This window comes from Anabaena sp. WFMT (genome assembly GCF_051781005.1).
Lineage (GTDB): Bacteria > Cyanobacteriota > Cyanobacteriia > Cyanobacteriales > Nostocaceae > Anabaena.
Map to the genome: position 1 here is coordinate 137,501 of NZ_JBPWOA010000019.1, position 56,775 is coordinate 194,275.

Sequence of the window (56,775 nt, forward strand, 5' to 3'; positions counted from 1 at the left end):
GTGCGGGAATAAAGTGCTTGTCAGGTGCTAATTTTTGCATCTGGTGGATAATTCCTGGCTCTGTAGCGACGATAAATTCCTGTGTAGGGCTTTTTTGACAATAATTAAGTAAGGCGGCTGTAGAGCCAATAAAGCTGGCATGGCGTAAAACGCTGGTTTCACATTCTGGGTGAGCGATCGCTTCTGCTTCTGGATGTGTGGTTTTTAACTTGACTATTTTCTTTTCAGAAAAGGTTTCATGGACAATACAGCTACCTTGCCATAACAGCATATCTCGTCCTGTTTGTTCCATTACATACCGTCCCAAGTTCCGATCTGGAGCGAAAATAATCGGCTGCTCTTTGGGTATTTGCTGGACGATTTTTACAGCGTTGGAACTGGTGCAGATAATATCGCTCATGGCCTTAATTTCGGCAGAGCAGTTAATATAGGAAATTACCAAATGGTCTGGGTGTGCGGCTTTGAAAGCAGCAAACTCGTTTGGAGGACAGCTATCTGCTAAAGAACAACCAGCATTTAAGTCTGGTAGTAATACTAATTTATCAGGATTAAGAATTTTGGCTGTTTCTGCCATGAAATGAACGCCAGCAAACACAATCACATCTGCATTTGTCTGTGCTGCTGCTTTGGCTAATTGTAAAGAATCGCCAATAAAGTCGGCAATATCTTGAATATCGGGGTCTTGATAGTAATGCGCTAATATTACCGCGTTGAGTTCTGTTTTTAGCTCCTCAATAGCGGCAAATAAATCTAATGGTAGTGTACCCTGTGGTCGAGCAAGTGTAGTTGTAAACACAATTAGGAACTGCTTTTTTGTACAAATTATTATCTTGTGGATTCAATTATAGTAGTTTTTACCAAAAATAGTGGACGGTTGATGTTGGCAATTTATGTGCAAATCCGGTGGAGTTTCATATCCTGGAGATATACGGCTTTTTAAAGTGGCATGACCAGTCAGAAAACTCAATCAAAACCTGTGAAAATTGCTGTAATTGGCGATGTTCACGATCAATGGGAAGTAGAAGACGGTATAGCACTCAAGCATCTGGGTGTGGACTTAGTGCTGTTTGTCGGAGATTTTGGGAATGAGTCGGTGGAAGTGGTAAGAGCGATCGCTTCCCTAGATATTCCCAAAGCAGCCGTAATGGGCAACCACGATGCCTGGTACTCGGCTACTGAATGGGGACGTAAAAAATGTCCTTATGACCGCACCAAGGAAGACTGGGTACAGGAACAACTAGATTTATTGGGAGTGTCCCAAGTCGGTTATGGTAAATTGGATTTTCCTGATTGGAATTTAACTGTGGTGGGGGGTCGTCCTTTTACCTGGGGTGGGCCAGAATGGAGATTTGCGGAAATCTGTCAGGAACGTTACGGTGTCTCTAGTCTGGAGGAGTCCGCAGATAAAATCGTCAAGGTGGTGAAAAGTGCTGCTTATGACAATATTATTTTTTTAGGACACAATGGGCCGAGTGGATTAGGCGATCGTCCTGAAGACCCTTGTGGAAAAGATTGGCATCCTATTGGTGGTGATTTTGGTGATCCTGATTTAGCGGAAGCAATTTCTCAAAGTCTCAACATGAAGAAAACTGTTTCCCTAGTCGCCTTTGGTCATATGCACCGCACTCTCCGCCATACTAAGAAGGTGCAAAGGAAGGCTGTGTTTAGAAGTCCAGAGGGAACAATTTACTTAAATGCCGCTACTGTACCCCGGATTGTGGAAGAGGACGGTGTAAAATTACGGAATTTTTCTCTGGTCTCTTTGGAGGGGGGTGTGGTAACAAAAGCTTCTCTGGTTTGGTTGGGTAGGAACTTCCAGGTGGCTGCTGAAGAAATTTTTTATAATTCTTCCCCTTCAGTTGTGCCAATTGTGTAATTATAGGTTATGATATTATTTGTCAGTTTTTGTGTTTCACACTTCTGACAAATAATCTGGAGAGGTGGCAGAGTGGTCGAATGCGCCTGACTTGAAATCAGGTGAAGTGAAAGCTTCCGGGAGTTCGAATCTCCCCCTCTCCGTTTTTTTAGTTTTTATATCACGCAGAGGCGCAAAGTCACAGAGAAGAGCGCAAGAGTTTGACTTGAAAATATAAAGTCTGCTGTAAGGTAAGAGTCAGCTTTGCTATGATTCCAGATATAAGCTTTCACATAGGTAATTCAGTAATAGGTATGATTTGCTGAATTTACAAATAATGGTAGGGTGTAGTCAATTGTATATTCTTAACCCTAATTAAAATTAAATTTGCCATGAAAATAGAAATTTCTAACTTAGGTGTTATTGAAAAGGCAGAAATTGATTTAAAGCCTTTAACTGTGTTTATTGGTGGTAATGGAACAGGGAAAACTTGGACAGCTTATACTTTAGCATCTATATTCGGTCAATATGGATGTGAGAGATATTGGCAAGCTTACATTGATAAAAAGACTGAACATAGATATCCAATTATAGATAATGCAATTGAAGAATTTTTGCAAGAAGGAAATGTTCAGATTGATTTAATAAATTTTGCTGAAGAGTTTATTGAAATATACATCAATGATGTTTCTGCTTTAGCTTATAGCTGGATGAATAAATTTCTAGCCACGGATCGTGTTGATTTTAAAAAAATGAACGTGAGTTTCGATTTATCCTCTGCGAAATCAGAAATATTTGATAATCTTAAAAAAGATTTTATAAACCAACAGTTATCTTTTGGAACTAAAAGTAAAGATACTTTGCATATTCTCAAAGAATTAGGTGACAGTAAGATTTATTTATATATACTTTCAGTTTCTGAAGAAAGTATTTTGAAAAAGTTACCTAAAAGAGCATTTGAGCAAATTTTGCTTAAATTAATTTTTAGAACAATTCACAGGTTTTTTCATTTAGAAACTTATATATTCCCTACAGAAAGAACAGGAGTTTTACCATTCTTTTCTTCAGCCACAAAAATTGAAAATTACGTAGATATTGAAAATTTTGATGATCTTGATGAGAATGTAAAAAATCTTTCATCTATGAAATTAAGCATACCAGTACAAGATTTAAAATTGACACTAGAAAGCATATACATAAAAACATCATCAGAAAGAGAAAAAGAAATACAACTTTACCCAGAAGTTTTAGCTTATCTTAAATTAGCAGAAATTCTAGAAAATGATATTTTAGGGGGTAAAGTCAATGTTGAAAATTCTAGCTTTGATCAAGAAATTCTTTATCAAGCATCAGAAAATATTAAATTAGAAATGACTGTTTCTTCTTCAATGGTAAAAGAATTAGCTCCTTTAGTTTTATGTTTGCGTTATTTCGCTGTACCAAATGAATTACTGATTATTGATGAACCAGAAGTGAATTTACATCCAGCAGCGCAAGTACAAATTATCGAATTTTTAGCAATGTTAGTTCAAGCAGGTTTAAAAGTATTAATTACAACTCATAGCCCTTATATTGTTGATCATTTAGCAAATTTAATGAAAGCCGCTAAATATGAAGATAAAGAAAGTCTCAAAGAACGATTTTATTTAGAGCAAACAGACGCTTTTATTCCTCAAGAAAAAGTTTCTGTTTATCTATTTGAAGATGGTACAGCTAAGAATATCTTACATGAAGATGGGCGTATAGATTGGGGAACATTTGGGAATGTGTCAGATGACATTTCTCATATCTTTCCATAATCACTCTATAAATTCAGGAGTGATTTAAAAATGCCTTTCAATACTTTATTGTTATCATGTTGTTTACTACCAGGAAAAACAAGTCATAAAGAAGATGGAGTGGAGGTAAGTTTACAACCAGCAAGTGGTGAAACAGTTTTATTTTTTCATATAGACGAGAAATCAAACCCTAATTGTAAGTTTCGTCAACTATTAGGATTAGATCAAGAAGGGATGAAAATCTGTGATCTCATCGTATTTTATGCAAAAGAGAGTCAAAGGATTATCTGTTTTGTAGAATTGAAGGGTGGTGATATAAAAAAAGCAAAAGAACAGGTTATAAATACATCTACATACTTTAACAAAGCCCTGAAAAAATCTGATCCATCATTAAATTTTACTGCAAAAACCTATATTGTATCTAATAGTTCTGTACCACAAGAACTTGATAAATATAAACAAGAATTAAAGAATAAGTTTGGTGAAGGTAACTATGACATTAGCAGAAATTCAGATTTAGGTAATTTTTTGCGAGGTACAAAGTATCAACTTAAAGGAAAACAAAAAAATAAGTAGATATTTTCTAATAAAATAGGTCTATTTTAAAGCCAAAATACTTAATACTATGCTTGTGTTTTTATTATCAATAAATACCTGTGGTACTTCAACCAATGACTACCCTTAATTCCATCACTTTACCAGATAAATTATACAAGGAACTACAAAAGTTAGCTGAAGCTGAAAATGATTCCATAGAATCTCAAATTGTGGCGCTATTACAGAACGCTTTACAGGAAAAACAAAAGAAAACAGAAGCACAACGTCGCAATAATGTACTCAAAGTCCTAGAGGAAAGCCGTCTGCGTCGTCGTTTAAATCCAGCAGATTTTGGATTACCAGATAGTACAGAAATGATCCGAGAAGACCGCAAGAGATGACTAATACTCTAAAATGTGTACTAGATACAAATGTGTGCATCAAATATTTTATTGTTGACCCCCTCACACCTCAATTTATCCAACTTTTTCCTCACCTTGCTTATCCGCAAACAGAAATGTTTGTACCAGACCTATTTTATATCGAATGTACAAATGTTTTCTTGAAGTATGTACGTATAAATATGTATACTGCTGCTGAGGTACAATCCGATTTAACTACTCTCAAGAATTTAGAATTACAGGTTGTCTCTACCGCTGATTTAATGGATGATGCGGTTAATATCGCCTTAAATTACAATATTTCTGCTTATGATGCTTCTTATGTCGCACTTTCGCAGCAGACAGGAACTACTTTGCTGACTCTGGACAAAAGCTAGTCAAGGCTTTAGCGACTTCATCTTATAATATTTGCTTATTTAACGAGTTCCAAATTCCAGGTTTCGGAGAGTAGGTGCAAAGGTTATTTTGCGTCCTTGCATCTTGGCGCGAAATTACTCTTCTATAACTTCCACCAAGTCTTCAATCATGACATCAAAAATACGGGCTAATTTCTGGAGGGCTGTAAGATATCAAGCACGCACCGTCATGGTGGGGAGAATTTTTTACTCGACAATTTGGTGAAGCTTCTTCGGAGTTTGTGCTTTACAGTTGGGGAAAATTAATTGCATTAATTAAATTTGCCTTTAGTGAAGAAACATTACAAGAACTCCGAAGTAGCTATCACCAGAAAAAAGTGCTTTTATCTGTGTAATAGGGAACAGGGAACAGATAATTTTCCCTCCATCTCACCAATCACCAATCACCTATTCAGCAGTTTTATTTGCAGCCCGATTAGCACGCGCTTCCGCTGAACTCATCACTTCTGCAAAATTCTCTAGCACTTCACCAGGGTGGTTTTCTAAAACTCTTGTGGAAAGGGCTACTCTACCTTTACCTTCATCTAAGTCAATAATAACAGCTTTAATTTGCTGACCGATTTGAAAGACTTTTTCCAAAGATTCAATGAATTTTTGGCTTACCTGTTTGATGTGAAGTAAAGCACTGACACCATTTAACTCGACAAACACGCCAAAAGGTTTGATGCCAGTAATTTTACCTTCTACTAACTGACCTAGTTCTAATAAGCTGAAGTTGCTAGAACGAGTTGCTAAACGCTGGGAAAGAATGAGTTTGTTGGTGTTGCGATTAATTTCCAAAAAGCCAGCGGTGAGACTTTGACCTTTGAGTGCTTCTAAGTTATCACGTTCGGCGAGGTGCGATCGCGGAATAAATCCCCGCAAGGAAAGAAGATCAACAGTGACACCACCTTTATTAACACCTGTTACTCGCACTTGCACTGTCTGGGAATTTTCCTGCATTTGTAACAATTTCACCCAGATTTGCTGAATTTCTAACTGCTTGCGAGAGAGGGTAACTTGACCTTCAGCATCTTGATCTCGGATAATCAAAAACTCTATATCTTCTTGCATCGGCAGAACTTCCGCTAAATCAGTTACTGCTCTCAACGAAGCCTCATCGCGGGGAAGAAAAGCGGACGACTTACCACCAATATCAACATAGGCTCCATCATGGTCAAGTTGAAACACCTTGCCATGTACAACCTGTCCCTTTTGAAATTGGTAGTCGTGTTTTTCCAGTGCTTGGGCAAAATCGTCCATAGAAAAAGACGAATTGGCTGTTTGAGAAAGTTGTGATTCGGAATTCATGACGTTTGAAGATAAATTGTATGAGAAGAAGAAATTCAGGAGTTCAGTAGTGCCACAACGCGAGAGATAGGCTAACAGGGACAATCAGCTAGAAAATCCCTTAAACAACTTCTATTTCCTAAAAACCTCTTGTTAAGCTGCTAAAACACTGGTAAAAAGTTTTTGAACTTGCTCCCAAGCATCGGCCGCAGCTTTAGGATTATAGCTGGCGCGACGGTCACAAAAAAACCCGTGGTTAGATCCATCGTAACGAAACACATGATGGGAAATGTTATATTTTTTTAACTCGGCTTCAATTTCGTCTACCTGTTCTTTGGGAATGCTAGTATCTTCTGTGCCAAAAAAGGCGTAGATAGTGCCTGTAATATCTCTGGTACGGGTAATTGTGGGGTTTCCACCTCCGGGGGTGCGAGTAGTAATTCCAGCACCATAGAAGGAAGCTGTGGCTTGAATATCTGGGAGGGTGGCAGCTAGGTATGCTACGTGACCACCAAAACAAAAACCAATACAACCAAATCCATCTTTTTTGACTTGGGGCAAAGTTTTGAGGTAATTGATAGCTGCTTGAATATCGCTCAAGAGTTCTGAGGCTTTGGTTTGTGAGGCATATTCTCTGCCTATTTCTATATCTTGGGGGGTGTAACCGGTTTCAAATCCAGGTGCTTGACGTTGAAAAAGTGCGGGTGCGATCGCTACATATCCTAGTTTAGCAATCCGTTCTGTCACATCCCGAATATGAACGTTAACCCCAAATATCTCTTGTAAAACTATCACTCCTGGGTAAGAACCGGGTACTGTTGGTGTTGCTAGATAAGCTTCTACTTGGCAATCATCTTGGGAAAGATTAACTTTTGTAGTGTTTATTAATCGCTCAGTCATAATAATTTTTACTCAAGCTCTCTAATTGTCTGATATAACTATGCCAGTATCTTCAAGCTGCTTTCAACCAAATGATCAATTAATAAACTTGAATGTATTAGCAACATCCCTTAAAACATCTTACGTATCAAGAATATTATATTTAACAGGTAGCATCCACATCTGGTTAATTGCAGCTACCAGTAATCAGGAGAATTGTTGATGATTCAATTCCGTATTCAGCCAGACAGCGAAATTCCGGCATCTACCCAACTGTTTAATCAAATCCGATTTGCGATCGCATCTGGGCAGTATTCACCTGCATTCAAGTTGCCTAGCACAAGGGCGCTGGCTATGCAAACGGGATTACACCGGAATACTATTAGCAAAGTTTACCGCCAGTTGGAGGAAGAAGGATTTGTCGAAAGTCTTGCGGGTTCAGGAATCTATGTCCGCGCTCAAGGACATGAAGGTGGGAGTAGGTTACAGTCTCCAATTCTCAAGCAGTATCCTGAAGCATACAAGGTAGTTCAACAAACTTTGGATGAGTTACTTGGTCAAGGTTGTTCCCTGAATCAAGCACGGGAGCTATTTCTAGCAGAAGTTGATTGGCGCTTGCGGTGTAGTGCTAGAGTGCTGGTAATAGCACCATCTCAAGATATTGGGGCCGGAGAATTAATGGTAGATGAATTGGAAGAAGCCTTAGAAATTCCAGTTCAGTTAGTCGCAATGGAAGAGTTACTAGCAGTTTTAGACCAAACTACTTCGGCTACATTAGTCACCAGTCGTTATTTTATCGGCGAAGTGGAAGCGATCGCAGCACCAAAGGCTGTGCGCGTGATTCCCCTAGATATTCACGATTATGCCAAAGAACTTAATGTAGTTAAAAACTTACCCAAAGCTAGTTGTATAGGCATAGTTAGCCTCAGTCCTGGCATTCTCAGAGCCACAGAAGTCATCCTCCACGGTTTACGAGGTGATGAATTACTCGTAATGACTTCCCAACCCAAGGATGGTTATAAACTGCAAGCGATCGTTAAACGGTCTGAAATCATTTTTTGTACAGATCAAGCAAGCTATTCAGCAGTTCAAGCCGGAGTACAAATAGTTCTAGATGATCTGATTCGTCCACCAAAGCTGATTCGCTGCGAAAACTACATTGGTTCTCAGTCGATAAATTTACTCAAACGTGAACTCGGTTTAATCTGACAATAGTAGCTACAAGTTGATATTCTCCCCACCTCACTTTGTTGCAGGTGGGGATACTAAAGCTCACTCATAGATAATTTCACATCTTCATCTTAATTGTTTAACTAGTTCCGTGGGTTTAAGTCCCCCGGTTCTATAATCGGCAAGTTTTGTGTTGGGGTTAAATCCCCATTACAAAACTTAATTACGAATTACGAATTACGAATTACGAATTACGAATTATTTTAAAAACTCTCGTATCCTTGCTAAGTAAGTTTCTGGATCTTCTAGCATCGGAAAATGGGCTGTATTCGGAATCAAAGCAAAATCAACTTTGTCGTTCAATGCTGCCGCTTTTTCTCCCATTTTTGCCGGAATAATGATGTCATATTCTCCTGCTACAAGTAGGGTTGGTACTGTTAATTTGGCAAATTCTTCGGGCATAAATTCCGCTTGTTTCTTACTAACAGACGTGAAAATTGTCCCTAAAGCTGCATCATAATCAGCATCTATAAAATCTTGTAAAAAAGCTTTTCTCTCGGATTTGGGGATAGGACTATGCAAAAATCTCGCCATAAACATCTTGTCAGCCAAGGGTATTTTCCCTAACCACTTGGGACGAAATTTAACTACCAGCCCACCAAATTTATAAAAAGCAGCAAAGGCTTTTTCATCATATTCAAAAATTCCGCTACAAGTTAAAATCCCCTTTTCTACTCTTTCGGGATAGCGGTTAAAAAATAAAGTAGCAATTGAAGCACCCATTGAATGAGCATTAATGTAGACACGCTGAAGATGCAACCCATCTAACAAAGCTGCCAAATCCTCAGCATAATCCTCTAATTCATAGGTTAACTCTTGAATTGCCGCAGTTTTTTCGTGGTTTGACTGCGATTCAACTACAGACTCAGCAGTTTGGACAACAGTTGGTTTACCATAAGAACGCCCAAAACCTCGCATATCATAGAGTAAACAGTCAAATTCGTCTAATAAAGCCTCAGCAGTACTTCGCCAATACCTAGACGAACCAGCCCAGCCGTGAATAAAAACCATTACTGGCTTGACAACAGAAGCAGATGATGATTTTATCCACTCGTAGTAATGCTCAACCCCACGAACATTGATATAAGACATTTTAAAATAATTCGTAATTCGTAACTCGTAATGGATATTTCAAATGAGGAGTGTTTAATAACGCACTCCCCACCTTCGCTTTTAACTTTACTCGGTACTCGGTACTCAATACTTAAACAATGAGGAGTGTTTAATAACGCACTCCCCACCTTTACTTATAACTTTACCAAGCACTCAATACTCAGCACTCAGTACTTATGCTATGCTGATTCTGGTTTTGGCAACGAAGATGGATGTACTAATAGTTCAGCGGTAGAACGTTTCTCAACCATTTCCCGTGTCACTGTGCAGCGAGTCACATCTTTCCGAGATGGTAACTCGTACATCACATCCAGCATCAATTCTTCCACAATGCCCCGCAGCGCCCGCGCCCCGGTTTTGCGCCGATAGGCTTCTTGAGCGATCGCTTTTAAGGCTTCTGCTTTAAAATCTAACTGGACGTTATCCATATTCAACAGTTTTTGGTACTGCTTCACCAAGGCGCTGCGTGGTTGGGTAAGAATCGCCATTAGCGCCTCTTCATCCAGGGGATCTACCACTGCTATCATTGGCATCCGTCCGATAAATTCAGGAATCATCCCAAATTTCACCAAGTCATCCGGTTGGAGATGACGGAGTGTATCTGCTGCCCGTTTCTCTTTAGATAGCCCTTCTCCTGGTTGGACAAAACCAATTGACTTTTTACCCACTCTCTGATCTACGACTTTTTCCAAACCTACAAAAGCACCACCACAGATAAATAGGATGTTACTAGTATCAATTTGAATACAATCTTGATAAGGGTGCTTGCGTCCGCCTTGGGGGGGAACATTGGCGGTTGTACCTTCCAACATTTTCAGCAAAGCTTGTTGTACACCTTCTCCAGAAACATCCCTCGTAATCGAGGTATTTTCACTTTTGCGAGCGATTTTGTCGATTTCGTCGATGTAAATAATGCCTCGCTGTGCTTCTTCTACATCCAAATCTGCTACTTGTAAAAGTCGCAGCAAGATATTTTCTACATCTTCCCCCACATACCCTGCTTCTGTCAGAGTTGTGGCATCAGCAACAGCAAAGGGTACATCCAGGATTTTTGCCAGAGTTTGTGCTAACAGAGTTTTGCCGCAACCAGTTGGGCCCATTAATAAAATATTGGACTTTTGTAGTTCTACTGCATCATCTGCCCCACCTTTGCCATTACCTTTAGACTGAACAATGGCCAACCGCTTGTAGTGATTGTAAACAGCCACTGACAATACTTTTTTGGCTTCATCTTGACCAATAACGTGTTCGTCTAAATAGTTTTTAATCTCTCTCGGTTTGGGGATTTGGTTAAATGAGAGATTGGAAGAACGGGTACGGCGTTTTTGAGGTGGTTCTGAACGTGGTGCTGGTTGGGATGCCGCAGCAGCATTCGTATCAAGTAACTCCTCATCTAGGATTTCATTACACAAGTCAACGCATTCATCGCAGATGTAGACTCCCGGACCCGCGATTAATTTACGCACCTGCTCCTGAGACTTGCCACAAAACGAACATTTTAAATGGGAGTCGTACTTAGACATACCAAGCCTCTTATTTCAGAATGGTGACGTTTTCCCCTGCTGTGGGAAGATTTTGTCTAGAAATAACCTGATCGATTAAACCGTAGTTTTTGGCTTCTTCTGCTGACATGAAAAAGTCGCGTTCCGTGTCTGCTTCGATCTTTTCCAAAGGTTGACCAGTATGTTTGGCCATTAATTGATTCAAGTTTCCCTTAATGTAAAGAATTTCTCTGGCTTGAATTTCAATATCAATAGCTTGTCCTTGAGCGCCACCAAGGGGTTGGTGAATCATAATCCTGGAGTCAGGTAGAGACATACGTTTGCCCGCAGCCCCAGATGTTAACAAAAATGCCCCCATGCTGGCAGCTAGACCAAAACATATGGTAACTACGTCAGGACGTATTTGTTGTATTGTATCATAGATAGCCATGCCTGCGTAGACGGAACCACCAGGGGAATTGATGTAAAGTTGAATATCTTTTTCTGAGTCTTCGGCATCTAGAAACAGCAATTGGGCAACTATGGAGTTAGCAACGACATCATCTATTGGTGTTCCCAAAAAAATGATCCGCTCTCGCAGTAGGCGGGAGTAGATGTCAAAAGCCCTTTCTCCCATACCGGATTGTTCTACCACCATCGGGACGATGTTGTTAGGGCTGCTGTAATTACAGCTAATGCCGATGGGACTCAAGCTACTGATTGGGTAATTTCCCGACTGCGATACAAGCATACAAGAATATTTAACAATAAATGGGACAGAGTTTGCAGCCGTTATGGCTGATTTTTCAGGAATTGAATTTTTATTTGAGCTATGTCTTAACCATTATGCCCTATATAGATTCTTATCGCTGGGGGCAGAAAAAGGAGTTCAGGAGTGAAGAGAATATCTCTCTCATCTCCCTCACCTCCCCTATCTCCCTCTATTCGAGACTGGCTGTTGCTTCTTCTGTACTTTGAGCTTCTGCTTCTGGTTCTTTTGCAGGACTCAAAGAACCTTGAGGTACTAGTTCCACAGACGAGTTTGCTAAAAGCCAATCAATGATTTTTTCAGTTAGCAGTTCGTTTTCTACGACTGATTGCAGTCTGTTTTGGTCTATGTCTTCGTCAGCGTACTCTTCTAACAGTTCTTTGACTCTGGCTGCAACTTCTTCGGCTGTAACTTTGATAGATTCGCGTTTGCCGATTTCTTGTATGGACAAGGAACGCTTGAGGCGCTCAATTGCCTCTGGCTGCGATCGCTCCCGTAATTGGGGAATGATATCTTGGGTAAACAGCTTTTTCACATCTAGCCCTTGCTGTGACAGTTTCATTGCTGTCTGTGTCAACATGGCATCAATTTCTTGCTCAATCAAGGTTGTCGGCAAGTCAACTTCTACGTGCTTTAGCAATTCCGCTAACAAAGCTTCTTGCTGATTTGCTTTGGTTTGATTTTGGGCTTCTTTTTGATACCGTTCTTCTAAAGATGCCCGCAATTGTTCCAAAGTCTCGAATTCACTCACTTCTTGAGCAAAGTCGTCATTTAATTCCGGTAGTTCTTTTTCCTTAATTTCTTTGAGCGTTACCGTGAAAATTGCAGGTTTACCAGCTAAATCTTCATTAGCATAAGGGTCTGGAAACTGAGCCGGAATCTCTCTAGTTTCTCCGGGGTTCATCCCTACCATACCGGAAACAAAGCCGGGGATAAACTTATCTTCTTGCAATTCGACTTGAAAATCAGTTGCTTCCCCTCCAGGAATTGGTGTTGTTTCAGCTGTTTCGTCTTCACCTTCAGCTTTGACAATCACACCTTTAAAATCAACTACGGCGATATCACCAATTTGGGCGGCTCGTCCTTCTACTGGAACCAAGGTTGCCATTTCTTGGCGTTCTTTGTCCAGAACATCATCTACCCGTGTGGGATCGTACTTTATTTCTTCGGCTTTGGCTTCTAACCCAGTGTATTGAGCCAGATTGATTTCTGGTTCTACATCAACAGCAGCGGAAATAGTCAGAGGCTGCCCAGGTTCATAATTCTTAATCAAATCGTCAAAAGTTGAGAGCAATCGCGGCTGACCAATTGCTGAGATGGCTTCTTGTTTGACTGCTTCCTCGATCCCATCTGGAATTAGTTCTTCCAGGGCTGCTGCTTTGATGCGAGTTACGCCTAGACGCTGTAGTAATATTTGCCGGGGTACTTTTCCTTTGCGAAACCCAGGAATGTTTACAGTACCACTTAAGTTTCTAATGACTTGTTCGTATTTTTGTTTGGTAATTTCTGGCGTAATCTCTATTTCCAGTCCAATTTGGCTTTTATCAAGTTTTTCCTGGGTAACTTTCATGCTTTGTCTCTGTTTTTTTGTATTTTCATCTCCGAGTACACACAAGAAGCGTATCGCTCGCGTTATTAACTTGATATCTCACTGTGGGGATTTAGTTATGTCTTGTAGGCATAATCAAATCCTGGGTGGGAAATTTTGCCCTTCAGCAGATATCCAGTTTACTGCCAATAGCAAAGGACTTAACACTTTACTGCAATTTCTTTACTGATAGCATCTCCAGATTCCGATTTATAAGCACTGAGCATTTATACGGCACTTAGTGGTCGAAATCCTGCTTAATTCTCGACTGTTGGCGTTTTTTGCTCAAAATTTAGACATTAGATGGAGAATGATACTCAGATTGCTCACACTGTGATATCCTTTCAACATAGTAGCTTTAGTAAAAATGTTTGTCGCATTGATTTTGTCAAACCTTGTGTGACAGAGCGCTAACATATCATGATCTATATAGCTCAATTTGCAGTACTGGATTAGAACCATCTGAATTATAGTATATTTTTACCAACCTAATTTTACGGTAGGGCATGAGCAAATTTTAATTTACGTACCAATCTCAATCTATTCATTTTTTATAAGACTCATAGTTTGTGATAAAATGGTGTATGATTGTATGATTAAAATCAATGAACTTTCAATATAGTAATTTATTGTCGAGCTAAAGTTTAAGATATATAAAAAACCGAATAGGAAGAAAAAGAAAAATTTTACATAATGTAACATAAAGCAGAAAAATATCTTAATTGAATTATTCAAGCTTTTTTAATTTCTAAATATAGTCACTACGAAGTATTGACTGTAAATTTGCACAAGAAAATTGCTAGTAACCTCTTAAAGGAGGAATCGAGTTTGTCTAAATCCTATCGTGTAGCTATTTTGGGTGCGACTGGTGCTGTAGGCACAGAGTTGCTGGAATTACTAGAGAGTCGAGATTTTCCCATTGCTGATTTAAAATTATTAGCATCAGAAAGGAGTGTGGGGAAGACGCTCAAATTTAAAGAAGAAAATATTCTGATTGAGCCAGTGAGCGATCGCTCTTTTGAAAACGTAGATATAGTACTAGCTAGTGCCGGAGGGGGAACATCCAAAACCTGGGCTGGGGTAGCAGTGGCTAAAGGCGCAGTCGTCATAGATAACTCTAGCGCTTTCCGAATGAATCCCGAAGTTCCCTTGATAGTACCAGAGGTAAATCCCCAAGCCGTCGCTAACCATAGAGGCATCATCGCCAATCCCAACTGCACCACAATTTTAATGGCATTGGCAGTATGGCCACTGCACGAAATTAAACCAGTCAAACGGATTGTGGCAGCTACCTACCAATCTGCCAGCGGTGCAGGAGCTAAAGCAATGGAAGAAGTTAAAACCCAAGCCAGTGCTATATTACAAGGACAGTCACCAATAGCTCAAGTGCTACCTTATCCGTTGGCATTTAATTTATTTCCCCATAATTCCCCAATGACCGATTTAGGATATTGTGAGGAAGAAATGAAAATGGTCAACGAAACCCGCAAAATTTTTGGTAGTCAAGAAATCAGAATTACTGCCACTTGTGTACGGGTTCCCGTACTTCGCGCCCATTCAGAAGCCATTAACCTAGAGTTTGCAACACCATTTAGTCCAGATGAGGCTAGAGAAATTTTAAGTCATGCTCCGGGTGTCAAATTGGTAGAAGATTGGCAAGCAAATCATTTTCCCATGCCCATAGAAGCCAGTGGTCGGGATGAAGTTTTAGTGGGTAGAATTCGTCAAGATATTTCTCATCCTTGTGGCTTGGAACTCTGGCTATGTGGCGACCAAATCCGTAAAGGCGCAGCACTTAATGCAGTGCAAATTGCCGAGTTATTAGTAGAAAAAAATCTCCTAAAATCGGCAACAGCTTACGCTTAAATGTAGTCATTAGTCATTAGTCATAGGTAATCAACAACTGACAACTGACAACTGACAACTGACAAATTAGGAGTGAAAACAGGGTGGGAGATTTCGGCAAAATTGTAACTGCTATGATTACGCCGTTTAAAGAAGACGGCAGCGTCAACTACGATGTCGCAGCAAAACTAGCGGCACATCTAGTTAACAACGGCACAGATACATTAGTAGTGTGTGGAACAACAGGGGAATCCCCGACCTTGACTTGGGACGAAGAGTACCAGTTGTTTGTTGAGGTGTTGCAGACTGTATCAGGGAAAGCCAAAGTAATTGCCGGGTGTGGTTCTAATTCCACCACTGAAGCGATCGCAGCAACCCAAAAAGCCGCTAAAATAGGAGTGCATGGTTCTTTACAAGTTGTTCCTTATTACAACAAACCGCCTCAAGCAGGTTTATATCAACACTTTCAGGCAATAGCACAAGCCTGTCCTGACCTACCAATGTTGTTATATAACGTTCCCGGACGTACTGGTCAAAATCTGAGTCCAGAAACAGTGGTTCGCTTGGCGGAAATTGAAAATATAGTAGGAATTAAAGAAGCCAGCGGGAACTTAGACCAGGCTAGTGAAATTCGCCGCTTGACACCAAAAGAATTTCAGATTTACGCTGGAGATGATTCTTTGACCTTGCCTTTGTTAGCAATAGGAGCCAAGGGAATTGTCAGTGTAGCTTCACATATTGTAGGTAATCAACTACAACAGATGATTGAGTCCTTTAATATGGGGAAAATTCAAATTGCTACAGAGATTCATCTACAACTCTTCCCGTTGTTTAAAGCTTTATTTTTAACTACAAATCCTATTCCTGTTAAGCACGCGCTGAAACTTCAAGGGTGGGAAGTTGGTTCAGTTCGTCTACCTCTATGGGAAGCTGACGCAGAAATCTATCAAAAGTTAGAGGTGGTGCTAAACAAACTTAGTTTAATCTAAGCGCCAATAAGTTGGAAACTAGCCAAATGCTAGTTGCCAGAGATATCTATAAATAATTGGCAATAATTGCTACCAATTTGCAATTTAAACATCTGTGCTAAAACTGAGTGATATAAGAATCCTTCTATAGGAGACGCTGTACGAACAGTGTAAATTCCCTTTTATTTATTCAAGTAAAAAATTGGATATCTGAAACTAAAAATTGGCTGCTTTTACACTGAATCTGAATAGACATTTAATGTTGTCTTTCATACAAAAGTGCTAACTATCAACTGATTAACAACAAACACAATCTCAAGGAGAAAATGGTTAAGAACGAAGCTGAATACGCCCTAAAAATTATTCCTTTGGGTGGCTTGCATGAAATTGGTAAGAATACTTGTGTTTTTGAGTACCAGGATGAAATTATCCTCCTAGATGCAGGGTTAGCATTTCCCACACGGGGAATGCACGGAGTTAATATCGTATTACCAGATACAACCTATTTGCGTGAAAATCGCCACAAAATCAAAGGCATGATCGTTACTCATGGTCATGAAGACCATATAGGTGGTATCGCTTTTCACCTCAAGCAATTTGATATCCCGGTGATTTATGGCCCTAGACTAGCAATGGCAATGCTAGAGGGTAAATTGGAAGAAGCAGGGGTTCGCGATCGCACAGAATTAAGAACAGTCATGCCCCGCGATGTCGTCCGCATCGGTGAATCCTTTTTTGTCGAATATATCCGCAACACCCACTCTATCGCTGATAGTTTTACTGTTGCTATTCACACGCCAATCGGTATAGTTATCCATACAGGCGACTTTAAAATTGACCACACCCCTGTTGATGGCGAGAAGTTTGACCTGCAACGTTTAGCAGAACATGGTGAAAAAGGCGTACTTTGCTTATTAAGTGATTCCACTAACGCCGAAGTACCAGGATTTACACCATCAGAACGTTCTGTTTTTCCCAATCTTGACCGGGTATTTTCTCAAGCCACTGGACGCTTATTTGTGACCACCTTTGCCTCCAGCGTGCATCGCATCAACATGATTTTACAACTGGCTAGGAAACACAATCGTGTAGTCACCGTTGTAGGGCGTTCGATGCTGAATTTGATTGCCCATGCCCGAAATTTAGGTTATATCAAATGCGAAGATAATCTCTTCCAACCCTTACATACTGTCCGTGGTATGCCAGATGAAAATGTGCTGGTTCTGACAACTGGTTCTCAGGGTGAAACAATGGCAGCCATGACCAGGATTGCTAATAAAGAACACCCCCACATCAAAATCAGGGAAGGAGATACGGTAGTATTCTCCGCTAACCCGATTCCCGGTAACACAATTGCGGTAGTTAACACCATCGACAAATTGATGATTCAGGGGGCAAAAGTAGTCTATGGACGGGATAAAGGTATTCACGTTTCTGGACACGGTTGCCAAGAAGAACAAAAGCTGATGATTGCTTTAACCCGTCCCAAGTTCTTTGTGCCTTTCCACGGTGAACATCGGATGTTGGTGAAACACGCGGAAACGGCTCAAAGTATGGGCATCCCCTCTGAAAATATGATTATTATTGAGAATGGGGATGTGATAGAACTAACGGAAGAATCTATCCGTGTGGCAGGTAAAGTGCCATCGGGAATTGAATTAGTGGATACTACTAGTTCAGGAATGGTTAGTTCCAAAGTGTTGGAAGAACGTCAACGGATGGCTTCTGAAGGGCTTGTAACTATTGCTGCTGCTATTGATTGGACTGGTAAGCTGTTGGCAAAACCAGAAATTCATATGCAGGGTGTGGTGACAAGTATTGAGCGATCGCTCTTGCTAAAATGGGTACAACAACGCATTGAGGAAATTCTCCGCGTCCGCTGGCCAGAATTTGTGACGGGAAGCGAAGCAAATGATATAGATTGGGGCGGTTTGCAAGGAACTTTAGAAAAAGAATTGCAGCGTTCTATTCGTAGAGAGTTGCAATGTCAACCAACTCTGACTTTGTTGATGCAAATTCCTGATGAACCAGCTGTGAAGGTTGCTGACGGTAGAAGACGACGGACTCGTTCTACTGCTGTGGCTTCTTAAGAATTAGCTCACGCAAAGGCGCAAAGGCGCAAAGGTGTTTTTAGCATCTTTGCGTTTTTGTCTTGAGAGTTAATAAAACAGATAATTACTCTTTTAGCAACCAAAGAATACTTATTGAACGAACCACGAAGACGCGAAGTACACGAAGGAAGAAAAGAAGAAAAGAGATTTATCTCACCCTAGAATCAAGTTAGTAGCTAACCTCATCCCTCATTCTGGCATAATTCATAGTCAGAAGCTGGTTTATATAAGGAGCGAATATGCGTATCAAGCGTGAGCTAAAAAATAATATTACTTATTTATCTCTAGTTGAGGAGGTTTATAATCCTGAAAAAAAGCGTGGCGAAATCAGGAAAATTAAAGATTTGGGGGTAGAAGAACCAGCAAAGCCACTCAATGAAATGACTGAAGAGTTTGCAGTTGTGTGGGCGGAGAACAGAACACTAGGTAATGCTGTCCCATTTAGTGAAAGAGTTATAGGACAGTTTCCTGAGGAAGATAGAGGTACAGGCGTAATCCTTCCTTGTGATATAGTTCCATGTGGTAAATTCCGTAATGGAGCAGAGCGTTGGTGGTGTCGAACCCATCAAGTACACTGGGGAATCAAAGCTGATTTGCAACAGGTGGCACAAGGTGATGGTGCTATAAGATGCTCGAACTCAACTATTCCAATGCACTACACTAAAAATCCTTTGGTGATTAATCCAGATGATTATTCAGGAGGAATAGGTATTTGGGCAGCATTACCAACGGCAATTAACACTACAGATGAACCTGATATTCAGGGTTTTTCAATTCATGTACACGCTAGACCTCAGTCTCATGGCAAAAAGAGTATAGATAGCAACTTCCCTGCTGTGGTTATAAAGTCCTGTGAATCGTCTCCGTTATTTGGTAATGCAATGCTAAATATACAAAGAGTTGTCATTGCTCCACCTTCAGCATTGGCATATCTAGAGGCGTTAATTGACAACCTACCGCTGGGGATACTCTACTGTAACAGATGCCAACATCCACATTTAGACCTTGGGGACTTTGCTAAAAATCCACACAAAAAACACTTCTGCGGGAACTGCGGTGTTGATTCTAACTGGTCAAAAGAACCGATAGTTAGTAGTCCCCTCAAAGAATTAGCAAATAAATTAACAAAAAATCCAAACTTTGTGGAGAGCGATCGCATTTTAGACTTGAGAGAATACCAAAACTGTCAGGTAAAGGTCTGGTCATCCACACCAGCAGTCCTTTGGACTAGTGATCTACCCCAGGAAATGGGAATCCATGTTCACATTTACCAAGGAACAGAAAAGATTTTAGATGACACTTTTGGACAAGTTACCAACTTTGATGGTTCATTTTTTGAACGTGACAAGTTACTAACTGTTATGTTAAATAAAGCCAAAAAACCTCAAGGGGATAACTAGGATTTTTGAAATATGTTCTGGACATATCCTCTAATTAACCCACAAATAAACTAAAACTAAAGTAGATAATGTCAAAGGTACACCAAAGCGCAAATGTTCCCAAAATGTGAGTTTGTAGCCTAATTCAGCGGCAGCTTCTACGGTAATCAAATTTGCAACTGCACCAAATAGAGTTAAATTACCTGCTAGGGTTGATGATGCTGCCAGCAACAGCCAAGAACGAGTATCTTCTTGAGCAATTAGAGGTTGTAGTAGCAGTACAGTAGGAACATTAGAAATTAGGTTAGACATAATAGTTGTAATTCCTAATAAACCAAGCTCAGATTTAACTACATGGGTAAATGGCTGTAGCAAGTTCAATTTCTGAGTGACTTTCGTTAATATAAAAAGTCCAGAAAACATCACCAATAAATTCCAATCTACTTTTTTGAGAATACGTTGTGCTTTGATTCGTCTAGTAATCAATAATAAACTTGCAGCGACTAAGGCCGATTCTGCTAGAGGTAAGCCAATAGCAAAAGCGATTAATAATCCGGTGGTGATAATTAAAGTCTTTTTAAATAAGGGTTTGAAAATTCGTTGATTGTCTATTTTTAAAAGTTGACAAGGTTGGTTTGAGCGCACATCTGGATAAAGTAGCCAGAGTAATGCTACCTGAATAACTAAGCCAGTTATCGCAATGGGGGTTAATGCTTGTAAAAAATCTAGATAGCTGATGCCTGAAAATGAGCCGATGAGGATGTTTTGGGGATTACCGCTTAAAGTGGCGACTGAACCTATATTAGTTGCACCTGCGATCGCTAGTAAATAAGGTATAGGATTCAATCCTAAAGCTTGTGTCAGGCTGAGAGTCAACGGTGTAAAAACTAGCGCCAAGGTGTCATTGAGAAAAAAAGCGGAGAGAATACCACTACCAAAGGTTAAGGCTATTAACAAGCCGAAAGGACTACGGGTGATACTCAATAAGATAGATAGGGCTTTACTGAAAAATCCTGCATAGGATAGATTGGCGTTCACCACCATCATAACTTAACAAAAAAACGATGGTTTTGGCATCAATAGCCAGCCATGCTTCCTGTAAAGTGAGAACTCCCAAGGCTATCAACAAGGCAGAACCGACTAAAGCTATGGTGGCACGGTTCATCCGCAAACCAGGTATGTAACCCAAAGCTAAACCGAGGTAAGTTAGCCCTAATACGCCATAAATGGCAAATTGCAGCATAATCACTGGCTTAAATCCTAGATAAAGAGCATTTATACTTATTGGAATTACGTATAATAATTAGATATATTAAGTTTTGTCAAGGTTACAGCGAAACCCGTCCAAAGGTAGAGGTCTTCATTAAAATGTGAATTGTGTCAAGTTATCAAAAAGATTGAATGACTGGACTACCCATTTTCGGGAAATTGCGTTTAACTTGACGTAGTAATACATAAGTTCTGACTTTAAGTGGCTACTCACACTTTTTACAAAATTTCCGTCAGAATACTATTCCCCCGGCTACCGTGATTGTCATATTGTATATTCATCAGTAAGGTGAATACCCTCATAAAAAGAGAGGAGTAACCATGAATAAAGTATTTGAAAGTACCACGAAAAAGATTTTTTTATCAAGCTGGGTATCGGTTCATCAAGCAGAGAGTAATAAGGCTGATGTTACCCAGTTACAGGCTTCCCATTCCGTCGAGTCTCATTGGAAATTTATCCGTCCTTTGCGAAATTGGTTAGATGACTTAAAAGTTAGCGATCGCCAACTTGCTCATCGGTTGTGTAAATTCATTCCGGCTCAATGTCCTTTTGAACGTGATGTCAAATTTTTCGGTAAAGTCATGTTTCACATACCCCCAATGTGTAAACTCAATCCTTTGTATGAAGAAGTGGTAGGTCTAAGATTTCGAGCCATGTGCTATCTGGCCGATGAATGCGGCGAAGATATTTCACAGTACTGCTAATTGAGTACCGAGTACCGAGTACCGAGTAAAAAGTAGAGAGTCCAGAGTTGATTACAGTTCCTGTTAACTCTGGACTCTTTACTAATTACCCATTAGCAATTACCCATTAGCAATAACTAATTTTTTTTTACTTGCCATTTTTGAATAGCATCCTGAGCGTCTTCGTAAGCGGGTGTTATCTCTGGAACTAAAGTAGCGGTTTCAATGGCGGTGCTGAGTTCTCCTTGAGCGGCGCGATTTTTAGCTAAATCTAAAATTTTTTCACTCCATTGATTGATTGATGTTTGGGCAATTTCAAAGCCTGGTTGCCCTGGTGGTACTCGCTTGGCAACTTCGATGGCTCGATTGTAGGTTGATGCCTGTCCGGGTTGAATCAAGGCATTAGCAGCATCTAACAAAGTTTTGTTACTTACATACCGCTTGATTTCTAGTCGCCATTTTGCGATCGCAGATTGTGCTTGGGGATATAGCAACTCGTCTTTGGTAATTAACTCAGCAGCAGCGATCGCATCGCTATATTCTCTTTGTTGAGCGCGTTCCTCGGCTAACTCTAAAATCAACTGATTCCAAATCTGAATATTCTCCTGAGCTTGTTGATAAAGAGGTTCACCGGGCTTAATTTTTTTAGTCGATGCGATCGCTTGACTCAAATCACTAGCTTTAGTTGCGCTCAAAGACATTTTACCTAGCTCTAAGATTGCTTGGTTACGCTTTTGGGAATCCACAATGGGGAGCCTGGCTGGTTTTATTGGTTCTACAGTTGGGGTAACAGGGGGGAAACTCTTGGAAAATTGGGAGTCGCTAGTAGTATTATTTACGGTTGTTGAGAACTTTTTGAAGCGAAAACTAGCCTGATTGTTGAGAACAAAGGTAGCGATTAAACCTACTATAATCATGCTGCCTCCGCCCCATAAGATAAATTGTTTCCAAATGGGGGTATTTTCGTGAATTGAAGGTGTAGCGTAGTCTTTGGCAGCAGAGGGAATAAACCTAGCTCCTGTGTTTAATTCTGGGGAAGTAGCCAGAATTTGATTACCGTCTACAGGTAAGGTGCCGACTGATTCGTCTGCATTGGAAGAAGTCTTGTTGAGGGTAGTTTCTACGCTTTTCTTTTCTGCCCACCAAGCTTTATCTGTAGTCGAATTTTTAGATTTATTGTCTGCTAATGGGGGAGCAGTGAGAGCAACAGCAAAGTTTTCTTCAGGAAAAATCAGTTGCTGTGTTTCTGATTCACTGTCTAATTCCAAGATAGGCAAAATGGCTTGCTGATGGGATGGAATGACAGTTGCTGGGTTTTGAATAGGTCGCCAGTGGTGTTGACAAAGTTCTGGAGTGAGGGAACTGACATAGCTTTCTAAATCTGTTAAGTTGCCACCTTTGCCAGCACGTAAAGCTTCTAATAAAGCTGCTGTAAAGAATCCGTGACCTAGTTCGCTACTTTCGTGGGAAAATTCTTCTGGTTGACAAGACAGCATGACCGCCATTTGTAATTCTTTGGCCATGTCGAGAATTTCTTGACCAACAGGAGCATCTGCTTGTGTCCCAAAGGCGCGGTTGATATCGAAAATGAGTAATACATTCAGTTGGGCAACTTGGAGACTTTGCATCAGCGATCGCACTTCTAGTCCAGTTTCTGAAACCATATCTGGGTTTCCTGCCACCGGCATTAAGTAATCTTTGTCGTTATGGTTGACTCCATAACCGCTGAAGAATAACCATAGATGGTCTTCTGGTTGCCAAGATGTTGCTGCTAATTCCTCCAGCAAAGACAGAATATGATCTTTAGTTGGATAGGAAGTTTTTTCCCCTATTGGTGGTGAAGTATTGGTCATCAGCAGGCAGTTTTGGGGAAGTAAACCTGCTTCTGTCAACAAAAAATCATGTAATGCCTCAGCATCGGCTTGAGCGCAGCTTAAAGGTTGAAATAATTCATATTGATTGATGCCAATAGCGATCGCCCAGTAATTTGCCATCCCGCTCTTTGTCGGTTGTTGTTTGCTGAAAATTGCGGTTGGCCTTGCTGAAAAACAAAGCTAACCTATGTTTTATAGTCTAGGTGGGTTTCCACTAATTCCTAGATATAATGTAGTTCTTATGACGTTGAAATTTCGGAAAATACTTGCATTCGTTGAAAATGCTCAGTCATCATTCAGGAGGGCGACAAGTTTATGAACAGGATTTACACTCAACAACCATCATCATTCATTCCCTTTTCATTTATTGGCCAATTTGGCAGGAAAATCCGGATAATTCAAGCTGGAGTCTTCCTATTCTTAGCGGTTCCTCTCTGGTTGGCTACAGAAGCGATCGCACCTCAAATTGTGCAAGCTTACACAGCCAGAGTTGATTTAGCCATTGACAGACTACCAGAGGAAAACTACGAAACCGTTCTCAGAAGAGCAGAAGCAGCAGCTAGGGCAGCGGCTCAACGCAGTTTTGACCAAGATATCTTAGTAACAGATGTTTCCATAATTGTCTCCGTACAAAATTATGGAGCTATCGCCCCAGTTATAGCCTTAGATGTCAGTCGTTTGCAATGGAAACAGCGTCCTGATCCCCAACGTTGGGTGACTTACTTCAAAACAGCGCGATCGCTACTTTTCTTTGAAACACAGACAGCAATTCCCGATCCTACTCCTGCTGTCGTCCCTCCAGCCACAGCTACCCCTCCCAAAGTTAACGAACCTACACAACCATAACGATAAAAAGCTCATCTTCTATAGAACTTATGCACTCAGCCAAGTTGAGAACGGTAGAATAGGCGTTTCAAGTTATGGAGAGATTCTTCGCTGCGCTCAGAATGACAGTTTTCCGTTTCAGTGCGTGAGTCCTGTTCTATTTAGACATCTCTGAAAATTCAACTCTCTGTCATTGCTAATGTCAATTGATGGCCTAGAATAAAAAGGTTGTCAATAATCACGATATCCGCTATCATGGCTGTTCCAAAGAAGAAAACGTCCAAATCCAAACGAGACAAACGCCGCGCTACCTGGACACATAAGGCTGTTGTTGAAGCTCAGAAAGCCCTCTCTCTCGGCAAATCAATTTTGTCTGGACGTTCTAGATTCGTCTATCCAGTTGCTGAAGAAGAAGAAGAAGAGTCATAATCTCTCGTTGAGGAAAAGCACAAACAGCGTATATGGGAGTGCTTTTTCTTTGCTTTCCTGATGGCATCAACTACTAACCGCTAGACGCTTTGCGTTATAGCGGAGGTTTCCAGAAGGTAATTTATGAAATTTTTTCACAAACCAAATCAAGAAGAAAGCGATCGTGTTCCTCCTGGTCAACATTTAGCTAAAGGTTTTCCTGTCTTAACTTATGGTGAAACTCCCCAAGTCAGCATTGAGGAATGGGAATTTCGCATTTGGGGTTTAGCAAAACCTGCCACGTTTACCATGTCAGATTTTTTGGCACTACCTCAATATGAATTTACAGCAGATTTTCACTGTGTCACCCATTGGTCAAAACTTGATATCAAGTGGACGGGAATTAAAGTCACAGATTTTATAAGTTTGCTGGAAATAGATCCAAAAGCAGCCCATGTCATGGAACACTGCTATGGTGGCTATACAACAAATATTGATTTGCAAGACTTTGTGCGGAAAGAAAACTTTTTTGCCGTTACACTATTTGGTAAACCATTATCTTCAGAACATGGTGGACCCATGCGGTTAGTTGTTCCCCATCTTTACGCTTGGAAAAGTGGTAAATGGATTAATGGGTTAGAATTTTCAGCAGAGGAAGAATTAGGTTTTTGGGAAAAGAATGGTTATCACCGTCGGGGTGAACCTTGGGCTGAAGAACGTTATTCTAATAATTCTGGATTTTAGATTTTAGATTTAGGATAAATACGGTTTAATTAAGACAATTACTCTTTCTCAAAGTCATTTTTTGAATGCGAACCGCAGAGGCGCGGAGGACACAGAGAGATAAGAAAGAGAATAAAGAAATTGCTTAACTGAACTGTATGAGATTTTGAATCAAAACTTAAAAAGTTGCCTTAATATTGACAATTTGCCTTTGTAGGGAGCATATCGTAATTTTATATCTATCCAAAAGGGATTTTGCAAGATACTTTTGTAATGGGAAAAAGTATCGAAACTAGATTTACCGTGATAACTACCAATACCACTATTACCTACACCACCAAATGGTAAAGATGGAACAGTAAAATGAATTACTGTTTCGTTGAGACAAACTGCACCGGAAGAAGTTGCTTGTAAAACTTGCTGTTGCAGAAATTCGTTTTGAGAAAATAAATATAAGGCTAAGGGTTTTGGTTGAGAATTAACCCAATTAATAGCTTCTTCAATATCTGTATATTCAATTATAGGCAAGATGGGTCCAAATATTTCTTCCTGCATAATCGAATCTGTAAATGAGACATTTTGGATTAATGTTGGTGCAATATATAATTCATGTGCTTTAGTTTCTCCCCCGACGACAATTTCACCATTTTTTAGAAAAGCAACCAATTTATCGAAATGCTTTTGATTGATAATTCTGGCATAATCTTGACTTTTATCTGGATGATCACCATAAAATTCTTTTAGACATTTTTCAAGATTAGTTAATAATTTATCTTTGATTTTTTTATTAACTAAGAGATAATCAGGAGCAATACAAGTTTGTCCAGCATTAATAAATTTACCCCAAATAATACGTCTAGCAGTATGTTCAAAATGAATATCAGTATCTACGATACAGGGATTTTTACCACCCAATTCTAGAGTTACAGGAGTAAGATGTTTAGCAGCAGCAGCCATGACGAGTTTACCTACATGAGGGCTACCTGTGAAAAATATATGATCAAACTTTTCTGCTAATAGTTGTTGACTTGTTTCTACACCTCCTGCGATTATAGAAATATAAGCTGAATCAAAATACTTAGAAATAATTTCAGCTAAAAGATGGGATGTATGGGTAGAAATTTCTGAAGGTTTGATAACTGCACAATTTCCGGCAGCAATTGCACCAATTAAAGGTAAAATTACTAACTGAAAGGGATAGTTCCAAGCACCAATAATTAAAACTAATCCCAATGGTTCTGGTTTAATTTGGGCTGAAGCGGGTAATAATTGCCAAGGAATCGCTGCTTTTTTGGGTTTAGTCCAATTTCTCAGATTTTTAATTGCTAATTCAATTTCTTTTAAGGCTAAGATAATTTCGGAAGTAACAGCTTCCAGTTCTGGTTTTTGCAAATCTGCTTGTAATGCTTGAATAATTGCAAGTTCGTTATCAATAATTAATTGTCTGAGAATTGTCAGTTGTTGCAACCGGAAATTAATTTCTTTGGTTTTACCTTTAGAAAAGTAGTTACGCTGTTGGCGAATATTTTCAGTAATTGATAATTCACTAATCATTTCGTTTATGCAAAAATTCGGAAATTTTATATTATAAATTAGCAATTAGCTAAAATTTATATTTTAACTAATTCTGGGTGTTGAAGTCAAGAATTTCTAAAAGTGGCAGAGTCTAACAATTACGAATTACGAATTACGAATTACGAATTATTTTAGCTGGTAAACAGATAGTGAAAACGCTACCTTGTCCCAATTCTGAGGCGACATGAATAGTCCCTTCATGTGCTTCGACAATCCGGCGTGCTAGATAAAGTCCTAAGCCGCTACCCGACCGATTATGATTACCTTGACGAAATCTTTCAAATAAGGTGGGTTGGTCTTCAGGGGGGATACCAAACCCTGTATCTGCGACTTCAATAACATTTTGTTCTGGTTGATAATTAAGACGGATTGTAATTGAACCAGAATCTGTAAATTTGATGGCGTTACCTATCAAGTTTGTGAATAGACGATGTAATTCTAATCGATCACCCAGGACTGTTTTTGGAGTTGAATCATCAGAGAAGTCCAGATTTATAGCCAGTGCTTTTTCTTCAGCTAGGGGTGTTAGTTCTGCTGATACATCTTTGAGTAATTGGTTGATATTTACAGGTTGAAAAGTTAGGGTTTTGCGACCTGCTTCAAAGCGGTAAACTTCTAATAAGGTATTAACCATAGTTAGCAAGTTGATGTTGCTACGCGCCATGATGACAATTACTTCTTGTATTTGGGGTGATAATTGTCCCAAAGCACCTTGCTGTAATAGCATCAACATCCGATCTGCGGCTACTAAAGGAGTGCGTAAGTCATGGGTGAGACGGGAAACGAAATCTTGACGCTGACGGGCAATTTCATCACGTTCATCTATACTATGTTTGAGTCGAAGGAGCGATCGCACTCTGGCCAGCAATTCATCCATACTGACTGGTTTGCGGATAAAGTCATCCGCACCCAAATCTAAGCCTTGAGCAACGCTGGGAGAATCGTGGGCTGTAATTAATAGTATGGGAATATATTGCTGTAAGTTTATCTCGCTACGAATGCGTCTGGTGACTTCATAGCCATCCATTTCTGGCATCATTAAATCTAGTAATACCAAGTCAGATGGAGATGCTTGCAGTTTTGCGAGTGCTTCAGCACCACTTTCGGCGGTGCTAACTGTATAACCTTCTGCCTCTAAGATGGTTTTGACGAGAAAGATGTTATCGGGGGAGTCGTCTACAACTAGTATTTTGCCGGTGCGAGGAGATTTTGAATTCATGGATTAAGCACTAAATGGATTCAAGTATGTCATGTGCTACACAATTTGTAATGACTGAGTATTAATTTCTGTATTGTTTAAAAAATAGCGATATGTGATGAAATGCAGCTAAACTACCTCCAAGTTTAATCGCTAGAAGTATTACCATCTAAGAGTTTCTGGAATTCTACTAAGGAAGGAATTGCGATCGCTATTTTTAACAATGTTTTCAACACAGATGAATCATTCATATTATTCACTGCATCAATGATAGATGTTGGTACTTCACCAAATCTTGTTTCCAAGACTTCAATGAGATTATCTCTTCCCATTTGCACAATACCTTGTTCGATACCTATTTGACGACCTTCTTCAATTCATTCCTCAATTCCTTCTTGTTTTGCTAATCTTTCAATACTAGTTACATAACGCATTTTTCTTGCCTCTTCGTAACTTCTGATTTCAGTTTTAAAACTAATTGCCAGTTCTTTAGGCAAAACCATTATCCAATCAATAAACCGAAATAATTGTCTGATATCTTGCCGATTGAAACCACTTTCTGAGAGCATTCTTACTAAACTTAATTTCCACTGTAACCTATTTTCAGGACTGCGTTTAGTGGCTTTACTCTTTAAATGTGCCATGACAACGATAGCAAAAGAATTCTTGCTAGTTTCTAGACTAGACCAGGATGGTTCATAATCTAATAATTTAGCAATAGGAAACTCTAAACCCTCCTAATTGATAATTATAACTGTCAGGTCGCCAGTTTGGTTCTTCATCTGCTAAAACTGCCAAACTAATTACGCGCTTTTGATGACGGTCAAACAAGCGGTAATTATATGTATACATTCGTTCTGTAAATGCACTGTCATATTGAGCTTGCACTTCCACATGAATCAATACCCAGGCTTCTTCCCCATTCAATAACCAAACTTTAGCAACTTTATCAACTAACCGTAGGGGCGAAGCATTCGGACAGAAAATCAATGCTTTTAGGGATAGCTTATCACCTGAATGCTTCGCCCTTACTAAAATTGATAAGGACGATTCCAGTATATTTCTGCATAAGCTAAGGGAAAGAAAAACTCTAAAAACTTGTCAAAATAAAGTTCAATAATTTCTTTCCAAGGACTATCATAATCAGTAGATTGTTCAGTCATAAACTAAAATAAAAAGTATCTTTGTGCCATTGGTAAAACCGTTGCTGGTTCACAAGTTAATAATTCTCCATCTGCGCGAACTTCGTAGGTTTCTGGGTCTACTTCAATATGAGGTAAAGCATCATTTAATTTCATATCCAGCTTACTAATTTGCCGAGTTCCCGAAACTGCAACTGCTGTTTTTTGTAACCCTAATTGTTGGGGAATGTCTCTTTCTAAAGCGGCTTGAGAAACAAAAGTTAATGATGTGGCGTTCCTAGCACCTGCAAAACTACCAAACATCGGGCGTGCGTGTACAGGTTGCGGTGTGGGAATACTAGCATTCGCATCACCCATTTGCGCCCAAGCAATCATTCCCCCTTTAATCACGATTTCTGGTTTCACTCCAAAAAACGCTGGTTTCCACAAACATAAATCTGCTAATTTCCCCGCTTCCACTGACCCCACATATTGAGAAATCCCATGAGTAATTGCTGGGTTAATTGTATATTTAGCAACATATCTTTTTGCTCGGAGATTGTCTGCATTGGTATCTCCAGCAAGGCTTCCGCGTTGTACCTTCATTTTGTGTGATGTCTGCCAAGTCCGAATTATCACTTCACCGACACGTCCCATCGCTTGGGAATCGGAAGCAATCATACTAAACGCACCTAAATCGTGCAGAATATCCTCAGCAGCAATGGTTTCTCGACGAATGCGGGACTCAGCAAAAGCAACATCTTCGGGAATTGCGGGGTCTAAGTGATGACATACCATCAACATATCCAGGTGTTCATCTAGGGTGTTGAGGGTATAAGGACGGGTAGGGTTGGTGGAAGATGGTAAAACGTTGGTTTGTCCACAGACTTTGATGATATCGGGTGCGTGTCCTCCCCCTGCGCCTTCGGTGTGGTAGGTGTGAATAGCACGATGTTTAAAAGCCGCGATGGTATCTTCAACAAATCCGGCTTCGTTGAGGGTGTCGGTGTGAATTGCAACTTGCACATCATATTCATCAGCAACGGTGAGACAGGTGTCAATGGTTGCGGGGGTAGTTCCCCAGTCTTCATGGAGTTTTAACCCCATTGCACCAGCTTGAATTTGTTCTATGAGTCCTTGGGGTTGACTGGTGTTACCTTTGCCTAAAAAGCCGATATTGACGGGAAAAGCGTCGGCTGCTTGCAGCATTCGGTAGATATTCCAAGGTCCGGGAGTGCAGGTTGTGGCGTTTGTACCTGTTGCTGGGCCTGTTCCTCCACCGATCATGGTAGTGATTCCAGATGCGATCGCTACTTCAATTTGTTGGGGACAGATAAAATGAATGTGAGAATCAATTCCCCCAGCCGTGAGAATCATTCCTTCCCCTGCTAAAGCTTCGGTTCCAGGGCCAATAATAATATCTATGTTGTCTTGAATATAGGGATTTCCCGCTTTACCAATTTTGTGAATTTTGCCGTCTTTAATGCCAATATCGGCTTTGACAATTCCCCACCAATCGAGAATTAAGGCGTTAGTAATTACTAAGTCTACTGCACCATCGGCGTTAGAAATGGGGGATTGTCCCATTCCGTCTCTGATGACTTTTCCCCCACCAAATTTCACTTCGTCGCCGTATGTGGTGAAGTCTTGTTCTACTTCAATAAATAATTCTGTGTCTGCTAGTCTGATGCGATCGCCTACTGTGGGGCCAAAGGTTTCAGAGTAAGCGCGGCGATCCATTCTATAACTCATAATTATTCCTCACAAACTGCGAATTTGGAATTTTTCAAACTGCATAGTAAAACCATTACCATCAGGTGAAGCACACATCACGCCTACTTTCACCGTTTCTGCTGGAGTTAAATAAGCTAACCTCAGCATCTTATACTCAGTGCCATCAAGAGAATAATCAACTTGAATTGCTGTGCTACGGCGAGTTACCCTCACCCAAATTGCAGTAGGATTTTGTGGTAAAGGAGAAATAGACCAATCTGAATAATTACGTGTAACTACGGCGCTAACTTGTTGCACGCCATTGACAAATTCAATCCCACATTTCAACCAATTAAATTCATCTAAACGCACCATCAAGCCAGCTTGGTCATACAATTCTTGATAGTTGCCACTGACTTTAACATCAACAATAAAATCACCATGAATTTGTTGATAAAAGAAGTGTCCATTATCTCTAATAAAGTCGTAGTGAGTTTCTCTCCAAAAGTCTGTTTTTGCACCGGAAGTAACAGATATAATTTCATCTTTAACTTCCCAAAATGGCGGTTCGTTATCCCATTGAATTGTCATAACTATAGATAACCGTTAATTTTATTGTTAAAACCGTAGACTTGGCGACTACCAACGAGGGGGACTAAAGTAATTTCTTTTTCGTCTCCTGGTTCAAATCTCACGGCTGTGCCTGCGGGGATATCTAATCGCATTCCTCGTGCTTTTTCTCTGTCGAGATGTAGGGCTGTGTTGACTTCGTGAAAATGGAAATGTGAGCCGACTTGAATTGGTCTGTCTCCTGTATTTGCTACTATTAATTTGGTGGTTGGACGACCTGCATTTAATTCGATTTCCCCTGGTGCTGTGATTATTTCCCCTGGAATCATAACTTTGCTCCTTTGCGTCTTTGCGCGAAAATTATCTAATCGGATTATGCACAGTTACTAACTTTGTTCCATCAGGAAAAGTTGCTTCTACTTGTACATCATGAATCATTTCTGGAATACCTTCCATGACATCATCACGAGTTAATAGTGTTGTACCATAACTCATTAATTCTGCCACCGTTTGTCCATCTCTTGCACCTTCCAAAATTGCAGCAGAAATAAAAGCAACCGCTTCTGGATAATTCAATTTCAAGCCTCTATTTTTTCGTCTTTCTGCGACTAAAGCAGCGGTAAAAATTAATAATTTGTCCTTTTCCTGCGGCGTAAGTTGCATTCTTTCCCCCTCTGCGGTTATTTTAAATCTGCCATACTCTGGGAATACAATTACCACGATTTAGCAAAGATACTCGTAACATTTGCCAAATATTTGTAAACCAGTTTCTGACTTCAGATGTAGAATTACCACGATATCGACACAAAAATCCATTTTGCAGACGACTCACACCAGTTAAATTATTTTGAATAGTTAAAGAACGTGCTTTTTCAATAATTTCTGTAGAAACGGGACTTCCTACCCAAACCAGACTACCAACAACAGGATATCCCGCTAAACCGTGGGGACTGTGAAATACTTCTTCGCTACCGGGTAAGATTTGCCTATCAATCCATTGCGGAATACCATTTTGCCAGATTTCGGTGTGCGATCGCATTTCTCCTTCTAAAAACTTTTCTCCCCTCGCACTCCTTCCCAACCGTGTAATTTCCCAACCGATAAAGCTAGAATTGGTATCTAATTTTACTTTTAAATCTTGGCGATAAACAGCACCGTTGAATAAAATAGTCTCTTGGGGTAAATATTCTAAACAAGCATTAGCATCAATTTGGATATTTACGGTTTGTCTTGCGGGTAAGCTGTTACTGCGATATACCTTACCAGCAGCGGCTGTGGTGATTAATGCGTGTGAATTGTTTTCGAGGTGGATATCAGATGACAAGCGATCGCCCCCCACGATCCCCCCAGCCGTGTGTAAAATGACGCTATGGCAAACTTCCTGTCCTTCTGGGTAAAAGGGGCGTTGTACCTTAAATGGCGCTTGATGATGGTTGTAAATTAACTGGGTGGAATCTTGGCGTTTAGCATAGACTAAGTTAAATTTTCCATGCCAACCTGGCTTTGTTTCTGGTTTCTGTGTCATTTATATAAATGAAAATTATATTTTATTTAACATTAGACATTTTGTAAAAATTTCAGAAAGAAATCTTTCACCTCAGATAAATTTGGCTGATGAAATTTTGTCTACGGTTTGTTAGCTAAGATTATATAATCATCTAAAGTATATTTAGACTCATATTTCTGTCTAAAATACTTTTGGATGATCGGAGTCATATACACTTGTTTAGGTAATTTCTCTCTTGCAAATTTAGCAAATTCAGCAGCAGATAAAGATACTCTAGAATCAGTCGATGTTAAATACTTATACCAAACCAATTCTAATTCAAGTTCTGCTACAAATTTGCATACTAAATTTCTTTCTTGTTGTTTATCTTCAAGTTTCTGCGTATTGTAAATTTTAAATAACTTTTTATCTTGCACAATTAACAGTACATAACCTTGATTATTTAAACTTTGAGCAAATATTTGTTTATATATCTTATTTACTTCCTGATTTTTAACTGTATCGTTAAAAAAACAATGGGAAATAACTATAAAGTCAAAAAACTTTTTGGGGATATTATTAGATTTTTCATTCCAGGTAAATATGTCATCAGTCACAAAGCGAAAATAAGTATTTACGGGACTAATACGCGATTCAATATATCTTCTCCAAAACTGAAGTCCTCGATATTGGAACGCATCTTGTTTTTCTAAAGAATAGTAAGATACGTGCATTTGGGGAATCTCAAAGAAGCCGCTACAACTTTGGAGAAATAAAGCTAATCCATAAGCACTTGTTCCTGGTCCTGCTGCAATATCAAGAATATTAAATTTAGTTGGAAGTAACCCATCTTGGTAAAGAAGAAACCAGGCTAAATATAGACAATATACATTGTCTAAAAAATATTTCATAAAGTAGACATGAGGAGTCAGACTAAAACGGTAGTCTGGATCTTGTCCAATTTTTAAGCCATTAATATCCTCAAAAGCATCTTCTAACTTAATCGCTAATTGTTTGTCAGAAATCTTACTAAATTCTTCTTGAAGATATTCAACTAGTCTAATTTCAAAATCTTCAAATATACGCTTATCAATTCCCGTAGCTTGTAGTTTATATTCATCATGTTGCACTAATTTAAAAGCTTTATATATATACTTAGTAAATTCTGTGTCTGGCTTTAATAACAGATTAGATTTTAATTCTTTTGCTTGTGTTAGTTGTTTTCTTAAATTTTCAGCATCTCGTTTATTTTCTTGAAAAGTACGTTCAAGTTGTAGCTTATCCCTAAATAATTTCTCTAACCATGAAAAATTTGCACCTGATTTTTTAATCTCCTGCAAAATTTGCACAGCACTTCGGGTATCACCACGCTGTAATGCTGATTTAAATTTCTGACTTCTCCACCAATTAATAATCAAATTACTCATAACCAAATCCGTCTTTACCTTCTTTGATTTCTACACCTGGAAGCTGAGAGACTAACTTTTCTTTAAATTTCTGATAACTCAATTGTTCAGAATCATACCACCAAGCATATTTTTGTTTAATTTCTTCAGCTTCTTGACGAGTTCCTGCAACAAGAGAACGGTTATTGTTGGGGTGAAAATCTTGAATTACTACTCTATCTGCAATAGCTAATTTCTTAATAAAAGTATCTTCATCAATTAGTAAAGTTGGTAATAGAGGTGTAATTGTAATAGAAATTTTAGGAATAAAACCTTTAAAACTATCAATACTTTGTTTAATTTTAGCTATAGCATTTAATCTGGCTTTAATACTAGGAGAACGCGGTTCAAAATCTCTTCTCACAGCTTCGCTACCAGTGGGAATGCTCATATTAATTCGCAGACGTTGAAATCTTTGTAAATAATCAATATCTCTTGTAATAATAGGACTGCGAGTTTGAATTACCAAAGTTGGAGTTGGATAACCGTTATCTCTCACATCAAGCATTATCTCTAATAACCTGCGAGTTAATTGATGTTTAGACTCCAAAGGTTGATAAGGATCTGTGACGCTACTCATGTAAATGCTAGGAGGCTGATTAGGATTTTTCCGATACCATTTTTCTAATTCTTTTTCTAAGACTTCCGCTGCATTTTCTTTAAAAATTACCCATTTACCCCAGTCTTGACGCATTTTAGTATTAGGGCTAAATGCAGCAGCATAGCAATAACTACAACCATATTGACAACCCCGATAAGGATTGAGAGTAAAATCATAAGCAGCAATAAACCCAGCCGCTTTTGTGAGGAGTGATTTAGCATTTTGGGCGTAAACATTGGTATCTCCAAATTGTTCACGCACAAATTTTGTAGGAGTTTCCTCGCTATAACCTTCATACCGTAGTTTCACCATATTTATTAATTTAAATAACCCAATGATAATTTCATCTTCCAGGCGCTGAAGCGGTGAGAATATCTATAAATTCTAGTTAAATATAATTATTACAAATAAACAAACGTATATTTACGTATGTTAAACAAAATAAATCAAACTATAAGCCATTATTAATTTTTTGGATATATTTGTACATTTCCTAATGCTTTAGGCAAGAGTTAACTAAGAAATTAACCAATTTTCTAACTGTAAATCTTTGACTCTAGTTAAATCAGAATCGTGAGAAACTAAAATTAAATTATGAATTATAGCAGTAGCAGCTATCAAAATATCTGCATCCTGAATAATTTTTCCTCTGTTTGTTAAATCAGCATGAATTTCAGACGCTTTTTGAAAAATTCTTAGATCATCTAAGAATAAAATGGGATAATCTTGGCAAAATTGTTGAAACCAAGCTAGTTTTTTAGTGGCATTGCTTCTTAAAAGTCCTCTTTGAACTTCATAATAAGTTATGCCACTAATCAAAATTTCTATTTCTAAACTACTTACCTCTTGCAATTTTAAGTTTATTTTGACATTCTGTTTTAGTGATGCTGAAACAATATTCGTATCTAATAAATAACCCATTTAACCACCACGTTTTACAGATTCATCAAACATTTGCATTTGTTCTGGAGTAAAATCATTGAGCATTCCTGAAACAAGATGTAAAGATAAAATTCTTTTAATCCGTTTAGTTAATTCTTCTTCAGAGATACTATTAACATCAGGAACAGCGACAGGATTAAAGGTATTATTAATATTTTCGATCATTGCCTGTCTATCTAAGTTTTCTTGATACAGAGGATTATTGTCAATTAAAGTTTTGACAATTGTGGGTAATTTTTGATAATTAGATTGATTATTAATAATTTGAGTCATGGTTCAACTTCCTCAAAATAATATCGGTGTTGGGCAATATATTGTATTTTGGGTAAAATGGCAGATTATGATCTTAATTCCATTTAACCCAACTAATACTCTAAGAGGGTGTTTGAAAAGTTCGGAAAGGTATAATTTGTCATTCTGTATCCCTTACGGGAGCGTTAGCCATGTGGAACAAAGTGGAACGTTCGCGTAGCGTTCCGAAGGAAAGAATCTAGGGTTTGAGCGATTACTCGGAGATGCTTCAGTACGCTGCGCTACGTACCCTACGGGAAGCAAGCTACAGCATGACTTTTAAAACATCCTCTAATAGAGAAGTTAAAATTTACGCAACTAAAGAAATACGATCTTCTCCTTTTTCGAGAATAAGACGATAACCACAAGATTTAACTATCTGTAAAAAATTACTAATTTTCATATCCTTTTGCTGACCAGAACAAATATCTTGAATAACAGCAGGAGAAATATTAACTTCTTCGGCTAATTGAGCAATAGATATATGATCATTCTCCATAATAGAGATTAACAATTCAGATAGTAAAAACTCCTGATATCCTGCTTCAAATTTAGCTTTAAAATCGGGGTTTTGCATCATTCTATCAAGAGTTGATAGCTGTTCAATTTTCTTCATAATATGCTCCTTCTTGGTTACGTTTAATATAATCATTCATATAGTTAATAGCTTTTTCTTTCTGGTTTTTTGGTAATTTTTGTTGTTTTTTCTCAAAAGCATTGGTAACAATAATTTTTTGACCAGTAAAGAAGAAGCATAAAAATCGATCTGGTTGTGGTTTAAAAGCGTAAATTTTATCTCCTTCATTACGAAATTGCTCTTTATTACTTATTTGACCAAAATCACCAATTCTTTTTACCAAAAATAAAAATCTTAATTGTTGTTTTTCATCTAATTTATTAAAATACTCTTGAACCTTGCTTTCACCATTTTCATCAAAATACCACTCCAACTGAAAAACTGAGCCAACATAAATTAAATATTCTTTAGTCATATAAGTCCTATGATAGCAGCTACAATAGCCCTGAAAAAGTAGTAATCAAAAAAAAGCCGCCCCCCAACGGAAGCGGCCATTATTCAAACTAGGAAAAGATTTTAGTAATCGTAATCTCCGCCACCCATACCAGCACCAGCAGCAGGAGCGCCATCCTTAGGTTCAGGTTTGTCAACTACGATACATTCGGTTGTCAACACCATTCCCGCAATAGAAGCCGCATTTTGCAGAGCAGAACGGGTTACTTTAGCAGGATCAACAATTCCAGCTTCCAACATATCAACGAATTCGTTGGTAGCAGCGTTGAAACCAACGTTGAATTCCTTCTCTTTTACACGTTCAGCAATGACAGCACCATTCTGACCGGCGTTTTCTGCAATTCTCTTTAGAGGTGCAGGTAAAGCACGAGCCACAATTAAAGCACCAGTCAACTCTTCATCCTTGAGGTTAACCTTAGCCCACTCTTCCAATTGAGGAGCGAGGTGAGCCAGAGTTGTACCACCACCAGGGACGATACCTTCTTCTACAGCAGCCTTGGTAGCGTTGATAGCATCTTCCAAGCGCAGCTTCTTGTCTTTCATTTCGGTTTCGGTAGCTGCACCAACTTTCACAACAGCTACACCACCAGACAATTTAGCCAAACGCTCTTGTAGTTTTTCCTTGTCGTAGGAAGATTCGGTTTCTTCCATTTGACGACGAATTTGTTCGCAACGAGCCTTAACTGGAGCTTCGTTACCTTCAGCTACAATTGTGGTGCTGTCTTTGGTGATGGTGATACGGCGAGCTTTACCCAGGCTATCTAGCTTGGTGGTATCCAGCTTCAAACCTGCATCTTCGGTGATGAGTAGACCACCAGTTAAGACGGCAATATCTTCTAGCATAGCCTTACGGCGATCGCCAAAACCAGGAGCTTTAACGGCTGCAACGTTGAGTACACCGCGCAAACGGTTAACTACTAAGGTTGCTAAAGCTTCTTTTTCGATATCTTCGGCGATAATCACCAAAGGACGACCAGAACGAGCTACTTGCTCAAGTACAGGTACTAAGTCTTGTACCAAAGCAATCTTCTTATCGGTTAACAAGATGTAAGGCTCATCGAAGACTGTTTCCATCCGCTCTGCATCAGTAGCAAAGTAAGGAGAGATATAGCCTTTATCAAAGCGCATCCCTTCGGTGATTTCGAGTTCGGTGGTCATAGACTTCCCTTCTTCTAGGGAAATTACGCCTTCCTTACCCACTTTGTCCATTGCTTGAGCAATCATCTGACCGACTTCTTCGTCGTTACCAGCAGAGATGGAAGCAACTTGTGCGATCGCCTTAGAATCTTCTACAGGACGAGCGTGTTCAGCAATCTTTTCCACTAAGAAAGCCGCAGCTTTGTCAATACCGCGCTTCAGCAAAATCGCATTAGCGCCGGCTGCAACGTTCCGCAAGCCTTCCTTAACGATCGCATGAGCCAAAACGGTAGCGGTGGTTGTTCCATCACCCGCAGCGTCATTTGTTTTAGAAGCAGCTTGACGAATTAGCGCCACACCTGTGTTTTCAATGTGGTCTTCTAATTCGATTTCTTTAGCGATGGTAACACCATCATTCACAATTTGTGGTGCGCCAAATTTCTTCTCTAGAACTACGTTGCGACCTTTAGGACCGAGGGTAACAGCAACAGCCTCAGCTAAGATATCAATACCGCGTTCTAGAGCGCGACGGGCGTTTTCGTTATAGATAATGCGCTTTGCCATAAGAGTCTAAATTCGGGTAGTAAGTTAAAATTTGTCTTGAATTTGGTAATGGGTGAATTTGGTAAATGGTAATTGGTGAAAACTTTTTCCCAGTCCCCAATACCTCATGCCCCTCATCACCCATTTACATGACGACTGCTAAAATATCTTTTTCAGAAAGCAGTACGTACTCTTCGGTTCCGAGCTTAACGTCGGTTCCAGCGTACTTGGAGTACAGCACTTTCTCACCAACTTTGATTTCCAATTCTTGACGGCTTCCGTCGTCATTACGCTTGCCAGGACCAAGGGCTACAACTTCGCCTACTTGGGGCTTTTCCTTAGCGGTGTCGGGCAAATACAGACCACCTGCGGTCTTTTCTTCAGCGGCGGTCACTTTTACAAAAACGCGATCGCCCAGGGGTTTAACGGTTGAAACGGTCAGAGATACAGCTGCCATAAAATTTTTTTTGCCTTGTTAGCACTCTCAACTCCTGAGTGCTAATTTACCGAAAGCCAGCATACAATGGCAACGATTCCTTGTGTACGGGTTTCCGAACTGGGCGCTCGCAACTGTACTTAAGCATAAATGCCTAATTGTGATAGTTGTCTGGTTCTGTTGCGTAAGTAATGAATATTTTTATATGGACAACATTTATTTGCAAAGCGGGGAAATTGTTATAGAACTGTAATCAGGGAACCGTTCAATGAGTAACATTACAGTAAGTCCAAAAATTGCCGTCCTCTCCCCAAAACTACTAAAGCTGTGGAAGGAACTTAAAGCCCTAAGTCATTGTGTGAAAGCTCTAGGACTGGCAAACCTTCATCGAACAGCTTTATCTTGGTTCTGAACAGACAGTTGCTCACTTATGGACAAAACAAGCTAGTCTAGAGTCCTGGGAATGCTTAAAACTGGGACTTAAGGAGCCACATCTTAGCCAGCTGCTTAGTTAGTCATCCCATTGGCATCTTCAGAACTAAAACCAACTGCTTGCGTGTTTGTTGTTCTAGGCAGATAATGGTAGTTTACCCAGATGGGGTTTGGTATAGCCAAACAAAACCGGAAGTCATTGAGCGGATCATCCCAGAACACTTAATCGGCATAATGGTGGTGGAAGCATAAGCCTTTTTAACCCATCCTTTGCCAGAAACTTCCCCGGTTTCTCGTGAACCTCTGATAGAGGCTTAACATCCAAAGGATATAGTAGAGCAGCAGTAAGCGAATGAAAGTGCGGGTGAGTTTTGAGCTAGGGTCATCTTCAGCTAAATACTGAACTTGTCAACCAGAAAGATTATTATTTAATCAGGTTTAATCAGGTTTTTTAGCCCGCCCCCTTTCAAAGCGATATATAATAGCGCATTATAAATACTATTGCTCTCCGTATCCTTACTGGAATTTTGCCATCTAGCTACTAGTAAGATTGAAAGTGACCTTCACTTTTTAGACTTCGAGGCAGCAAAGGCAAGTTAAGTGGGAAAAACAACAACATCTCAATAATCCACCATAGAGGATAACTAATCAAGACCTTGATGGATCGAAGCGCGACAAGTGCCACTGCTATGAAAGAGTCCAGCATGAAAGATCACAAACGACTTCTATTGATTGATGATGACCCTAACCTCATCTTGCTGGTGAAGGATTACTTAGAATTCCGAGGATACGAAGTCATCACGGCCGAAAATGGACGAGAAGCTCTGGATATTTTAGAACATGATGTTCCAGACATGATCATCTGTGACGTGATGATGCCGGAAATGGACGGGTACACTTTTGTGGAACAAGTACGCCAAAATGAACGTACAAGTTGGATTCCCGTTCTCTTCCTCTCCGCTAAGGGACAAAGTGCAGACCGAGTTAAAGGTCTGAACAAAGGTGCTGATGTCTATATGGTCAAACCCTTTGAACCAGAAGAACTCGTAGCACAAGTAGAATCCTCACTAAAGCAAACCATCCGTTGGAAAGAACATCAGACAAAGGGAGGGGAAAACGGTTCCCGTATCCAGGTTCCCTTCGATGTACAGTTAACCCCAACCGAACTGAAAGTAGTCCAGTTTGTAGCCAGGGGTTTAGCTAACCGGGAAATCGCTGAAGAATTAAACGTCAGTCAGCGTACAGTGGAAAGCCATGTTTCCAATATGTTGGGTAAAACCAATCTCCACAACCGTACTGAACTAGCGCGTTGGGCGATTGAAAATCAAATGGCTTAAACCTCTGCTCATTTGGCGAAGTTTTGAGTTTTGAGTTAGGACAAAATAGCTCAAAACTCAAACTGGTTATGTAACTTGACTTCAGTTTGAGAGCTAATAAATTATGAATTGTGAAGCCAAATTTGGATTTTTTAGTTCCAACTTCATAATTCATAGTTTATGATACAGCCCTCAACTGCTATGTTCCAACCCGGATATCACCTAAAAATATCACTACATCACCCCCACGCAAATACCCTATTGTCCCAACTGGAAAGGAAACATAGCTCATAGGGGCTGATAAATCTTTACAGAACAGAAAAGTAAATTAAAAGTCAACATTTGGCAATATACGCAAATTAGCAATTATATTTTTACAATAATAGTAAGCGTGTCTTAAATGTAACTAGTTATATAGTATCTACTTCAATGCTTTTTATTAAAAAGAACAAAGTAATCGCAAAAAACTTAATGCCAGGTGGGAAGATGATTGATTTTAGAATACTTACCCTGCGGGAAGAAAATTTACATCTTCATAAAGTTGCATCATTGTTCCCTCGAAGTTAATACAACGTAATTGAAATGATGCTTGTTCTCCCGCGTAAGACTACATTACCTATAGAAGACAGTGATTATTCAAAAAGATGGCGTTTAATTAAAACATTTGTAACCAAACTCTGTGCAGAAACATTAGCACTTGAGGCTCAAATTTCCCCTTCACGCCAAAAGCAAAAAGAAAGTAATCTTTGGCAGCGTCGGTTTTGGGAACATACAATTAAAGATGAAATAGACTTTGCTGCTCACTGTGATTATATACATGATAATCCCGTCAAACATAGATTATGTGCAACAGCAAAAGAATGGGAATTTTCCAGTTTTCATCGCTTTGTTTTTCAAGGTATTTATCCAGAAAATTGGGGAAGTGAACAAATACCTAATCTAATCAATGATGTTGAATTTGAATAAGGTAAACCAAATGGTAGTTTACAGTGCAAAAACACCATTTTTCTCTAGTAAATAGTGATCATGTAGGGTGGGTTAGCGAAAGCGTAACCCACCCTACAATTAAAATTCTGCGCTTTGTGGTGTACGTGGAAACGGAATTACATCTCGAATATTTCCCATACCCGTCATAAATTGCACCAATCTTTCAAACCCCAAACCGAAACCAGCATGGGGAACGGTACCATAACGACGCAAATCTAAATACCACCATAAATCTTCCGGGTTCATACCTTGGGCTAAAACCCGTTTTTCTAACACATCTAGCCTTTCTTCCCGTTGGGAACCACCAATAATTTCGCCTATTTTCGGTGCGAGAATATCCATTGCGCGAACGGTTTTTTCATCATCACTCAACCGCATATAAAAAGCTTTGATTTGGGCAGGATAATCTGTAACAATCACAGGCTTTTTAAACAGTTGTTCTGCTAAATAGCGTTCATGTTCTGATTGCAAATCTGCACCCCAACTGACAGGATAATCAAATTTAACATCAGCCTTTTCTAAAAGTTTGACTGCTTCTGTATAAGTCAATCTTTCAAATTGATTATTAATAATGTTATTAGCGGTTTCTAAGACAGTCTTATCAATACGTTCGTTGAAAAATTCCATGTCTTCTGGACAAGTTTCTAATACATATTTAAAGATATATTTAAGAAACTCTTCTGCTAAATCCATATCACCTTCTAAATCACAAAAAGCCATTTCTGGTTCAACCATCCAAAATTCTGCTAAGTGACGAGAAGTATTAGAATTTTCAGCCCGGAATGTGGGACCAAATGTGTAGACGTTAGTAAACGCCATTGCCATAATTTCGGCTTCTAATTGTCCACTTACTGTTAAATACGCTGGTTTACTAAAGAAGTCTTGGCTATAATCAATCTCTTGATTTTCGGTGCGAGGAACATTCTTTAAATTAAAATTGGTAACGCTAAATAATTCTCCTGCACCTTCACAATCACTAGCAGTAATAATGGGAGTATGTACCCATAAAAATCCTTTTTCTTGGAAGAATTGATGAATAGCTGCTGAACAAGCATTTCTCACCCGAAATACTGCACCAAAGGAGTTAGTTCTAGAACGCAAATGTGCAATGGTTCGCAAAAACTCAAAGGAATGACGTTTCTTTTGCAGAGGATAGGTATCAGGATCAGCATCACCGTAGACTTTGACGCTATTAGCTTTTAATTCTATTCGCTGTCCTTTCCCTTGGGAAGCCACAAGTACACCTGTGACTTCCACAGAAGCACCAGTATTTATTTGTTTTAATATTCCTTCGTAGTTTGGTAAATCTTGATTAATGACTATTTGCAAATTTCCTAGAGATGAGCCATCATTGACTTCCAGAAATGCAAAGCCTTTTAACTCGCGTTTTGTTCTTACCCAAGCTTTAATTACCAGAACCTCTTCTGGTTGTCCAGTTTTTAATATTTCTGCAATGCGATGATTTACCATTTTCTACAATTTGTATTTTGTCAATGTATATATTATTAATTTTATGAAAAATTAACAGTTTCAGCCAATCAAAAATCCCAATTTGGAATTACCCAGCACAAGACTTTAATAGCCAGCCTATAATTATACCTAAACCACCAAAGCGGACAGCTTGCCAAAATGGTTTTTTCAGGCTATTCCAAGAAAACAACTGGCTTTCTAAGTTAAGTTCTAACGCCTCTAACTGTTTTTGAATGCGCTTTAACTCTGACTTAATTTCTGGGGGCTGCTTTTTATTTTGTTTCAGATTCTTTAATTCTTGTTGCCATTGTGCCTTTTGTTGTTGATCTCGTTGCACTTGGGCATATCTTTCTTTTAATAATCGGAGTGATGTTTCTACTTCTTCTAGTTCTTGTTCAAAGTCTGGCTGCTGGTTTTCCTGTAAATTAGTCATTGGTGATTGGTCATTGGCTATGATGATTAAATCATAACTGTTACTATTCACTCACCACTTAGTCTTATGTCTCAAACTAGTCAACTGAATGAAATCAGCACTCTAGAACTGGCTCAAGCCCTGATAGAAAGGCTAAGTATCTCCCCTGATGATTGGCATCGCCTCAAGTCTAACCGCAATTCCCGTGCTAGTGAACAGGTAGCGGCTGCTATGGTGTTTCTCCTCAAAAACCAGCCTCAAGAAGCTCAAGCGAGATTAGAACAGGCTATTGGTTGGTTAGATAAGTCCATTTCTGCCCCTCCTTGTGAAAGTCACGGAAAAAAATGAGGGAGAGGGAACTAGAAAGATTATTTATCTGCTTTCTGCCTCCTTCATCGTCGTAACGATAAAAGACGACGGGTTTCTATTTGTTTGCAAAGCCGCAATTCTGTACCTTTACGGTTCCACTCTACCTGATCAAAGATGAGATGCAGAAGAGACATACCGCGACCACTTTCGGCTTCATCGGGTGGTAAATAGTCTGTAGGATCGCTATCGCTATCAGGTGAGGGAGTGAAGCCACTCCCTTGATCTGAGATAATCCACCAATATTGATTATCTATTAGGGAAAAACGAACTACCACTAATTTGCCAGGATCAAGATTATTGCCATGTTTAGCTGCATTAACTAGGGCTTCTTGAAGTCCTAATCGCAGTTCTGCTTGTAATTTTGTGGGAACATCTGCCAGTAGTAAATCTAATATGGGACAAAGATAAAGAGTTGAGGCAAAACTAATAGTACCCCAACTACGTCCAACTGGACGAAGGGAAATGGTAATCACAAGAGAAACCCCGTAGCTTTTAGTTAGCTAGACATTAGTTTGGTGTCACAAGCACCCTAATAATCATTGAGGTGGTCATACTGCCTTCAAACTTGCGTCTGTAAAACTAAATTTTAAAAATGCTAGGGAGCATTGACTCTAATATATTAAGTGAGAATTGATTGGTTAAAAATTGGCTGTAATTTTACTGCTAATGCAGTCAGCAACTTAGAAGTTGCTATTAATTATAAATGGGTGTATAAATAGCCCTCTTTATTGCCGCTTAATAATTTACACAATTTAATTCACCTTTAAGAGTCTATGCAACTTCAATAAAAAAAGGAATGTCTATTTTTAGGTCAATTCTATTTTAGCATTATTACCATGTACTAGACTACAAATTTCTCATTTGAGTTTTTTGTAAATAATTTACTGACTCTCTTCCTCGGATGAACGCACTAGAAATGCGGCAGCTTCCACATGAGCCGTTTGGGGGAAAAAGTCGGCGGGCTGTACCCTGGTGAGAGTGTATAGTCCATGTTCACAAAGCAATTTGAGGTCACGGGCTAGGGTGGATACTTTACAACTGACGTAAACAATCCGAGAAGGTTTCAAGTCAAGTAAGGTTTTGATGACATTAGCTTCACAGCCTTTGCGTGGCGGATCAAGTAATACCACATCCGGTATAGTCCCTAGGTTGGGAAGATTTTTTTCAACTGCGCCTATTTGAAATGTAACATTGTTAATTCCATTGTGTGTGGCGTTGAGAATGGCCTGTTGTACTGCTGTTGATTGGACTTCTAAGCCGATCACTTGGTGTGCTTGTTTGGCTAGGGGTAAAGTCAAAGTCCCAATACCGCAGTAGGCATCGACTAGAATTTCGTGACCTTGCAAATTGAGTTCTGACTGAATTACTTGTAATAGGGATTCTGCGGTTTCTGTGTAGACCTGAAAGAATGTATCTGGGAGGATTTGAAATTCGAGTCCGGCAAATATTTCGCGCAGGTAAGGAACTCCGGCTATACAACGGGTTTCTGAACCAAAGATAGCATTTGTGCGATCGCTATTTCGATTCAATGATACTCCCACCAATTGAGGATATCTCTCTAACCATTCTTGTGCTTGGGTTTCAATTCCAGATAATTTCCAATCCTTCACTACCAAAGTCAGCAGCATTTCCCCTGTTCGACGACCAATACGTAAACCCAAATGGCGAATTAACCCTTGGTGACGGCGTTCGTTATAAATTGACCAACCCCGCTTCTGGATATCTAACTTCACCTCAGCCAGCAAGGGGTTAAAGCGGGAGTCCTGAACCGGACATTGATTCAAATTAATTAATTGATGGCTACCTTTTTGGTAATAACCAGCTTGTACCTGCCCCGTAGCTGAGATACTCACAGGATAGGTGACTTTGTTGCGATAACCCAAGGATGCGTCAGCTACCAATACGGGATCTACAGGTGGGTCAACAAAACCGCCAATACGTTCTAAAGCTTGAATTACTTGATTGCGCTTGGCTATCAGCTGGTAGTTGTAATCAATATGCTGCCACTGACAACCGCCACATTTGTCAGCCACAATGCAATTTGGTCTAATCCTTCCCGGAGATCGTTTGAGGATTTCCTTGAGCGTAGCCTGAGCATATTTGGGTTTAACGTTTACCAGTCTAACAAGAGTGCGATCGCCTGGTACAGTGTCTGGAATAAAGACCACACGCTGCTCAAACCTGCCCACACCATCACCCGTATCACTCAAATCAGAAATTTCAACTTCAATTACTTCACCCTGTCGCCAAACATTATTAGTCATTAGTCATTCAATTTTGGATTTTGGACTTCGGCAAGCTCAATCGAACGATTTTGGATTTGGTAATTGAAGAATTATTACAAGTTCTTCCTTAATTTTCCCCAATCCCCAATCCTCAGTTCCCATCCCCATCTTCTCACACCCTTCACTTCTGTACCTCTAACTAGTTAAACTAGCAAATAATATTTCGCGTAATTGCATAATAATCATGACTGTAATTAGCCAAGTTATTCTCCAAGCCGACGACGAACTGCGTTACCCCAGCAGTGGCGAACTCAAGAGTATCAAAGAATTTTTGCAAACTGGTCTACAGCGGACAAGAATCGTCTCTACTCTTGCGGAAAATGAAAAAAAGATAGTTCAGGAAGCAACCAAAAAACTTTGGCAGAAGCGCCCTGACTTTATCGCCCCCGGTGGCAATGCTTACGGAGAAAAGCAACGTGCTTTATGTATCCGTGACTTTGGCTGGTACTTGCGCCTGATCACTTACGGCGTACTTGCTGGCGACAAAGAACCAATTGAAAAGATTGGTTTGATAGGCGTGCGGGAAATGTACAACTCTCTAGGCGTTCCTGTCCCAGGAATGGTAGAAGCTATCACTTCTCTCAAACAAGCCTCCTTGGATTTATTGAGCGCTGAAGATGCTGTCGAAGCAGCCCCTTACTTTGATTACATCATTCAAGCGATGTCCTAATACACCTTGTATTAGTTCTAGCAGTAGACTTTCTCGTCTACCAGAGTGAGTATCAGACATTAGTTGGTACTCAATCCCAACCAATAAAATTCATCATTTGAGGATACCTTCCCCACACTCGATAGTGGCTATGGCAAAATCTTTGTCAAGTTATTATCTAGTAGTGGGGATATTTTATACTCAGTGATTACAACAAAAGACAAAAAACCGACAGGTATAAGGCTGTCGGTCATTAGTGTGTTCCCTATTAATGACTCGGCTAGAGTTCAGTTATAGGTGATTATGCCAATATGCTCACTATTAGAGGAGGATCTTTATCATATAAAAATTGTGATTATAATCATGTTTTCTTGTGATTATAATCACTAATTTGTTCCCTGAAAAATGCATTCACTTCAACAATTGATTTGATTTAGGATTGCTATATCAATCTCAATATTTTTTAACCTAATGTAAAAAAACCTAGAACTTGTGAAAACTGATATTATATTCCATCAACTGTTTTAAACATTACTTAGTATCCTTTTTGAACTAATTGGTAAACCAGCTACAGAAGCACAATCGTATCAATTCAAGTCTGTAAAAATTAAAGACCTAGCATTTCGCTTAGATGGTTTATTTGTACCTGATTTAGAGATATCTGAAGAGCCTATTTACTTTGTAGAAGTTGAATTTTAACCTAAGGCCGATTGTGACTGGTGGTTATTTACAGAAAGCCTTGTTTACCTGAATCAATATTAACCAAAGAATAATTTTCACGCTGTAGCGATTTTTTGCTAAACATAGTTTAGATTCTTGTGTATATATGCAGTACCAGGGTTTGTTAATGAGTCAGTAAATCATATTTATTTATACTGTTAATTAGTTTCCATGTTCCTGATTGGCATTGATTCAAAATTGTGATGATTGCTTGTGCTTCTAAGTAAATGCGTGATTGGGCTTAATCATTAAAAGGGTAATTTCAACAACAAGCATCTAAATATATTTTATAGTTATCTCTCGTTCACTGGTTCTACCTGAAAATACAGTTTAGAATGTTCCGAGTTTAGATTATATGTAAATATACGTAAATTAACTATTTAAAATGGATAGAGAACTTTATCTCAGCATTTCTTCAGAAGCAGCAAATTCTTTTGGATCAATAATTTTAATTGATTCAAACATTTTCAATATTAGTAAATCTTTATCACCTGTAATAATACAAACAGCCTCTCCAGCAACTGCTGTTGCTTAAATCATATCATCATCTACATCACGACAGACAGGCACATTTAACGGTGTAGGTATTACAATATGCATTCTAGAACGCAACAAATTCATCACCTCTCCCGCATCTTCAGGAGAGTATTTAAACTTTACTCTCAGTTTTTCATGTAATTCATTGAGAATAAAATCTGAAGTAATGGGAGAATGCACAATTAGACAGTGTTCAACAACTGTACTACACATCCCTTTAGCAATAAAAGCAGCAATCAAAACATTAGTATCTATAACTAGCTTCATGAAATTATCTCAAAAATTTCCTCAACTGTTTCATTCTTTTGCATTAAGTAAGAACGCAATGCGCGGAATTTGTGTGTAAAGATGTAGTCCTCAATAGCTTTACCGACTAAACTATCAGCAGATATACCTTCAGTTTGAGTAATTTCTAAAAGTGCTGCTTTCAGTTCTGGAGTAATAGTAATGGTTAGGGTATCTTGCATATTTTATCAGTGAGCTACATAGTTAATTATAAAATAAATCAAACTATTGATTACAGATAGATGTTAATATGAAAGTAAGAGTAGTAATTCAGCGACTAGAAGCTGATGGTTGGTATTTAGCAAGAACTAGAGGAAGTCACCGACAGTTTAAACATCCTGATAAACTTGGTACAGTTACAGTTTCTGGTAAACCTAATATTGATGTACCCATTGGTACACTAAAAAGTATTTGGAGACAAGCACAATTGGAGGAAGAATAATGCGTTATACAGTAGTAATTGAAAAAGGAAATACCAGTTATGGTGCTTATGTTCCCGACTTACCCGGTTGTATAGCTGTGGCTGAAACATTAGCAGAAGTTCTACAACTAATTGTAGAGTCCATAGAATTTCATATAGAAGGTTTAATAGAGTCAGGTTTACCAATTCCTCAACCTACAAGTATCGCCCAGGAAGTTGAAGTTTTGATTTAAAATGATTACTTAATATATTTTGAATAATTTGACAGTAATTTATTCTTTCCATAAAACATTGTACAGTAGACTGGGCTACCGCACCTCCAGATCCCCGACTACTGACATCAATTCATAATTGATTGACAAGATTAAAAAAAGAAGTGGGGGATCTCAGATAGAATATTTCTCTGTCCTCTTGGTGCATAACTTCCATGACCACATTTGGTGAAAATCCCTTTTCTCCCCAAGAAATTGCCTCAGAAGGCATAAAACCAGAAGAATATACCGAAATCGTCCGCCGTTTAGGTCGTCATCCCAACAAAGCCGAATTAGGTATGTTTGGGGTGATGTGGTCAGAACATTGCTGTTATAAAAATTCCCGCCCTTTACTCAAACAGTTTCCCACCACAGGCCCCCGCATACTCGTGGGACCCGGTGAAAATGCCGGAGTTGTGGATATCGGCGACGGACTGCAATTAGCTTTTAAAATAGAATCCCATAACCACCCTTCCGCCGTTGAACCATTCCAAGGCGCTGCAACCGGAGTAGGTGGGATATTAAGAGATATTTTTACAATGGGGGCGCGTCCCATAGCTTTATTAAATTCTTTGCGCTTTGGTGATTTGAATGATCCGAAAACCCAAAGATTGTTTACAGGTGTAGTATCTGGTATTTCACATTATGGTAATTCGGTTGGAGTTCCCACAGTTGGGGGTGAAGTGTATTTTGACCCCGCCTACTCTGGAAATCCCCTAGTCAACGTCATGGCCTTGGGATTGATGGAAACGTCGGAAATTGTAAAATCGGGGGCTTCAGGCTTAGGAAATCCTGTGCTGTATGTGGGTTCAACCACCGGACGGGATGGCATGGGAGGCGCAAGTTTTGCCAGTGCCGAATTAACTGATGAATCAATGGATAACCGTCCCGCAGTGCAAGTAGGAGATCCATTTGTAGAAAAGTCTTTGATTGAAGCTTGTTTAGAGGCGTTTAAAACCGGGGCTGTGGTTGCTGCCCAAGATATGGGGGCTGCTGGTATTACCTGTTCTACCTCGGAAATGGCTGCTAAAGGTGGTGTGGGGATTGACTTCGATTTAGATAAAATTCCGGTGCGGGAATTGGGAATGATTCCTTATGAATACCTGCTTTCGGAATCTCAAGAACGAATGTTGTTTGTTGCCGAAAAGGGACGAGAACAGGAATTAATTGATATTTTCCATCGTTGGGGACTGCAAGCGGTGGTTGCGGGTACGGTGATTGAAGAACCCATTGTCAGGATTTGGTTTCAGGGGAAAATTGCGGCGGAAATTCCGGCTGATGCTTTGGCAGAAAATACGCCTTTGTATGAAAGAGAATTATTGACAGAAGCACCCGAATATGCTCAAAAAGCTTGGCAATGGACAAGTGCTAGTTTACCTGCTTGCAATGCTGCGGGTATTGAAATTGAGGGAAGTCTGCAAACTTGGAATCAGATTTTATTGACTTTGCTAGATACTCCCACCATTGCTTCTAAAAGCTGGGTTTATCGCCAATATGACCATCAAGTTCAGAATAATACCGTATTGTTACCCGGTGGTGCTGATGCGGCTGTAGTGCGTTTACGTCCTTTAGAAGAAACCCCCAATCTCACATCCCCAATTGCCAATTTAAAATCCGGTGTTGCAGCGACGGTAGATTGTAATTCTCGCTATGTCTATCTTGATCCTTATGAAGGGGCTAAGGCAGTGGTGGCTGAAGCTGCCCGGAATCTTAGCTGTGTGGGTGCTGAACCCTTAGCTGTGACAGATAACCTCAATTTTGGTAGTCCAGAAAAACCGATTGGTTATTGGCAATTAGCGTCCGCTTGTCGGGGTTTGAGTGAAGGATGTAGTGAGTTGGGAACGCCGGTAACTGGGGGAAATGTTTCTCTCTACAATGAAACTTTTGATGCGGAAGGTAATCCCCAACCAATTTATCCGACTCCGGTTGTGGGTATGGTGGGTTTGATTCCTGATTTAACGAAAATTTGTGGACAAGGTTGGCAAAATGGAGGTGATATAATTTATCTTCTTGGTTTACCTATTCAATCCAAAATCCAAAATCCAAAATCTAAAATAGAATTGGGTGCTTCTGAATATTTGGCAACGATTCATAATACGATCGCAGGTAAACCCCCTAGAATTGATTTTGATTTAGAACGCCGTGTGCAAAAAGCTTGTCGTGATGGTATTCGTGCCGGTTGGGTAAATTCTGCCCATGATTCGGCTGAAGGTGGTGTGGCTGTGGCTTTAGCGGAATCTTGTCTTTCTGGTAATTTGGGGGCTGAGATTAATTTCCCAATTAGTGCAAATCATGATTCACGCTTTGATGAAGTACTATTTGGTGAAGGTGGGGCGAGAATTTTAGTTTCTGTTAGTGAAGAAAACCAAGAAAAATGGGAATCCTATTTACAGGAGCATCTGACAGAAAATTGGCAAAAACTGGGAACAGTCGCTAATTCTGGGAATTTGGAGATTTTAACCGCAGATAACCATCAGTTACTCCAGGTTAGTCTCGAAGATATGAGCGATCGCTATTCTCAGGCGATCTCTAAACGTCTCGCTATCTACACCAGTACCTAAGCAACATCAAAAAATCAAGGATTACGCATGAAAATTTACAATTCATACGTAATTCTTAACCAATTTACGATACTGTTTTAATGGATGGTTAAAGATTTGTTAAGAGCTTTTCCGCTATCCATGAAAGAAGGTAACAGGCGACAGGTGACAATAAAAAATTAAATATTCTCCCCTATTGCCATGTTTTCCCTCTTCTCTCCTACACTCTAGACTCTCTCCTTCCCTTTTAGTGACTCGACACCCCACCAGGAGTAAAATCAGCATGATTCCTATCCATTCCGTCACTTCGGATGAATACCCCGATAGCTTGCATGGCGCAGCTATATCTGCCAACAACCAAATCAACAGTCATGAAAATCGCCCTGACAAGCCAGAAGAAGCTTGCGGTGTTTTTGGCATTTACGCCCCAGAACAAGACGTTGCTAAAATGACCTATTTTGGATTGTATGCCCTCCAGCACCGGGGTCAAGAATCTGCTGGTATTGCGACCTTTGAAGGTACACACGTACACCTGCACAAAGATATGGGTTTGGTGTCTCAAGTTTTTAATGAAACTATCTTAGAAGAATTACCCGGTGAATTAGCCGTTGGTCATACTCGCTATTCAACTACCGGTTCTAGCCGTAAGGTTAACGCCCAACCCGCTGTTGTCGAAACTCGCTTGGGTTTATTGGCATTAGCACACAACGGTAATTTAGTCAATACAGTGCAACTCAGGGAAGAATTACTCAAAAGTAATTTTAACTTAGTTACATCCACAGATTCAGAAATGATTGCTTATGCGATCGCACAAGAAGTCAACTCTGGTCTAGATTGGCTAGAAGGTTCAATTCGTGCCTTTAACCGTTGCGAAGGCGCATTTAGCCTAGTTATTGGCACAGCGGACGGTGTTATGGGTGTGCGTGACCCCAACGGCATCCGTCCCTTGGTAATAGGTACTTTAGATAGTGATCCTATCCGTTACGTACTCGCTTCCGAAACTTGCGGTTTAGATATTATCGGTGCAGAATACCTGCGTGATGTAGAACCAGGAGAATTAGTTTGGATCACCGAAGCCGGTTTAGCTTCCTTCCATTGGAGTCAACAGCCTGAACGCAAATTGTGTATCTTTGAAATGATCTACTTTGCGCGTCCTGATAGCCTCATGCACAACGAAACTTTATACAGTTATCGAATGCGCTTAGGACGAAGAATCGCCAAAGAATCTCCCGTAAATGCCGATATAGTTTTTGGTGTACCTGATTCTGGGATACCTGCTGCAATTGGCTTTTCCCAAGCTTCTGGTATACCCTACGGTGAAGGATTGATTAAAAATCGCTACGTCGGCCGCACCTTCATTCAACCCACCCAAACGATGAGGGAGTTAGGTTTACGGATGAAACTTAATCCTCTCAAAGATGTCCTTGCTGGTAAAAGAGTAATCATTGTTGATGATTCCATTGTCCGAGGAACTACTAGCCGTAAACTCGTCAAAACCTTGCGTGAATCTGGTGCGGAGGAAGTACATATGCGGATTTCTTCCCCTCCTGTGACTCATCCTTGCTTTTATGGTATTGATACCGATACCCAAGATCAATTAATTGCAGCTACTAAATCAGTAGCAGAAATAGCCAAGCAATTAGAAGTTGATAGTCTCGCGTATTTGAGTTGGGAAGGAATGTTAGAAGAAACAAGAGAAGATACTAATAGTTTCTGTTCTGCTTGTTTTACTGGTGATTATCCCGTGCCTATTCCTGAACAAGTCAAGCGTTCTAAGTTGATATTGGAAAAGGTTGTAGTTTAGATAATTCTATCATCTTGTGGGGTGGGCATCCTGCCCGCCCAAATCTTAAAATTGTCAGAATCAGGATTTACAGGATTTACAAGATTTATATTCTCAGAATAATAATTTACAGGATTTTCAATATTTAAAATCTATAATCAATGTTTTCAGTAAAGCCTATTGTAGCATTTCCTAATTACAAAAGGTACATCATAGCCCCATCCTCGCTTGCGGGGAGGGGGTTGGGGGTGGGGTTCTTATCAAAAACTGCTATATACTAATAGTTAATCCCTTTATCTAATTGCTATGGTTGTAACTGCTTCGACCTACAATAATATTACCTGGGAACTATTGCCGGAAGATTTCATTTTAGATGATGAACCAGTGGATAATGTTAATCAACCTTCTTTAGCTGCTGCACTAACTGAAAGCCTACAAATAGCAGGAAAACTCCCAGAAACTGCCCTCTCTACAACCAATTACGGCATCTGTGCGACAGTTAACGACAAATTTGTTGTAAAAGCACCTGATTGGGCTTACATACCGCAAATTACCGTTTCTAGAGAGCAAGTAAAACGCAGCTACACCCCTCACAAACAGGGTGAAATTCCTGTGGTAGTAATGGAATTTCTTTCTGATACAAATGGGAGTGAATATTCTAGTAAACGGACTTATCCTCCTGGTAAATGGTTTTTTTATGAAGAGGTTTTACAAATTCCCAACTATCTAATTTTTGAACCAGATAGCGGTATTTTAGAAGTTCATCGTTTACAAGATTTAAGAAAATATCAATTACGTTCTCCAGATGAAAATAACCATTATTGGTTAGAGGAGATGGAATTATTTATTGGTGTTTGGGAAGGAAAGCGAGAAAATCGTCAAGGATATTGGTTAAGATGGTGGGATAAAGAAGGTAATTTGTTATTGTGGGGGTTTGAGTCGGTTGAGAAGGAACGACGAGAGAAGGAACAAGAACGAAGGGAAAAAGAAGCAGCTTTACAACGTTTACAAGATTTAGAAAAACGATTGCGAGATGCAGGAATTGAAATCTAAAGGATTTTCAGAATTTAAAATATAGTATGAATCTGTATTATCATCTTCATCCTGTACATCCTTAAATCCTGAAAATCCTGATTCAAACAAAAAGTGTAAGACTATAAATGTCTACATATTACTGGTATAAGAAACCGCAATACGAAAACCCAGTTCGTAGAGTCTTCTGCTGCGCTTATGCCTGCGACGAACCGCCGAGCGATAGTAATTGGGATTGCTGCGCCAATAACCACCACGCAGAATCCGATAGTCATCGTCACCAGTCCAATCACTACCATCTCTAGGAGCGTTTATATAATTTTCATGCCAGCTATCTTCGCACCACTCACATACATTCCCGTACATATCATACAAACCAAAAGTATTAGGGGGAAAAGTTCCTACATCTGTAGTTTGTTCATACTTCCCATTGCAATTGGCTAAATCAGTGGTAATAGAATCACCAAAATAATAGGGAGTTGTGGTTCCGGCTCTACAGGCATATTCCCACTCGGCTTCGCTGGACAAATGATATAATCTAGCAGTAGATTTACTTAGCCTAGTACAAAATTCCTGTGCGTCAATCCATGAAACTTGTTCAACTGGAAGATTTGCACCTTTGAAGTATGAGGGTTTGGGGTTTAAATCAATCTTCTCTTTTGGTAAAAATGCAACCCTTTCCCATTGCGCTTGAGTAACTGGGTATTTCCCCATGTAGAATGGTGGAACTGTAACTTGATGTTGAGGTTTTTCGCTATCATTTCCCTCTCCTTCCGGTGAACCCATGAGGAATTTTCCGCCTGGTATTGCTACCATTTCTAAAACCACACCATTTCCTAAATTTTCTATAAACGATGTGTGTACAGAAGATTGCTGATTTATTCCTACATTTTGTGTAGGTTGTTTGGGAGAAATAAATTGTAAAACTTGCTGAAACGAACTAGGAGAAATTGGTTGTTTGGGTGCAATAATTGTCGGTGGAAGTTGCTGTGGTTCTAATGCTAATAAAACTTCTGTTGCTGACGCAAAACGATTAACTGGAAAGTCTTGCAACATTTTATCTAAAACAATTTCTAACTCCTTACTCACAGAAACTTTTTCTTTCCATATCCACTGCATTCTCATAGAATCAAAAAGCAAATCAGAACCATCTGCTTTTTGTAAATGTCCGGTTAATAAACGAATACAAGTAACAGCTAAACTATAAATATCACTGTTATGATAAACCATGCCACGAAATTGTTCCGGTGGTGCATATCCAGGTGTCCCGGTAATCGTCCCAACTCTAGTGAGAACACTTCCACCAACTTCCTTAGAAACTCCAAAATCAATCAGGAATAAAGCACCTGTTTGAGAACTTCTAATAATATTCTCTGGTTTAATATCTCTATGAATGACATTCTTATCATGCACAAATTGTAAAATAGGTAATAATTCAATTAACTTCTGACTCGGTTAGTTTTCCTTTGCGTTGTAATTCATGGAGCAGATTTTCACCTTCGATAAATTCCTGAATTAAATACAGTCTTCCTTCTTGTGGAAAGAATGCGAGCAAATCAGGAATATGTGAATGTTTTCCTAAATCTCGTAGTCGAAAAGCTTCTTGTTTAAATAACTCCGTCGCTTTTTCCAGCGCAGCAGTTCCCGACAGTTGGGGTAAAAATTGCTTAATGACGCAAGGAGTATCTAATCTTTGCTCGTCTACTGCTAAAAAGGTTCTCCCAAAGCCACCTGCACCGATAACGCGGATAGCACGATAACGATCTTGCAATACCATTTTACTCCCACAACGTTGA

Annotated in this window: 59 protein-coding genes, 1 tRNA gene and 1 pseudogene (1 of these 61 running past the window's edge); 25 read left to right on the top strand and 36 right to left on the bottom strand. The window is 39.5% G+C overall.

From position 1 onward, the window contains the following. Positions 1-796, bottom strand: the 5' portion of a protein-coding gene (nadA, locus tag ACSQ6I_RS12090; protein WP_438890574.1) for a quinolinate synthase NadA. The gene continues 167 nt to the left of window position 1, outside the view; only the first 796 of its 963 coding nucleotides appear in the window; its start codon is at positions 794-796; the stop codon falls past the left edge of the window. 150 nt (positions 797-946) lie between these two features. Between nadA and ACSQ6I_RS12095 the strand changes: the two genes are divergently transcribed. The 6 genes from ACSQ6I_RS12095 (at position 947) to ACSQ6I_RS12120 (ending at position 4,948) form a co-directional block, all read left to right on the top strand. Continuing rightward, positions 947-1,876, top strand: a complete 930-nt coding sequence (locus ACSQ6I_RS12095; protein ID WP_438890575.1) for a TIGR04168 family protein — start codon at positions 947-949, stop codon at positions 1,874-1,876. 58 nt (positions 1,877-1,934) lie between these two features. Beyond that, positions 1,935-2,019, top strand: a tRNA-Ser gene (locus ACSQ6I_RS12100). Positions 2,020-2,247: 228 nt separating this feature from the next. After that, complete coding sequence (locus ACSQ6I_RS12105) at positions 2,248-3,654, top strand: AAA family ATPase (RefSeq protein WP_438890576.1); 1,407 nt, start codon at positions 2,248-2,250, stop codon at positions 3,652-3,654. A 30-nt stretch (positions 3,655-3,684) separates the two neighbouring features. Next, positions 3,685-4,209 (top strand): hypothetical protein, encoded by a 525-nt coding sequence (locus ACSQ6I_RS12110; RefSeq protein WP_438890577.1) that lies wholly within the window; start codon positions 3,685-3,687, stop codon positions 4,207-4,209. 95 nt (positions 4,210-4,304) lie between these two features. Next, a complete protein-coding gene (locus ACSQ6I_RS12115) occupies positions 4,305-4,571 on the top strand; it encodes a ribbon-helix-helix domain-containing protein (RefSeq protein ID WP_438890578.1) in 267 nt (88 codons plus the stop codon). Further along, positions 4,568-4,948: a type II toxin-antitoxin system VapC family toxin gene (locus ACSQ6I_RS12120; RefSeq protein ID WP_438890579.1), complete on the top strand. Its 381-nt coding sequence runs from the start codon at positions 4,568-4,570 to the stop codon at positions 4,946-4,948. Before ACSQ6I_RS12115 ends, ACSQ6I_RS12120 begins: the two co-directional genes overlap by 4 nt. A gap of 426 nt (positions 4,949-5,374) precedes the next feature. Here the strand turns inward: ACSQ6I_RS12120 and ACSQ6I_RS12125 are convergent, their stop codons facing one another. Then, entirely contained in the window at positions 5,375-6,277 is a 903-nt protein-coding gene (locus tag ACSQ6I_RS12125; protein WP_438890580.1) for a S1 RNA-binding domain-containing protein, read from the bottom strand. Positions 6,278-6,409: 132 nt separating this feature from the next. After that, the gene (locus ACSQ6I_RS12130; protein ID WP_438890581.1) at positions 6,410-7,156 is read right to left on the bottom strand and encodes a dienelactone hydrolase family protein; all 747 of its coding nucleotides are present in this window, start codon (positions 7,154-7,156) and stop codon (positions 6,410-6,412) included. Between the two features lie 201 nt (positions 7,157-7,357). On the opposite strand from ACSQ6I_RS12130, the gene ACSQ6I_RS12135 reads away from it, so the two are divergent. Then, positions 7,358-8,344: a GntR family transcriptional regulator gene (locus ACSQ6I_RS12135; RefSeq protein WP_438890582.1), complete on the top strand. Its 987-nt coding sequence runs from the start codon at positions 7,358-7,360 to the stop codon at positions 8,342-8,344. Between the two features lie 219 nt (positions 8,345-8,563). On the opposite strand, the gene ACSQ6I_RS12140 is transcribed toward ACSQ6I_RS12135, so the two are convergent. The 4 genes from ACSQ6I_RS12140 to tig all read right to left on the bottom strand — a co-directional run bounded on the left by ACSQ6I_RS12140 (position 8,564) and on the right by tig (position 13,298). Beyond that, positions 8,564-9,457, bottom strand: a complete 894-nt coding sequence (locus ACSQ6I_RS12140) for an alpha/beta fold hydrolase (protein ID WP_438890583.1) — start codon at positions 9,455-9,457, stop codon at positions 8,564-8,566. 200 nt (positions 9,458-9,657) lie between these two features. Next, the gene (gene clpX / locus ACSQ6I_RS12145; protein ID WP_015217495.1) at positions 9,658-11,001 is read right to left on the bottom strand and encodes an ATP-dependent protease ATP-binding subunit ClpX; all 1,344 of its coding nucleotides are present in this window, start codon (positions 10,999-11,001) and stop codon (positions 9,658-9,660) included. 10 nt (positions 11,002-11,011) lie between these two features. After that, positions 11,012-11,710, bottom strand: a complete 699-nt coding sequence (clpP, locus tag ACSQ6I_RS12150) for an ATP-dependent Clp endopeptidase proteolytic subunit ClpP (RefSeq protein WP_015217496.1) — start codon at positions 11,708-11,710, stop codon at positions 11,012-11,014. A 190-nt stretch (positions 11,711-11,900) separates the two neighbouring features. Beyond that, complete coding sequence (tig, locus tag ACSQ6I_RS12155) at positions 11,901-13,298, bottom strand: trigger factor (RefSeq protein ID WP_438890584.1); 1,398 nt, start codon at positions 13,296-13,298, stop codon at positions 11,901-11,903. 846 nt (positions 13,299-14,144) lie between these two features. Here tig and ACSQ6I_RS12160 point away from each other — a divergent pair. From ACSQ6I_RS12160 to ACSQ6I_RS12175, 4 genes are all read left to right on the top strand, one after another. Continuing rightward, complete coding sequence (locus tag ACSQ6I_RS12160) at positions 14,145-15,182, top strand: aspartate-semialdehyde dehydrogenase (protein ID WP_438890585.1); 1,038 nt, start codon at positions 14,145-14,147, stop codon at positions 15,180-15,182. An 83-nt stretch (positions 15,183-15,265) separates the two neighbouring features. Next, entirely contained in the window at positions 15,266-16,150 is an 885-nt protein-coding gene (gene dapA, locus ACSQ6I_RS12165) for a 4-hydroxy-tetrahydrodipicolinate synthase (RefSeq protein ID WP_438890586.1), read from the top strand. Between the two features lie 305 nt (positions 16,151-16,455). Further along, a complete protein-coding gene (locus ACSQ6I_RS12170) occupies positions 16,456-18,219 on the top strand; it encodes a ribonuclease J (RefSeq protein ID WP_438890587.1) in 1,764 nt (587 codons plus the stop codon). A gap of 260 nt (positions 18,220-18,479) precedes the next feature. After that, entirely contained in the window at positions 18,480-19,640 is a 1,161-nt protein-coding gene (locus ACSQ6I_RS12175; protein ID WP_438890588.1) for a hypothetical protein, read from the top strand. Positions 19,641-19,670: 30 nt separating this feature from the next. Here ACSQ6I_RS12175 and ACSQ6I_RS12180 read toward each other — a convergent pair. After that, a pseudogene (locus ACSQ6I_RS12180) lies at positions 19,671-20,862 on the bottom strand (anion transporter). Positions 20,863-21,209: 347 nt separating this feature from the next. On the opposite strand from ACSQ6I_RS12180, the gene ACSQ6I_RS12185 reads away from it, so the two are divergent. Then, positions 21,210-21,593: a Mo-dependent nitrogenase C-terminal domain-containing protein gene (locus ACSQ6I_RS12185; protein WP_438890589.1), complete on the top strand. Its 384-nt coding sequence runs from the start codon at positions 21,210-21,212 to the stop codon at positions 21,591-21,593. A gap of 116 nt (positions 21,594-21,709) precedes the next feature. Here the strand turns inward: ACSQ6I_RS12185 and ACSQ6I_RS12190 are convergent, their stop codons facing one another. Beyond that, entirely contained in the window at positions 21,710-23,566 is a 1,857-nt protein-coding gene (locus tag ACSQ6I_RS12190; RefSeq protein ID WP_438890590.1) for a caspase family protein, read from the bottom strand. A gap of 195 nt (positions 23,567-23,761) precedes the next feature. On the opposite strand from ACSQ6I_RS12190, the gene ACSQ6I_RS12195 reads away from it, so the two are divergent. From ACSQ6I_RS12195 to ACSQ6I_RS12205, 3 genes are all read left to right on the top strand, one after another. Continuing rightward, on the top strand, positions 23,762-24,292 hold the full coding sequence (locus tag ACSQ6I_RS12195) for a hypothetical protein (RefSeq protein WP_438890591.1): 531 nt from the start codon (positions 23,762-23,764) through the stop codon (positions 24,290-24,292). Positions 24,293-24,526: 234 nt separating this feature from the next. After that, the gene (rpmF, locus tag ACSQ6I_RS12200) at positions 24,527-24,700 is read left to right on the top strand and encodes a 50S ribosomal protein L32 (RefSeq protein ID WP_438890592.1); all 174 of its coding nucleotides are present in this window, start codon (positions 24,527-24,529) and stop codon (positions 24,698-24,700) included. Between the two features lie 123 nt (positions 24,701-24,823). Continuing rightward, complete coding sequence (locus ACSQ6I_RS12205) at positions 24,824-25,423, top strand: sulfite oxidase-like oxidoreductase (protein ID WP_438890593.1); 600 nt, start codon at positions 24,824-24,826, stop codon at positions 25,421-25,423. Positions 25,424-25,573: 150 nt separating this feature from the next. Here the strand turns inward: ACSQ6I_RS12205 and ACSQ6I_RS12210 are convergent, their stop codons facing one another. The 19 genes from ACSQ6I_RS12210 to groES form a co-directional block, all read right to left on the bottom strand. Then, positions 25,574-26,956: an aldehyde dehydrogenase gene (locus tag ACSQ6I_RS12210; RefSeq protein WP_438890594.1), complete on the bottom strand. Its 1,383-nt coding sequence runs from the start codon at positions 26,954-26,956 to the stop codon at positions 25,574-25,576. A 133-nt stretch (positions 26,957-27,089) separates the two neighbouring features. Continuing rightward, the gene (locus tag ACSQ6I_RS12215) at positions 27,090-28,196 is read right to left on the bottom strand and encodes a sensor histidine kinase (protein ID WP_438890595.1); all 1,107 of its coding nucleotides are present in this window, start codon (positions 28,194-28,196) and stop codon (positions 27,090-27,092) included. A 125-nt stretch (positions 28,197-28,321) separates the two neighbouring features. After that, positions 28,322-28,507, bottom strand: a complete 186-nt coding sequence (locus tag ACSQ6I_RS12220) for a hypothetical protein (RefSeq protein ID WP_438890596.1) — start codon at positions 28,505-28,507, stop codon at positions 28,322-28,324. 45 nt (positions 28,508-28,552) lie between these two features. Next, entirely contained in the window at positions 28,553-28,819 is a 267-nt protein-coding gene (locus ACSQ6I_RS12225) for a hypothetical protein (RefSeq protein WP_438890597.1), read from the bottom strand. 67 nt (positions 28,820-28,886) lie between these two features. Beyond that, the gene (locus ACSQ6I_RS12230; RefSeq protein WP_438890598.1) at positions 28,887-29,165 is read right to left on the bottom strand and encodes a hypothetical protein; all 279 of its coding nucleotides are present in this window, start codon (positions 29,163-29,165) and stop codon (positions 28,887-28,889) included. A 41-nt stretch (positions 29,166-29,206) separates the two neighbouring features. Beyond that, entirely contained in the window at positions 29,207-29,338 is a 132-nt protein-coding gene (locus ACSQ6I_RS12235) for a hypothetical protein (RefSeq protein WP_438890599.1), read from the bottom strand. Between the two features lie 3 nt (positions 29,339-29,341). Next, positions 29,342-31,048, bottom strand: a complete 1,707-nt coding sequence (gene ureC, locus ACSQ6I_RS12240) for an urease subunit alpha (RefSeq protein ID WP_438890600.1) — start codon at positions 31,046-31,048, stop codon at positions 29,342-29,344. A gap of 9 nt (positions 31,049-31,057) precedes the next feature. Further along, on the bottom strand, positions 31,058-31,600 hold the full coding sequence (locus tag ACSQ6I_RS12245) for a DUF1349 domain-containing protein (protein WP_438890601.1): 543 nt from the start codon (positions 31,598-31,600) through the stop codon (positions 31,058-31,060). Positions 31,601-31,602: 2 nt separating this feature from the next. Next, positions 31,603-31,908 carry an urease subunit beta gene (locus tag ACSQ6I_RS12250; protein WP_438890602.1) on the bottom strand — a complete coding sequence of 102 codons (306 nt, stop codon included), beginning with the start codon at positions 31,906-31,908 and terminating at the stop codon, positions 31,603-31,605. A gap of 31 nt (positions 31,909-31,939) precedes the next feature. Then, positions 31,940-32,242, bottom strand: coding sequence for an urease subunit gamma (gene ureA, locus ACSQ6I_RS12255; protein ID WP_323311928.1), 303 nt, complete (start codon positions 32,240-32,242; stop codon positions 31,940-31,942). 22 nt (positions 32,243-32,264) lie between these two features. Next, positions 32,265-33,104 (bottom strand): urease accessory protein UreD, encoded by an 840-nt coding sequence (locus tag ACSQ6I_RS12260; protein WP_438890603.1) that lies wholly within the window; start codon positions 33,102-33,104, stop codon positions 32,265-32,267. A gap of 101 nt (positions 33,105-33,205) precedes the next feature. Beyond that, positions 33,206-34,492: a photosystem II assembly protein gene (locus tag ACSQ6I_RS12265; protein ID WP_438890604.1), complete on the bottom strand. Its 1,287-nt coding sequence runs from the start codon at positions 34,490-34,492 to the stop codon at positions 33,206-33,208. Then, entirely contained in the window at positions 34,485-35,423 is a 939-nt protein-coding gene (locus tag ACSQ6I_RS12270) for an SPL family radical SAM protein (RefSeq protein WP_438890605.1), read from the bottom strand. Before ACSQ6I_RS12270 ends, ACSQ6I_RS12265 begins: the two co-directional genes overlap by 8 nt. 204 nt (positions 35,424-35,627) lie before the next feature. Continuing rightward, complete coding sequence (locus ACSQ6I_RS12275) at positions 35,628-36,032, bottom strand: PIN domain-containing protein (protein WP_438890606.1); 405 nt, start codon at positions 36,030-36,032, stop codon at positions 35,628-35,630. Next, complete coding sequence (locus ACSQ6I_RS12280) at positions 36,033-36,326, bottom strand: hypothetical protein (RefSeq protein WP_438890607.1); 294 nt, start codon at positions 36,324-36,326, stop codon at positions 36,033-36,035. Positions 36,327-36,654: 328 nt separating this feature from the next. After that, on the bottom strand, positions 36,655-36,960 hold the full coding sequence (locus ACSQ6I_RS12285; protein WP_438890608.1) for a helix-turn-helix domain-containing protein: 306 nt from the start codon (positions 36,958-36,960) through the stop codon (positions 36,655-36,657). After that, a complete protein-coding gene (locus ACSQ6I_RS12290; protein ID WP_438890609.1) occupies positions 36,947-37,336 on the bottom strand; it encodes a type II toxin-antitoxin system RelE/ParE family toxin in 390 nt (129 codons plus the stop codon). Before ACSQ6I_RS12290 ends, ACSQ6I_RS12285 begins: the two co-directional genes overlap by 14 nt. A gap of 101 nt (positions 37,337-37,437) precedes the next feature. Continuing rightward, positions 37,438-39,075: a chaperonin GroEL gene (gene groL, locus ACSQ6I_RS12295; protein ID WP_438890610.1), complete on the bottom strand. Its 1,638-nt coding sequence runs from the start codon at positions 39,073-39,075 to the stop codon at positions 37,438-37,440. A gap of 124 nt (positions 39,076-39,199) precedes the next feature. Then, positions 39,200-39,511, bottom strand: a complete 312-nt coding sequence (gene groES, locus ACSQ6I_RS12300) for a co-chaperone GroES (RefSeq protein WP_323311627.1) — start codon at positions 39,509-39,511, stop codon at positions 39,200-39,202. A gap of 1,070 nt (positions 39,512-40,581) precedes the next feature. On the opposite strand from groES, the gene ACSQ6I_RS12305 reads away from it, so the two are divergent. Both ACSQ6I_RS12305 and ACSQ6I_RS12310 read left to right on the top strand, forming a co-directional pair. After that, the gene (locus ACSQ6I_RS12305) at positions 40,582-41,259 is read left to right on the top strand and encodes a response regulator transcription factor (RefSeq protein ID WP_015217478.1); all 678 of its coding nucleotides are present in this window, start codon (positions 40,582-40,584) and stop codon (positions 41,257-41,259) included. Positions 41,260-41,820: 561 nt separating this feature from the next. Beyond that, positions 41,821-42,204, top strand: coding sequence for an REP-associated tyrosine transposase (locus ACSQ6I_RS12310; RefSeq protein WP_438890611.1), 384 nt, complete (start codon positions 41,821-41,823; stop codon positions 42,202-42,204). Between the two features lie 99 nt (positions 42,205-42,303). Here the strand turns inward: ACSQ6I_RS12310 and asnS are convergent, their stop codons facing one another. Together asnS and ACSQ6I_RS12320 are read right to left on the bottom strand one after the other, a co-directional pair. After that, on the bottom strand, positions 42,304-43,695 hold the full coding sequence (gene asnS / locus ACSQ6I_RS12315; protein ID WP_438890612.1) for an asparagine--tRNA ligase: 1,392 nt from the start codon (positions 43,693-43,695) through the stop codon (positions 42,304-42,306). 88 nt (positions 43,696-43,783) lie between these two features. Next, a complete protein-coding gene (locus ACSQ6I_RS12320) occupies positions 43,784-44,128 on the bottom strand; it encodes a hypothetical protein (protein WP_438890688.1) in 345 nt (114 codons plus the stop codon). Positions 44,129-44,194: 66 nt separating this feature from the next. Between ACSQ6I_RS12320 and ACSQ6I_RS12325 the strand changes: the two genes are divergently transcribed. After that, positions 44,195-44,455 (top strand): DUF6439 family protein, encoded by a 261-nt coding sequence (locus ACSQ6I_RS12325; protein ID WP_438890613.1) that lies wholly within the window; start codon positions 44,195-44,197, stop codon positions 44,453-44,455. Positions 44,456-44,499: 44 nt separating this feature from the next. Here the strand turns inward: ACSQ6I_RS12325 and ACSQ6I_RS12330 are convergent, their stop codons facing one another. Together ACSQ6I_RS12330 and rlmD are read right to left on the bottom strand one after the other, a co-directional pair. Next, positions 44,500-44,949, bottom strand: a complete 450-nt coding sequence (locus ACSQ6I_RS12330) for an ATP-binding protein (RefSeq protein ID WP_438890614.1) — start codon at positions 44,947-44,949, stop codon at positions 44,500-44,502. Between the two features lie 408 nt (positions 44,950-45,357). Continuing rightward, positions 45,358-46,740 carry a 23S rRNA (uracil(1939)-C(5))-methyltransferase RlmD gene (gene rlmD / locus ACSQ6I_RS12335; protein ID WP_438890615.1) on the bottom strand — a complete coding sequence of 461 codons (1,383 nt, stop codon included), beginning with the start codon at positions 46,738-46,740 and terminating at the stop codon, positions 45,358-45,360. Positions 46,741-46,945: 205 nt separating this feature from the next. Here rlmD and ACSQ6I_RS12340 point away from each other — a divergent pair, with 205 nt between their 5' ends. Together ACSQ6I_RS12340 and ACSQ6I_RS12345 are read left to right on the top strand one after the other, a co-directional pair. Further along, positions 46,946-47,431, top strand: coding sequence for an allophycocyanin (locus ACSQ6I_RS12340; protein ID WP_438890616.1), 486 nt, complete (start codon positions 46,946-46,948; stop codon positions 47,429-47,431). A gap of 519 nt (positions 47,432-47,950) precedes the next feature. Then, a complete protein-coding gene (locus ACSQ6I_RS12345) occupies positions 47,951-48,109 on the top strand; it encodes a DUF2887 domain-containing protein (RefSeq protein WP_438890689.1) in 159 nt (52 codons plus the stop codon). A 552-nt stretch (positions 48,110-48,661) separates the two neighbouring features. Here the strand turns inward: ACSQ6I_RS12345 and ACSQ6I_RS12350 are convergent. Together ACSQ6I_RS12350 and ACSQ6I_RS12355 are read right to left on the bottom strand one after the other, a co-directional pair. Then, entirely contained in the window at positions 48,662-48,934 is a 273-nt protein-coding gene (locus ACSQ6I_RS12350; RefSeq protein ID WP_438890617.1) for a putative toxin-antitoxin system toxin component, PIN family, read from the bottom strand. Further along, entirely contained in the window at positions 48,931-49,134 is a 204-nt protein-coding gene (locus ACSQ6I_RS12355) for a hypothetical protein (protein WP_438890618.1), read from the bottom strand. The genes ACSQ6I_RS12350 and ACSQ6I_RS12355 overlap by 4 nt, the downstream gene beginning before the upstream one ends. A 68-nt stretch (positions 49,135-49,202) precedes the next feature. Here ACSQ6I_RS12355 and ACSQ6I_RS12360 point away from each other — a divergent pair, with 68 nt between their 5' ends. The 5 genes from ACSQ6I_RS12360 (at position 49,203) to ACSQ6I_RS12380 (ending at position 55,000) form a co-directional block, all read left to right on the top strand. Then, positions 49,203-49,394, top strand: a complete 192-nt coding sequence (locus ACSQ6I_RS12360) for a type II toxin-antitoxin system HicA family toxin (RefSeq protein ID WP_438890619.1) — start codon at positions 49,203-49,205, stop codon at positions 49,392-49,394. Then, complete coding sequence (locus ACSQ6I_RS12365; protein ID WP_438890620.1) at positions 49,394-49,606, top strand: type II toxin-antitoxin system HicB family antitoxin; 213 nt, start codon at positions 49,394-49,396, stop codon at positions 49,604-49,606. The genes ACSQ6I_RS12360 and ACSQ6I_RS12365 overlap by 1 nt, the downstream gene beginning before the upstream one ends. Positions 49,607-49,800: 194 nt before the next feature. After that, the gene (gene purL, locus ACSQ6I_RS12370) at positions 49,801-52,185 is read left to right on the top strand and encodes a phosphoribosylformylglycinamidine synthase subunit PurL (RefSeq protein ID WP_438890621.1); all 2,385 of its coding nucleotides are present in this window, start codon (positions 49,801-49,803) and stop codon (positions 52,183-52,185) included. A gap of 262 nt (positions 52,186-52,447) precedes the next feature. After that, positions 52,448-53,968 (top strand): amidophosphoribosyltransferase, encoded by a 1,521-nt coding sequence (purF, locus tag ACSQ6I_RS12375; protein WP_438890622.1) that lies wholly within the window; start codon positions 52,448-52,450, stop codon positions 53,966-53,968. A 285-nt stretch (positions 53,969-54,253) separates the two neighbouring features. Then, a complete protein-coding gene (locus ACSQ6I_RS12380) occupies positions 54,254-55,000 on the top strand; it encodes a Uma2 family endonuclease (RefSeq protein ID WP_438890623.1) in 747 nt (248 codons plus the stop codon). A gap of 111 nt (positions 55,001-55,111) precedes the next feature. Here ACSQ6I_RS12380 and ACSQ6I_RS12385 read toward each other — a convergent pair whose 3' ends face one another. After that, complete coding sequence (locus ACSQ6I_RS12385; protein WP_438890624.1) at positions 55,112-56,392, bottom strand: SUMF1/EgtB/PvdO family nonheme iron enzyme; 1,281 nt, start codon at positions 56,390-56,392, stop codon at positions 55,112-55,114. 22 nt (positions 56,393-56,414) lie between these two features. Beyond that, entirely contained in the window at positions 56,415-56,756 is a 342-nt protein-coding gene (locus tag ACSQ6I_RS12390) for a protein kinase domain-containing protein (protein ID WP_438890690.1), read from the bottom strand. Positions 56,757-56,775: the final 19 nt, after the last annotated feature.

Excerpts from the sequence above, each read along its gene's own strand:
- ACSQ6I_RS12175 (WP_438890588.1), top strand. The coding sequence starts at position 18,480 with ATGCGTATCAAGCGTGAGCTAAAAAATAATATTACTTATTTATCTCTA.
- groL (WP_438890610.1), bottom strand. The coding sequence starts at position 39,075 with ATGGCAAAGCGCATTATCTATAACGAAAACGCCCGTCGCGCTCTAGAA.
- clpX (WP_015217495.1), bottom strand. The coding sequence starts at position 11,001 with ATGTCTAAGTACGACTCCCATTTAAAATGTTCGTTTTGTGGCAAGTCT.
- ACSQ6I_RS12350 (WP_438890617.1), bottom strand. The coding sequence starts at position 48,934 with ATGAAGCTAGTTATAGATACTAATGTTTTGATTGCTGCTTTTATTGCT.
- ACSQ6I_RS12110 (WP_438890577.1), top strand. The coding sequence starts at position 3,685 with ATGCCTTTCAATACTTTATTGTTATCATGTTGTTTACTACCAGGAAAA.
- ACSQ6I_RS12170 (WP_438890587.1), top strand. The coding sequence starts at position 16,456 with ATGGTTAAGAACGAAGCTGAATACGCCCTAAAAATTATTCCTTTGGGT.
- ACSQ6I_RS12245 (WP_438890601.1), bottom strand. The coding sequence starts at position 31,600 with ATGACAATTCAATGGGATAACGAACCGCCATTTTGGGAAGTTAAAGAT.
- ureA (WP_323311928.1), bottom strand. The coding sequence starts at position 32,242 with ATGCAACTTACGCCGCAGGAAAAGGACAAATTATTAATTTTTACCGCT.
- ACSQ6I_RS12130 (WP_438890581.1), bottom strand. The coding sequence starts at position 7,156 with ATGACTGAGCGATTAATAAACACTACAAAAGTTAATCTTTCCCAAGAT.
- ureC (WP_438890600.1), bottom strand. The coding sequence starts at position 31,048 with ATGAGTTATAGAATGGATCGCCGCGCTTACTCTGAAACCTTTGGCCCC.
- purF (WP_438890622.1), top strand. The coding sequence starts at position 52,448 with ATGATTCCTATCCATTCCGTCACTTCGGATGAATACCCCGATAGCTTG.
- ACSQ6I_RS12135 (WP_438890582.1), top strand. The coding sequence starts at position 7,358 with ATGATTCAATTCCGTATTCAGCCAGACAGCGAAATTCCGGCATCTACC.
- ACSQ6I_RS12380 (WP_438890623.1), top strand. The coding sequence starts at position 54,254 with ATGGTTGTAACTGCTTCGACCTACAATAATATTACCTGGGAACTATTG.
- ACSQ6I_RS12325 (WP_438890613.1), top strand. The coding sequence starts at position 44,195 with ATGTCTCAAACTAGTCAACTGAATGAAATCAGCACTCTAGAACTGGCT.
- ACSQ6I_RS12195 (WP_438890591.1), top strand. The coding sequence starts at position 23,762 with ATGAACAGGATTTACACTCAACAACCATCATCATTCATTCCCTTTTCA.
- clpP (WP_015217496.1), bottom strand. The coding sequence starts at position 11,710 with ATGCTTGTATCGCAGTCGGGAAATTACCCAATCAGTAGCTTGAGTCCC.
- ACSQ6I_RS12225 (WP_438890597.1), bottom strand. The coding sequence starts at position 28,819 with ATGGCACATTTAAAGAGTAAAGCCACTAAACGCAGTCCTGAAAATAGG.
- purL (WP_438890621.1), top strand. The coding sequence starts at position 49,801 with ATGACCACATTTGGTGAAAATCCCTTTTCTCCCCAAGAAATTGCCTCA.
- ACSQ6I_RS12095 (WP_438890575.1), top strand. The coding sequence starts at position 947 with ATGACCAGTCAGAAAACTCAATCAAAACCTGTGAAAATTGCTGTAATT.
- ACSQ6I_RS12215 (WP_438890595.1), bottom strand. The coding sequence starts at position 28,196 with ATGAATTCAAAATCTCCTCGCACCGGCAAAATACTAGTTGTAGACGAC.
- ACSQ6I_RS12120 (WP_438890579.1), top strand. The coding sequence starts at position 4,568 with ATGACTAATACTCTAAAATGTGTACTAGATACAAATGTGTGCATCAAA.
- tig (WP_438890584.1), bottom strand. The coding sequence starts at position 13,298 with ATGAAAGTTACCCAGGAAAAACTTGATAAAAGCCAAATTGGACTGGAA.
- ACSQ6I_RS12205 (WP_438890593.1), top strand. The coding sequence starts at position 24,824 with ATGAAATTTTTTCACAAACCAAATCAAGAAGAAAGCGATCGTGTTCCT.
- asnS (WP_438890612.1), bottom strand. The coding sequence starts at position 43,695 with ATGGTAAATCATCGCATTGCAGAAATATTAAAAACTGGACAACCAGAA.
- rpmF (WP_438890592.1), top strand. The coding sequence starts at position 24,527 with ATGGCTGTTCCAAAGAAGAAAACGTCCAAATCCAAACGAGACAAACGC.
- ACSQ6I_RS12125 (WP_438890580.1), bottom strand. The coding sequence starts at position 6,277 with ATGAATTCCGAATCACAACTTTCTCAAACAGCCAATTCGTCTTTTTCT.
- ACSQ6I_RS12280 (WP_438890607.1), bottom strand. The coding sequence starts at position 36,326 with ATGACTCAAATTATTAATAATCAATCTAATTATCAAAAATTACCCACA.
- ACSQ6I_RS12190 (WP_438890590.1), bottom strand. The coding sequence starts at position 23,566 with ATGGCAAATTACTGGGCGATCGCTATTGGCATCAATCAATATGAATTA.
- ACSQ6I_RS12185 (WP_438890589.1), top strand. The coding sequence starts at position 21,210 with ATGAATAAAGTATTTGAAAGTACCACGAAAAAGATTTTTTTATCAAGC.
- ACSQ6I_RS12210 (WP_438890594.1), bottom strand. The coding sequence starts at position 26,956 with ATGATTAGTGAATTATCAATTACTGAAAATATTCGCCAACAGCGTAAC.
- ACSQ6I_RS12115 (WP_438890578.1), top strand. The coding sequence starts at position 4,305 with ATGACTACCCTTAATTCCATCACTTTACCAGATAAATTATACAAGGAA.
- ACSQ6I_RS12265 (WP_438890604.1), bottom strand. The coding sequence starts at position 34,492 with ATGAGTAATTTGATTATTAATTGGTGGAGAAGTCAGAAATTTAAATCA.
- ACSQ6I_RS12355 (WP_438890618.1), bottom strand. The coding sequence starts at position 49,134 with ATGCAAGATACCCTAACCATTACTATTACTCCAGAACTGAAAGCAGCA.
- ACSQ6I_RS12290 (WP_438890609.1), bottom strand. The coding sequence starts at position 37,336 with ATGACTAAAGAATATTTAATTTATGTTGGCTCAGTTTTTCAGTTGGAG.
- ACSQ6I_RS12320 (WP_438890688.1), bottom strand. The coding sequence starts at position 44,128 with ATGACTAATTTACAGGAAAACCAGCAGCCAGACTTTGAACAAGAACTA.
- ACSQ6I_RS12390 (WP_438890690.1), bottom strand. The coding sequence starts at position 56,756 with ATGGTATTGCAAGATCGTTATCGTGCTATCCGCGTTATCGGTGCAGGT.
- ACSQ6I_RS12235 (WP_438890599.1), bottom strand. The coding sequence starts at position 29,338 with ATGACTGAACAATCTACTGATTATGATAGTCCTTGGAAAGAAATTATT.
- ACSQ6I_RS12275 (WP_438890606.1), bottom strand. The coding sequence starts at position 36,032 with ATGGGTTATTTATTAGATACGAATATTGTTTCAGCATCACTAAAACAG.
- ACSQ6I_RS12285 (WP_438890608.1), bottom strand. The coding sequence starts at position 36,960 with ATGAAGAAAATTGAACAGCTATCAACTCTTGATAGAATGATGCAAAAC.
- ACSQ6I_RS12220 (WP_438890596.1), bottom strand. The coding sequence starts at position 28,507 with ATGGGAAGAGATAATCTCATTGAAGTCTTGGAAACAAGATTTGGTGAA.
- ACSQ6I_RS12105 (WP_438890576.1), top strand. The coding sequence starts at position 2,248 with ATGAAAATAGAAATTTCTAACTTAGGTGTTATTGAAAAGGCAGAAATT.
- ACSQ6I_RS12250 (WP_438890602.1), bottom strand. The coding sequence starts at position 31,908 with ATGATTCCAGGGGAAATAATCACAGCACCAGGGGAAATCGAATTAAAT.
- ACSQ6I_RS12310 (WP_438890611.1), top strand. The coding sequence starts at position 41,821 with ATGATGCTTGTTCTCCCGCGTAAGACTACATTACCTATAGAAGACAGT.
- ACSQ6I_RS12360 (WP_438890619.1), top strand. The coding sequence starts at position 49,203 with ATGAAAGTAAGAGTAGTAATTCAGCGACTAGAAGCTGATGGTTGGTAT.
- rlmD (WP_438890615.1), bottom strand. The coding sequence starts at position 46,740 with ATGACTAATAATGTTTGGCGACAGGGTGAAGTAATTGAAGTTGAAATT.
- ACSQ6I_RS12340 (WP_438890616.1), top strand. The coding sequence starts at position 46,946 with ATGACTGTAATTAGCCAAGTTATTCTCCAAGCCGACGACGAACTGCGT.
- ACSQ6I_RS12270 (WP_438890605.1), bottom strand. The coding sequence starts at position 35,423 with ATGGTGAAACTACGGTATGAAGGTTATAGCGAGGAAACTCCTACAAAA.
- ACSQ6I_RS12260 (WP_438890603.1), bottom strand. The coding sequence starts at position 33,104 with ATGACACAGAAACCAGAAACAAAGCCAGGTTGGCATGGAAAATTTAAC.
- groES (WP_323311627.1), bottom strand. The coding sequence starts at position 39,511 with ATGGCAGCTGTATCTCTGACCGTTTCAACCGTTAAACCCCTGGGCGAT.
- ACSQ6I_RS12365 (WP_438890620.1), top strand. The coding sequence starts at position 49,394 with ATGCGTTATACAGTAGTAATTGAAAAAGGAAATACCAGTTATGGTGCT.
- ACSQ6I_RS12140 (WP_438890583.1), bottom strand. The coding sequence starts at position 9,457 with ATGTCTTATATCAATGTTCGTGGGGTTGAGCATTACTACGAGTGGATA.
- ACSQ6I_RS12305 (WP_015217478.1), top strand. The coding sequence starts at position 40,582 with ATGGATCGAAGCGCGACAAGTGCCACTGCTATGAAAGAGTCCAGCATG.